Consider the following 57,671-nt stretch of genomic DNA (forward strand, 5'->3'; position numbering starts at 1 on the left):
CACGGCATCGAATCCGGCACCCAGGGTGACTACCTGATCAAGTCGGCGCACTTCGACCACCAAGGACCGGCCAGCATGCCGGCTACCCATCCGGAGTACCCCAAGCTCGAAGCCGCGCAACGCCTCCGATTCCGCTTACCACAAGCCGCTACTGCCCCCCAGGCCACGTGGGCCGGTATGCCGTACACCCTGTATGCCGATGGCAAGGCCCTGCAAAAAGGCGTGATGGATGACACTGGCTACCTGTCCTTTGACCACCAAATCGTCACCCAGCGCTACCGACTCGAATTGAGCAGCGGCGTGAGCTACGACATTCCAGTACCTACTCAGTACCGCGATCCCGAGCGGGGAGCCTTGGCCAATAACGGCCTGCAGAACCATCCCTCGGAAACCGACAGCCGAGTGAAGCAGCCCGTCAAGCACACCGACGACCGTGATCTGTACGCGCGGGTCCTCAAACAACTTTCAGGCCGGAAAGGAGATCAGTCATGAGCCAGTGCGAACCCCGCGAGATCACTGTCCCCATTGCGCTCCAGCACACCAATGAAGCCACCTGCATCGCGCCCTGGTTCATCCCGCGCACCGAGTACCATCCAGTGCCGGCGCTCTACCAGTATTTGATCAATGGCGAGGATGCTTTCGAGGCTGTCCACAAGGCCATCGCCGACGCCAAGAAGTCCATCGACATCATCTGCTGGGGTTTCCAGCCGTCCATGTACTTCATCCGTGACGGCAAGAGTCCTTCGATTGGCGAACTGCTCAAGCAAAAAGCCGCGAAGGGCATACAGGTGCGCGTGCTGGGCTGGGAGGCGCCGTTCAACGCGGCCGGCTACGCGGGGGAAGCCAACCTTCCGGGCAAGGGGCCGCATCTCTGGGATCGTGAGGGGCAGACGGCGACGAATGACCAGTATGCCAAGGACCGTGAATGGTTCGCCGAATGTTCAGTCTCCGGTTGGACAGCGAAGGGCCGGGTGAGTAAAGGACTTCCGGTCTTCGTCAGTCGCGGCTTCGGCTTCGCTGACCGGGTGGAGATTGCCTGGCGCGCGGCCAACGAGGCTCTGGACCCTGGCATCAGTACCTCGACGCTCTTCTCCTATTTCGCAGCGCCCACCCACCACCAGAAAACCGTACTGGTCGACTATGAACTGCCTGATGACGCCGTTGGCTTCGTCATGGGCCACAACATGCTCGATGCCTATTGGGACACCAGCGGTCATTCCGCGCGTAAGCGTCCCGATGAAAAAGGGCACGGCAAGGATGCATGGCCGCCAGACCTTGGCCCGCGTGGTAAATGGCCGCGCCAGGACATCTCCAGCAAGGTCAAAGGCCCGATTCTGGAGCACCTGCACCATAACTTCGCCACCGCCTGGGAAGAGGAAACCGGGGAAGACCTGATCGAGGCGCGGCAGGCCATGCAGGTGGCGGAAAAACTGTCCTTCGAGCAGTGCGACGAAGGCAGCGACCTGATCATGGCGCAACTGCTGCGCACCCAGCCCCAGGAAGGCAAGCGCGATATCGAGCGGCTCTATCAGCGCGCCATCAACAACGCCACCCAGTACATCTACATCGAAAACCAGTACTTCCGCTGCCCGCCGCTGGCCGATGCCATCCTGCAGACCGCTGCGCGCCAGACCGCCGACGGCCGCGATCCCGGCAAGCACGGTGCCCTGCACCTGTTCGTGGTCACCAATGCCAACGAAGAAGGCATCGGCCCCGGCACCGTCAACACCCAGCGCATGCTCGACGCCCTCGGACGGGCCGACACCATTCCCAAGGTCACCAAGCTGATGCGTGGCGAGCCGCTGGAGGATGCCAAGGACAAAGCGCAAACAGCCGTCGCCGATGACGACCCGCTACCTGGAGAAGACGCCGCCAAACCCTACGGCTTCGAGGAACGCCCCGGCCTGAAAATCCACGTCTGTTCCCTGGTAGCTCCCGACTCGCCGCCGGGCAGACCGTGGATGCCGGTGTACATCCACTCCAAGCTGATGATCGTCAACGACGTCTTCACCACCCACGGCTCGGCGAATATCAACACCCGCAGCATGCAGGTGGACAGCGAACTGAATATTGCCCATGAGCGGTATGACGTGAGCCGGAGGATGCGGCGGGAGTTGTGGAATCTACATACCAAGGATAGGGGGGCGCAGGATGATCCGGCGGAGGCATTTGACTCTTGGCAGAAGATTATTGATGACAACAAAAGATTTCAGAAAAATGGTTTTTTGCCATGTGCCTCGTTAGTTGAATTCCGTTATGACGAAGCCAAATTGAGCGATAAAGACTGATGCGCCAACTACTGCTGATTTCCTGTCTGTTGCTGAGCTCCTGTAGCGCCACTAGTGCTGTGACCGCACCGAAGAAGGACACTTCTATGGACCCGCTTTCCCAAATTAAGGCCAATCTCGCCTTTACCTGCAAGCACGAACAGATACCAGAGCTCTCGGTAGAGAGCGACCAACTGTTCAACTACGCTCGCTGGCTGGAAAGGAACAACCAACTCAAGCAGGACAAAGCGGTGGATGGGCAAATAGAACGGCTCTACCGCATCGCCGCCGAAAATGGCCATGCCAAGGCCAATATCAACCTGCAGAACGGCTCCATACGGCGCCATTATGCGCTCACGGGCGAGGAGTATCTCCGACTGAGCCAACAATTGATCGATGCCAAGGTCGCCACCGGTTATTATTTGGTCGGAATCTTCCTGAAGCAAGGTGCTGCGGGTTTAAAGCAAGATCCGGAAATGGCGTTACGCTACTTCCGCAAGGCGGCCGATGAAGGTAGTGCGGATGCACAATACTATGTGGGTGATAAACTTGATAGTGTTGATTTTTCACGTAATGTCGCGATAGATATGTATCGTTGCGCAGCCGAGCAAGGGAATGGAAAGGCTGCTGTCACATTAGGTATTTACTTTAAACACAAAAAACAATATGCAGAGGCTATTGAAGTATTTCAGATAGGTGTGGCTGCGGGGGCAGAGAGTGCTGCCTCGCGTCTATCAGCAGGGTTTCGTAACCCAAACCAAGATGATCCAATTGATTATCTAGGCCAGCAAGAGGATCTCGAACGCGCCGACCGCTACAAGAAAATCTGGCGTATCCTCGCCAATTATTCCTACGCCAGCCCCAAAGTCCCCGAGATCAACGATATTGTTCCGTTACCCCCGGCCAAGCTGCCGCCGTGGGACGGCAAACTGAAATGGCTGGAAGAACGCGAAGCCAATATCCCGCCGCCCAAGCCCAGCGAAGCGCTGATCGAACAACTGGCCAAAGCCAAAGGCCTGGACCCCGCCACGGGTAAACCGCTGCCCGGCTCCCAGGAGTTTATCCGCACCACCGAATTCCATATCTGCCACAGCGGCCAAGCGTGCCCGCGTGCCGGCTTCTGGCGCGTGCACTGGCTTGCCGACCGTACCATCGTCAAAACCGAAACCATCCGTCAGTTCAAGGAAGGCGACATCTTCCCCACCTGGGAGGTCAAGCGCTTCATCGTTCGTCCCTGGCCGCTCAAGGATAAAACCACCCTCACTGTGGAAGCGGTGGAATGGAGCTTCTACGGCGATGCTTAATGGCAATCCCGTACCGACGAAATCCAGAGGTGTTACAGCAGCCAAGCCTGCCTTGTGCCGGTTTCTGGCGAATGTATGGAGTCAATATTTCCCATAAGGATTTTTCTTCCGTTATCGAGTATTTGCGAAATTGGGAAGTTCGGTTATGGTCATGGGTTTATAGGAGGTTATTGGTGTTGATGAGCTTGCTTTATTGCGGAGCTGCTTTCTGTCGGGTGGATATCAGGCGATCATTGCCAATCCTGTCGGCTCTTCTCTTTAATGGGGTGGTGCTCGGCTCGCCTGCAGATTGGGATAATACAGAATTGAGTTCATTTACTGTTCTTGTGACTTTGTACTCTCCGGTGGCGTCGGCTGAATGGGCTTCAGAAAAAATTTCCGATATTTCAGAGCATGATCGAAAGATGATTGCCATGGCTCATGAAGATGCGCTTTCTTTTGTTGCCAGTGAAGGAGGTATTCACGGTGTTCTGCTGGAGCGGGCTTTTGAGGTATTGAGAACTCATGGTGTTAAAGGAGAGAATGTCGAGCTAGCAAGAATGATTGCTGCTGAGGCTTAGGCAATAGCACACAAGCTGTTGCAGTGTGTTGGCGTATTTAAAGCTGTCTGAGGTTTTCGGTAAATTTAATTTCGCTCATTGCGGCGGGGTGATCAATGCGTCTCTGGAATTGGAATAAGTATCGCTTTCTACTGATCGTATTCGCACTGATGTGCCCATTTGTGCAGGCGGATATCACCCCTTCAGCGCAGGCTGAAATAACCCTGCTATTGGATTTCGTTGAACATAGCCCCTGCAGCTTCCTGCGAAACGGAAAACAGTATCCGGCAAGCGAGGCGCGTGCTCATTTACAGAGCAAGCTGGACTATCTTTTGAAGAAGAACATGGTGAAAAGCGCGGAGGATTTTATCGAGTTCGCCGGCAGTAAAAGCAGTTTGAGCGGAAGGCCCTATGAGGTGAATTGCGCCAATCGAACGCAGACTTCCGAGGCGTGGTTGCAGGCGGAACTTGAGCGTATTCGCAGTGAGCATCAGGTAAGGCCCGGAAATCCTTAAACCTTAAGCGAAGTACTCCGCATGTGAGCCAAAAGGTGCTGGTGTCATTGCCGAAAACTGGCCAGCGGTTAGCCATGAGTTATTCAACAGTGGAGAGAAAGCATGAAAGGCGTCATTCGTATTGGTGACAAAACCACTAGCGGCGGTAGCGTGCTAGAGGGTTCGCAAACCATGCGGTTCCACGGCATTGGCGCGGCGCGGGTGGGCGACAAGGTAAGTTGCCCTGCCCACGGCCCGACGGTGGTGAACGAAGGCCATCCGGTGTTCAAGGATCACGGCGTGCCGGTGGCCTTCCATGGCCATCGCTGCGCCTGTGGCTGTGCACTGCTGACCTCGCTACCCGAAGCGACGGCGAGCTGAGCATGCCGGTCAAGTTGGACCAGGTGCCGGCGGCGGCCTTGCGACCCATGCCGTTGCGGCTGTGGCGTTGGCTGATGGCGCTGCTGCCGTGCGTGGCCGTAGGTCTGGGGCTAACCCTCTGGAAAGGGGACGGAGCGCTCGCGCAGGAGCCGCTGAAATTCTGGCTGTTCGCCTTGGGTTTACCCGTGCTGGCCTGGGGGCTACTGCTGGGGTTACGCCTGTTGGTGTTTCTCGGGGCGCAGTCTGCTGCCGATGGATGGGATCGCGCACGGGAGGCGGAGTTGTCGCGGTTGATGCGCCGAGGCCGTCGTTCGCAGCAGATACTGGCGGTCAGTCTGCGCACGGCGCTGGATGTTGGAGACGAGGGTAGCGGGCTGCTCAATGGCGGCAGCGCTATACGCGTTCGCTCGTCCTGGCAGGGCGGCTCGGTGCGTCATAGCCGTCTTGTGGTCGATGAGGCTTTGCTGCCGGAGGAGCAGTTAGGCGGCCAGCTTGCGGCGGTGCTGGGGGATCTGGCCGTGGTATTGGCGAAGCTGCCGGCGGACAAGCCCCTCGCGTTGCTGCTGGAGACCAGCAGCGCCATCGAGGAGCAACGCTTGGTCGAGGCATGGACCGAAGCCTGGCGATTGTCCGGCATCCAGCAAGCCACGACACGATTGGAGGGCGCCGGGTTAGCGGTGATCGACCACTGGTTGGACCGGCGCATCGATGACCGGGCGTTGTTGCTGGTGGTGGCGTATCAGTTCGCGCCCGAGTCGGTGGAGGGCTCCGCTGAAACCGTGGTGGGGCTGCTGTTCGGCAATCGCCTGACGCAGTCGACGATTACGCCAATGGCCTATCTGCACCGTCCGGAAGCGGTGGACAAAGGCGCCACCGAGTCCTTAGGCAGGTCTCTTCAGCAGGCGTTGGACTGGGTGCCATTGGCCGCTTCACAGATTACTGCTGTGTGGAAGGCTGGCAGCGATGCCGCCGGTGATCCACTCATCACTCAGGCTTTCGATAAAGCAGGATTGCCAGTCAGCGCATCCAAGGAGTTGCACGACCTTGATGCCGCTTTGGGGCATGCCGGATGTGCAACTCCGTGGTTGGCCATTGCGGCGGCGACAGAGTCGGTACGGGCAGGCGGTGGGCCACAGTTTATTTGTTCCGGCGAAGGCTCTGAACGCGTTTGGGCGTGGTGTTCGGTGGTTATGCCGCCAGCTGTATAGGGATATGCAATGCGTAATCGTTCAATAGGATGGTGGGTGCTGGTTAGTCTGGGGCTGCTGGCCGGTGTTGCATTGTGTCTACTGGTCTGGCTGCGGCCCGAGTGGCTGGGCGTACGCACGGACAGCGCCAAACAGATCCGTTGGCTATTGGGGGCTTTCGGCCTGACCTTGTTGGGGATGTCCTCGGTCGGTGGTTATTGCTTACTGGCCGGAGCTGTCGGGGCCTCTTCCTTCCTGCGCCAACGGGGAGATGATCGCCTTTCCGAAGAATCTGTCGGTGGGGCCGACAGTAACCAAGATGCCTCCCGATTTACGGCGCTCAAGCCCTATCTGCGTGAGCACTATGGACGCCGCTGGCGAACCAAGGTGCGCCTGTTGCTGGTAGTGGGCGATGCATCCCGAGTCGACTCGCTGGTCCAGGGGCTGACAGAGCAGGCTTGGCTGGAAGGGCAGGCCACGGTGCTGCTCAGTGGTGGTGATTTGCGCGAGCCTTGGTCGCAAGAGCTTTTTACCTGCCTGCGTGAATTGCGCTGGGGCCACTCATGCGATGGCATTGTCTGGGCGCTGGACGAGGCGATCATCGAGGACTCGGCGTGGTTGGGCAAGTATGCGCGCCAGTTGCGGGGCCTTGCTCAGGAGCTCCACTGGAGCGCGCCGTTGTACCTATGGCAGGTATGCCCCAGCGCTTGGGCGCAGACTGGGCGGGTCAGTCAGACGGTTGGCTGCCTGTTCCCGCCTCAAGCATCGCGGGCACTGATCGAATCCTCGTTGCGCCAGTTGGTCGCGCCTTTGCGTGAGAAAGGTATCGGGCAATTGGACGTGCAGGCGAACCATGACTTTCTGCTGCGCCTGTCCCGTGACCTTGGAGCACGAGGTATCAGCCGGTGGAGCGAGGCACTGGCTCCTGTCCTTAATCATGTGAATAGGGTTGTTACTCTTCGTGGATTGTTCTTCAGTCCGGCCGGGGTTGCGTCGCAAGCAGGAGGCGAGCGCGCTTGGTGGCCCGAGTCGGTGTGGGACGGTGTGCTGAATGATCGGCTGTCACAAGGACAACCTGTGGGCTGGACTTGGCTGCGCGGCCTGCGCATCGGCGCGCTTTGCCTCGCCGGCCTCTGCGCCCTGGCCTTCCTGTTGTCCTTCGCGAGCAACCGCAGCCAGATCGCTACGGTGGAATCCGCCTTGGCGACGATCAATACGCAGGGCGATGCCGATGCACAGCTCAAGGCCTTGCACGAACTGACCCGCGAGATGTCGCGATTGGATTACCGCCGCGAGCATGGCGAGCCCTGGTATCTGCGCTTCGGATTGAGCCAGAACGATGCCCTTTTAGCCGTGCTGTGGCCGCGTTACGCCCAGGCCAATAATCGCCTGATGCGCGACGTGGCGACCCAGCACCTGGAGCAACAGCTGGCGGACCTCGCCGCCTTGCCGGCGGACAGCCCCGAGCGTGCGTCGCGGGCAGAGGAGGCTCACGCCCAGCTCAAGGCCTATCTGATGATGGCTCGTCCGGAAAAGGCTGACCCGGAGTTCCTGACCAAGGTGCTGACTCGCGAGGAGCCCGACCGCCCCGGCGTTACGCCCGGCCTGTGGCAAGACCTGTCGCCCAACCTCTGGGCCTTCTACGCTCAGCACCTGGCGGCGCATCCCGAGTGGCGTACCCAGCTCCAACCCAGCCTGGTGTCTCAAGCCCGGCAGGTGCTGCTGGGCCAACTGGGCCAGCGCAACGGCATGGCCAACCTCTACCAGCAGGTGCTCGATCGAGCGAGCAACAACTACGCGGTCATGACCCTGCTGGACATGGTCGGCGAAACCGATGCGCCGATGCTGTTCGATACCCCCAACAGCGTGCCGGGTGTGTTCACCCGCCAGGCCTGGGAAGGGCAGGTGCGCCAGGCCATCGACGAAGTCGCCGAGGCCCGCCGCGAGGAAATCGACTGGGTGCTGAGCGACCAGCAAAGCACGATCGACAGCGAGCTGAAGCCCGAGGTGCTCAAGGCTCAGCTGACCGAGCGCTACTTCCAGGAGTTCAGCGACGCCTGGCTGGCGTTCCTCAACAGCATCCGTTGGCGCAAGGCGGACAGCCTGTCCGATGCCATCGCCCAGCTGACCCTGCTTAGCGACGTGCGCCAGTCGCCGCTGATTGCCCTGATGAATACGCTGGCTTACCAGGGCAAGACCGGGGTCAAGGGCGAGGCGCTCTCCGACTCGCTGATGAAGTCGGCGCAGCAGTTGCTGGACAAGGACAAACAGCCGGTGATCGACCAGAAGGCCGCCGGCCCACAGGGCCCGCTGGACAGCACCTTCGGTCCGCTCCTCGTGCTACTGGGCAAGGAGAAACCCTCGGCAACCGCCGGCAGCGACAACCTGAGCCTGCAGGCCTTCCTCACCCGCGTCATGCGGGTGCGCCTGAAGCTGCAGCAGATCACCACCGCCACGGACCCGCAGGCGATGACCCAAGCCCTGGCGCAAACCGTGTTCCAGGGCAAGAGCGTCGACCTCACCGACACCCTTGACTACGGCAGCCTGATCGCTGCCAGCCTGGGCGCGGAATGGAATGGCTTTGGCCAGAACCTCTTCGTGCAGCCCCTCAACCAGGCCTGGGAAGGTGTACTTCAGCCCTCGGCCGCCAGTCTGAACCGCCAGTGGCAGCGGGCAATCGTCGGTAACTGGGAGCGCTCCTTCGACGGCCGCTATCCCTTTGCCACCAGCGGTAGCGATGCCTCGTTGCCCATGCTGGGCCAGATGATCCGCTCCGGCACCGGCCGTATCGACCAGTTCATCAGCTCGCAACTGGGTGGTGTGCTGCACAAGGAAGGCAACCGCTGGGTGCCCGACAGCGCGAACAGCCAGGGCCTGCACTTCAATCCGCAGTTCCTCAAGGCGGTGAACCAGCTCAGCGAACTGGCGGACATCCTCTATACCGATGGGGGCATGGGCATGACCTTCCAACTGCAGGCCAAGCCGGTGCGCAGCGTGGTGGAGACCACCTTCATCCTCGATGGGGTGAAGTTGGAGTACTTCAACCAGATGGAAAGCTGGCAGCAGTTCACTTGGCCGGGCGGCACCGACCATCCGGGCGCCTCGCTGAGCTGGACCAGCGTCAAGGCTGGGGCGCGGCTGTTTGGGGATTATTCGGGTACCTGGGGCCTAATCCGTCTGTTCGAACAAGCCCAGGTGAAGGCGCTGGACGACAGCGACACGCTCTTCGAGCTGGTTCTGAACACTCCGGACCAACTGCCGCTGACCTGGCACCTGCGCACCGAACTGGGCAACGGCCCATTGGCCTTGCTGCAACTGCGGAGTTTCACGCTGCCAGGAAACATTTTCGACACGGGTGTTGGGAGGGGAAATCCCTACGCCGTGGCTGATCCGTTCGAGTAGGGGGAATGGTTGTGCTCGCATGCCCGCCGGCTTTCAAACGTGCGTTGGGGCGTCTGCAGGTCACCTGTCTGGACGATACCTGGCGAACGCGACAGGCGACCTACCGGTTCCGCTGCCAGGCGGGGCACGAGTTTACGTGGAAGGCCGATAACTTGACCGGCCTCAGTGCATGCCCACAGTGCCGCGCCGATAGCCGGACCCGGCGCATGCAGGAGAAGGCAGCCCAGGACGGGAGTGAGTGCCTGGACAGTTGGCGCGGCACGAAGAATGAGCTGTACCGATACCGCTGTCTGAAAGACCCCTCTCACGAGTGGTTACGCTCATTTCCCGTGGCGATGCGCACCTCTCGCTGCCCGCATTGCACACCCAAGGGGCCCAAGCTAACAGCCAATGGCCTGCAGAGACTGCAGGAATATGCGAAGAGCCGAGGTGGCGAGTGCCTCTCACCGATTTACCTGGGCGGAGAACGCAAGCATTCGTTCCGCTGTGCCCAGGGGCATATCTGGGACGCTCGACCAAGCAACATGCTGAGTCGAAGCAGCTGGTGCCAGAAATGCCTATCTGACCAGCAGCGCCTGGGGATCGATGAGGTACGTGCCACAGCCGTGGTACGAGGAGGACAGTTTCTGTCCACGAATTACCTGAATGATCGGACGCTCTACGATTGGGCCTGCCAAAAGGGGCACAGCTGGAAAGCCTGCTATGGGTCGATTCGCTCGGGTAGCTGGTGCCCGCACTGCGCCAATGAACAGAGGCGCCTTGATCTGCAGACACTCCAGCGAGCCGCTGAGGCCAAAGGTGGTGCTTGCCTATCCGATGCGTATGTCTCGACGACGAGCGACTACCAATGGCAATGCGCCGAGGGCCATATCTGGAAGGCCAAATACGCTGCAATCCGTAACGGCCACTGGTGCCAGCGGTGCCACATTGAGAGCAGAAAGCTCACGCTGGAGCACATGCAGGAAACTGCCCGAGAGCGAGGAGGACTGTGCCTCTCGATGCATTACGAGGGGGCAAGAGCTCACTACCAATGGCAATGCGCCCGCGGGCATACCTGGCGAGCGATGTATGTCCAGGTGCGTGCAGGGACTTGGTGTCCAGCTTGCTACCACATGAGCCTTACCAAAGCCGGATCGGCGGCCTGGCATCGATACCGAGCGCACAAGCCACGTGATTGAACAGGGAAGCAATGAACGGACATAGGACGTACCGATGAGTTTGCAAGGACTGATATCCACCTGCCTGGATGGGCAAGACGCCGTGGCGTTGGCGCAGGCCCAGGCGCAGCGCTGGGAACCCTGGCTGGCGCCCATCGACGCGGCGACGCCGGTGGGGGAAGACCCCGGCTACGACGATGACTTCCAATGCCTGCGCGAGGAGGTCAACAAACTCTCCGGCGCGGATGTGGAACGGGTCATTGCGCTGGCGGAGCAGTTGCTCAAGCAACGCTGCAAGGACCTGCGGATCGCCACCTACTACCTCTGGGCGCGCACGCAACGCGATGGCGAGGCCGGGCTCGCCGATGGCCTGGAGCTGGTGGCGGCGCTGCTCGAACGCTTCGCCCAGCAGGTACTGCCGACTCGTCCGAACAGCCGGCGCACCGCACTGGAGTGGGTGGCCAGCGGCAAGGTGCTGGATAGCTTGTCGCTGTTCCCCGAGGTGGTCAAAGCCGAGGCGCAGCGCACGGTCGCGGCGTTGGCCTGGCTGGAGCAGATCGTCTCGGCCTGGCCAGAAAGCGAGCGGCCGGGCCTGGGATCGCTGTATGCCGCCCTGACGGCTCGTCTGACGCAGTCAGGCGGCGTGAATGCCCTGGTGCCGCAGAACAGTGCCGCGCACAGCGAGCCGACGTCGCAGTCAGCGGCCCCGGTCCTGTCGGCGATCAAATCCGGCCGCGACCTGCTGGACAGCGGCAAGGCCCTGGCCAATTACCTGCGCGACCAGCCCCAGGGCTGGCTGGCGGCGCACCGCCTGATGACCAGCCTGCGCTGGGATACCGTGCACCAATCACCGCCGCAGGAGGTCAACGGCAATACGCGCCTGGTGCCGCCGCGCACCGAGTACCGCGCTCAGCTCAAACGCTTGTACCTACAACAGAGCTGGACCGAGCTGCTGGACCAGGTGGAGCGCATGTACGCCGAAGGGGTGAACCACTTCTGGCTGGACTTGCAGTGGTACCTCTGCCAAAGCCTGAGCAAGCTGGGTGTGCCGTATGAGGGCTGGGCGGACATCATCAAGCGCGACCTGGGCATGTTCCTCGATCGCTTGCCGGGCATCGAGCAACTGCGCTGGAACGATGGCACGCCGTTCGCCGATGAACCCACGCGCGATTGGATCATGCAGCACGTCAACGGCAATCAGCCGTCTGCCTGGATCTCCACCCCGGTGGCGGCCAGTTCTACGACGGACGACCTCCTGGCCCTGGAAAGCGAAGCGCTGGCCCAGGCCGACAGTGACGGCGTCGAAGCGGCGCTGGCCTGGTTGGCGGCACGCCCCGACGTCACCACCGGCCGGCAGCGTTGGCTGCTGCGTCTGTTGATGGCGCGGGTGGCAGAGCAGTACTGCAAGAGTGACCTGGCGATCCACCTGCTCGGCGAGCTGGACAGCGTCGCCCAGCAACAGCACCTGCAGGCCTGGGAGCCCGAGCTGGGCTTCGAGGTCAAGGCGCGCCTGCTCAAGCTATTGCGGCAAAAGGCCCAGCGCAACGACGTGGACAGGACGGTGCTGGCCCAGCAGATGGAACGTCTGCTGGCTGCTTTGGTGGCGGCCGATCCCGTACGCGCCGCGGTGCTCTGTGGCTAGGCCTCTCTTACTTTCAGGATTTTTGTGGTGAGCATGGACAATCTGACGCTGCGCTATTTCGACGCCGAAATGCGCTACCTGCGCGAGGCGGGCAAGGAGTTTGCCGAGGCGTTTCCGGACCGGGCCGCGCAGCTCAACCTGGACAAAGCGGGCGCGCGTGATCCCTATGTGGAGCGGCTGTTCGAGGGCTTCGCGTTCCTCATGGGACGCCTACGCGAGAAGCTCGACGACGACCTGCCGGAACTGACCGAGGGATTGGTGAGCCTGCTGTGGCCGCATTACCTGCGTACCATCCCGTCGCTATCGGTAGTCGAGCTGACGCCGGACATTCGCGAAATGAAACGCTGCGAAACCATCGCCAAGGGCTTCGAGGTCCTGTCGCAGCCGGTGGGAGCCAAACGCACGCGCTGCCACTACAGCACCACCCAGGACGTGACGCTGAACCCGCTGTCCATCGAGTCAGTGCGGGTAACCAGTGAGCCGGATGGCCGCTCGGTGCTGCGCCTGCGCTTTGCCTGTAGCTCGATGGCGAATTGGTCCGAAATCGACCTGAGCCGCCTGCCGCTCTACCTCAATGCCGACGGCCCGTTGGCCTGCGCACTGCATCGTGCCCTGACGCTCAATGCCCAGGCACTCTATGTGAGAGTGCCTGGGCATACCGACCGGCTGAAGCTGGATGGCCATTTCTCGCCGAAGGGATTTGGTGATGAGGACCGGCTTTGGCCCAAGGGCGACAGTGCCTTCAGCGGCTATCAACTGCTGCTGGAGTACTTCACCTTCCACGAGAAATTCATGTTCGTCACGCTCCACGGCCTGGAGCAGATGCCGATCCCGCCGGAGCTGTCGAGCTTCGAGCTGGACGTGGTGCTGAGCGAGCAGTGGCCGCACGAGTTCGTAGTGACGGCTGAGCACATGCGCCTGCACGCCGTGCCGGTGATCAATCTGTTCGCCCTGGAGGCGGATCCACTGACGCTGTTGCCGCTGCAAACCGATTATCTGCTGCGGCCGATGCGCCTGCAGGATGGCCACACCGAGATCTATTCGGTGGACAGCGTCTCGTCCTCCAAGCACTCCACGAAACGTGATTACGTGCCCTTCACCAGCTTCCGCCACAAGGGCGGCATGCTGCGCGACGAGGCGCCGGAGCGCTACTTCCACACGCGGATGAAGCGCGGCGCCAATGGCATGCACGACACCTGGCTGATCCTCGGCGGCGAGGGCTTTGACGCCGACCGCTTGAGCGAGACCGAAAGCCTGTCCCTGCGCCTAACCGGCACCAATGGCCAACTGCCGCGTAAAGCGCTGCAGAGCACGCTGCTGGACTCACTGGTGAAGTCGCCGCTGCCGGGCCTGAAGGTACGCAATCTCTGTGCGCCGACCCTGCCGTGTTACCCGCCCAACCAGGACCGTTTCCACTGGCGGGTGCTCAGCCACCTGGGTTCGAACTTCCTGCCGATGCTGGACAACGCCGAGGTACTTCGCGGCACCCTCGCGTTGTACGACTGGACCCACAGTGAGCTGAACCGCCGGCGCCTGGCGGCCATCGTCGAGGTGCGCCATCACCTGATCCAGCGTTTCGAGAAGGGCTTCCTGCTGCGCGGCGTGGATATCGAGGTGACGCTGGATGCCAATGGCTTCAGCGGCGAAGGCGATATCAGCCTGTTCGGCGAGATGCTCAACCGCTTCTTCGCCCTGTATGCCGACATCCACCTGTTCAACCAGCTCACGCTGGTCCTGCAACCCACCGGTAAGTGCCTGCGATGGAAAGAGAACCACAATCAGCGTATTCCCGGCTGAAGGCCAGCGGCCTGCTGGACGCGCTGGCTGGGCGCATCTCCGAAGCCAACCTGTATCGCTTCTGCCAACTGGTCGAAGTGGCGGCGCCGGGCAATCCACCACTGGGCACGACCACGCGGCCCGGCGACGATGCCGTGCGTTTCCGCCCGCACCCCGGCATGGGCTTCCCCGCCGGCGAACTCAAGGCCATTGAGTACGACGAGGAGCATCCAGAACGACCGCCCACGGTGCGTACCCGCTTGCTCGGCCTGATCGGTCTGGGCATCCCCGGAACGGCCAACCACATCGCCACGCCGGTCTCACGTTTTCTCGCGCTGCTCAGCGTCATGCGTCTGCCCACGCGAAACGCTGAGGGCATCAGTGCACTGGTGAAACTGTTGGCGCCAAACACCCAAGTACGGGTGACACCGCACTGGCCGCGCAAGGTGCCGCTGGCTCAGCCGGCCAGCCTGTCACGCGAAATCCCGGTCAGCCTGTCCCAGGGCACACCGCTGGGAAGCGTTGGCGCGGATGCCAATAGCCAGGTGCGGCTGGAACTGCTCACCGAAGACCTGACCGAGGCCCAAGGCTGGTTGCCGGGACAACAGCTGCACACCGACCTGCTGGTGCCTTTGCGGGTGTACCTGGGGTGGCGCTGCACCGCCAAGCTTGCGCTAACCCTGCCCGTGAAATGCCTGCCGAAACCGGTATTGGGCGGCCCTCCCGTATGGCTGGGGCTCACCGGCGTGCTGGGGTTGGACCCCGGCAATCCGGACCCTGCCGAGCAGCCGTGCATCACCGTCAACCTCGGTCGCTACCAAGGACTGATCCAGAACATGAAACCCAGGGAGACACAGCATGTCGCGTACCGCATTTAAGATGCTGCTGGCCACCACGATGTTTGCCGTTCTGCTCGGCGGTTGCGGCTTGACCCAGCGCGCCGTGGACGGAGGCAGCTCCATCGCGCACGGCATTTTCTATAAACAGGTCAAGGTGCTGCATCTGGACTTGAACGCCCGTGCAGCCCTCAACACCCAAAGCGCCGACATGTCCGGCTTGTCAGTCTCGACCTTGGTGCGGATTTATCAGCTGAAGGACCGCAAGACGATAGATGAGGCGGACTACCAGGGCCTTCTCAACGAGGGTGATAGCGTCCTGGCGGCGGATCTGCTCGATTCGCAGCGGCTGGTGGTGAAGCCCGATGAGGGGGCGCAACTGAACGTGCCGCTGTCCCCTGACGCACAGTTCGTGGCAGTGGTCGCGCTGTTCCGCTCGCCCGATGCCCAGAACAATACCTGGCGCATCGTGCTGGCCCGTGAGGATCTGGATCCGGATCAGCCGCGGGTGATCGAACTGGGTGACAACGCGCTGAACCTGGTTCCATTGCCGACGAAGGACTCCTGGTGGTGAGCGAACAGAACCCGTCATTGTACGAACTCTTGCTGCAGAACTTCACCGGCGAGCTGGACTTGCATCGGGTGCGTGAGGAGGACCAGGTCCTGCTCTCGGTGCTCGACAACCTGCAGCGCATCCTCAACTGCCGCGCCGGCACCCTCAGCTGAGCGAGCAACTAGAGGTGCAGGTGCAGGCGCCTTTGATGCCTCTGCAGGCACTGCGCAAGCAGGTACACGCGACACTACAGCGCCTAACGCGCGATATTGTCCCAGCCATGGGAACGGCCATACCGACGGCAACACCGGTAGACGAGGCAAAACTTGCCGCCCGCAAGCCTGCTGGAGCGAAGAGGCGACCGGTTGCGGGCTCAAGGCAAAGCTCGGCGCCGGCCGTCGTCGTGCTCAAGCTGGATGCCACAGAACCTGCAACCGACCTAGCCTCGGAACCTAAGCGCAGAGCCTCATGGCCGTGGCTTCTTGCACTGCTGATTCTGCTACTTCTGACCGGGCTGTTCGGCTGGTGGTGGCAAAGCAACCTCCCGTCAGCCACTACGTCGCCTCCCACTGCTAGCCCAGGCACACAAGGGCAGGCCACAACCGAGCCGATCCACCTCGATAGCCTGGTGCTGTTTCCTCCCGGACGTGCCGAACTCAAACCGGAGTCGACGAAGGTCCTGGTCAACAGTCTGATCGACATCAAAGCCCAGCCTGGCTGGTTGATCGTCATCACCGGACACAGCGATACCTCAGGTGATCCGAAGCGGAATCTGGAGCTATCGCGGGAAAGGGCTGAGGCGGTGAAGCAATGGATGCAAAGCATGGGAGACATCCCCGAAAGCTGCTTTGTCGTTCAAGGCAAAGGGGCTGAACAGCCAATTGCAGATAATGGCACCGAGAGCGGGCGCATGAGGAATCGACGTGTCGACATTCAACTGGCGCCGTCTGCCGGAGCTTGCACTTGACTGACTTGATTTTCTATTCCACATAAAAGCGATACAGAGGCGCCCGGCCTGGCTTTTCCGACAGCCATGCGAGGGGCTTTCGGGCTGTGTGATTTCATTTTGCCATTGCCTTTTTCCGCGCCAGCCCGCACCATTCGGCGCCGGCCCCCACGGGGCGCCGGATGGTCCGCTGGCAGGAAGTGACGATGTTGTCGAACGGGCGAATGGGGGGCTTGCGGCGGCGCTTGCCGTGGCTGGCCGCCATGGTCGTGAGCGGTACCTTCGCATGGCTCCCGGGGTGGCTTGCGGCGGATTGGGACTTCACCCTGATCGCCCGCCGCGCCGAGGCGCTGTATGGCCCTCTGGGGCCCGGCCGGGCACGCATCGAGGCCTGGCAGCGCATGCTGGCCGACGAGGCGGGGGCCGACGAGCAACAGCAACTGCGGGCGGTCAACGACTTCTTCAACCGCCAGTTGCGCTTCACCGACGACCTCGGCCTGTGGCACCAGGTGGACTACTGGGCCACGCCGGTGGAGGCCCTGTCCAAGGGGGCCGGCGATTGCGAGGACTTCGCCATCGCCAAGTACGTGAGCCTGCGCCACCTCGGCGTGCCGGCGCAGAAATTGCGCATCACCTACGTCAAGGCGCTGCGCCTGAACCAGGCGCACATGGTGCTGACCTACTACCCGCGGCCGCAAGCGGTGCCGCTGGTGCTGGACAATCTGATCGGCAGCATCCTGCCGGCCTCGCAGCGCGACGACCTGCAGCCGGTGTACGCCTTCAACGGCGAGGGGCTGTGGCTGGCCAACGCCGGCGCGGACAAGCAGGTGGGCGACAGCAAGCGGCTGTCGCGCTGGCAGGACCTGTTGCGGAAAATGGAGGCCGAGGGGTTCCCCTCGCGCGAGTAGCGGAGTCGAGATGTCCCTGTTCAAACAACTCCTGATCGCCATCTGCCTGTTCCTGGTGGTGGCCTTCGGCGGCAGCTTCATGGTCGGCCTGGAAAGCTCCCGCGAGCAGTACGTCAACCAACTGCGCTCCCATGCCCAGGACGCCGCCACGGCGCTGGGGCTGTCGCTCACCCCGCACATCGACGACCCGGCGATGGTCGAGCTGATGGTCAGCTCGATCTTCGACAGCGGCTACTTCGAGCGCATCCGCGTGGTCGACCTGGCCACCGGCAAGGTGATGGTGGAGCGCCAGGGCGTGCCGGACGCCGTGGCCTCGGGCGCGCCGCAGTGGTTCGTTGCGCTGATCGGCCTGCCCGCGGCCGGCGGCGACGCCGTGGTCAGCCGCGGCTGGACCCAGGCGGCGCGGGTGGAGGTGGTGAGCCACCCGATGTTCGCCATCGCCAAGCTCTGGCAGAGCGCCCTGGGCAGCCTCGGCTGGCTGCTGCTGTGCGGGGTGGCCAGCGCGCTGCTCGGCGCCTGGCTGCTGCGCCGCCAGTTGCGCCCGCTGGACTACATGGTGGCGCAGTCCCACGCCATCGCCCGCCGCGAATTCCTCAGCCTGCCGGAACTGCCGCGTACCCCGGAGCTGCGCCGCGTGGTGCAGGCGATGAACCAGATGGTGGAGAAGCTCAAGGCGCTGTTCCAGGAGCAGGCCGAGCGCAGCGAGCGGCTGCGCGACGAGGCCTACCAGGACAGCCTGACCGGGCTGGGCAACCGGCGCTTCTTCGACCTGCAGCTGCAGGCGCGGCTGAGCGCCGAGGACCAGGTCAGCAGCGGCTACCTGCTGTTGCTGCGGGTGCTCGACCTCGCCGGGCTCAACCAGCGCCTGGGCGGCCAGCGCACCGACGCCCTGCTCAAGGCGGTGGCCGAGCAGCTGCAGCGCGCCAGCCAGGGCCTGGGCGCCGGGCGCACCCTGGCACGCACCCGCGGCGGCGAGTTCGCCCTGCTGGCTCCGGGGCTGCTGGAAGAGGAGGCCGAGCAACTGGCCACGCGCCTGGAAGGCATGCTCGCCAGCCTGGCCAGCACCGGCGCCAGCGACCAGCCGCGGGTCGCGGCCATCGGCCTGGTGCCGTTCCACCCCGGCGAGGCGCCGGCGAGCCTGATGCAGGGCGTCGACCAGGCCCTGGCCCAGGCCGAGCGCCAGCAGCACTGCGCCTGGGCGCGGCTGGACGGCGAGCCGACGCCGCTGGCCGATGCGCGCCACAGCTGGCACCAACTGCTGGAGCGGGCGCTGCGCGATAAGCGCTTCGAGCTGTACTTCCAGCCGGTGGTGGCTTGCGAGGACGCTGAGCTGGTGCTGCACCACAAGGTGCTCTCGCGCCTGCCGGACGGGCAGGGCGGCAGCCTGGCGGCGGGGCGTTTCCTGCCCTGGCTGGAGCGCTTCGGCTGGTCGGCGCAGCTGGACCTGCTGATGCTCGACCTGACCCTGGCGCACCTGGCCGGCCACGACCAGGTGCTGGCGCTGAATCTCTCGGGCGCGCTGCTGCGCGACGAACGCGCCCTGGCCCGGGCCTTCGAACGCCTGCGCCAGCACCCGCAGTACGGCGGCCGCCTGGTGCTGGAGCTGGAAGAAGACCAACTGCCCGACCAGGCCGCCCTGGAGGCGCTGACCCGGCGCCTGCGCGAGCTGGGCTACGGCCTGGCGCTGCAGCACTTCGGCGGCCGCTTCAGCATGATCGGCAACCTGGCGCGCCTGGGCCTGGCCTACCTGAAGATCGACGGCAGCCACATCCGCGCCATCGACGTGGAGAACGACAAGCGGCTGTTCATCGAGGCCATGCAGCACGCGGCGCACAGCATCGACCTGCCGCTGATCGCCGAGCGCGTCGAGACCGAGGCGGAGTTCCGCGTGCTGCGGGGGATGGGCATCCAGGGCGTGCAGGGGCAGCTGTTCGGCGCGCCGAGGCCGTGGGGGAAGGGGTGAGCCCGGTGTTATGGCCGGCGGCGGATAAGCGCGAACGGTTATGCGCCCTACGCGTACGTGTTTCCCGGCAACCTGTAGGAGCGGATCTTATCCGCGATTTCGCCGGCAAGGCCGGCGCCCATGCCATCCGATGACATAGGCGTTGGGCTCAAGAGCGCCCTCACCCCGACCCTCTCCCGCAAGCGGGAGAGGGGGCTGTCCTCTGCGGGAGGAAAGGCCGGCGTCATCCTCACACCTCCGTCATTCCCGCGACCGTCCGGCGCGATGCGGAACCACGAGGCTCTCGGGTTCCCCGTAGGGCGGACAAGGTCTCCACCCCACCACCGCTGTCCCACCTGTAGGAGCGCGCCCTGCGCGCGATTCGCGGGCAGGGCCCGCTCCTACAATGGGGCGAGATGGGAGACGCGAATTTTGATCCAGTCACTCCCGCGAACGACGGAGCCCAGAAGACAGTTGCTCCTACGGTTCCAGGACACACCGTCGTAGGAGCGGACTCCGTCCGCGATTTCGCGCGTCAGATCAACCCGCCATCCTCGTCCTCGTCGATCAGCCGGTGCAGGCCGCCCAGCGCCTCGCGTGCCTGGGTGCGGCTGAGCAGCTTGGAGCGCGCTGCCTCGGGCAGGTCGGTGATGCGGATGACGCCCTTGGCCATCAGCACCGAGATCAGGTCCTCCAGCACCCGGATCATCTCCAGGTCGCTGCGCTGCAACTGGTGCAGGCTGGATTCGGCCTCGCGCCAGGCGCGCACTTCCTCGTCGCCGTCGGCCAGGCTGCCGCTCATGCCGGCGAAGGCGGCGCTCTCGACGCGTATCAGCCGGCCTTCGGCATCACGCTGGATGTAAGGCATCGCCTCGTCTCCATCAGGGGGTGGGGTACGCGGCGGAGCCGGAGGGGCGCCGCCGCGCGGGCTCAGTGGTGCTCGGTCTTCACCAGCGGGTCGGCGCCGGCCACCAGCGACTTGACGATGTCCGCCGAGGTATTGCCGTAGGTCTTGAGGTCGACGCCGGTGAGCTTGATGGTCACGTCGGTCGAGCTGTTCACCTGGCCGGTGGTGCTGATCTGCAGGGTCGAGGTCGCCGTGTCCACCTTCAGGTAGCTGAGGATGTCGTTGTGCGCGGCATCCGGCAGCAGGTCTACCAGGTCTATGCGGTCGACGGGCTTGAAGTCGGTGATGGTGTCGTTGCCGGTGTCGCCTGCGCGCCAGATGAAGGTGTCGGCGCCGTCGCCGCCGGTCAGGGTGTCGTTGCCCTTGCCGCCGACCAGCAGGTCGTTGTCTTTGCCACCGTCGAGGGTGTCGTTGCCCAGGCCGCCGTACAGGGTGTCGTTGCCATCGCCGCCATTGAGGATGCTGTTGCCCGCGCCACCGTAGAGGATGTCGTGGCCGCCGCCGCCGTTGAGGGTATCGGTGGTGCTATTGCCGCTGTTGGTGCCGTAGCCGTGCAGCAGGTCGTTGCCGCTGCTGTTGGTCGAGGCCACTGTGATGCTCAGCGTTTGCGTGGCGCTGGCCGTGCTGCCGTCGGACTCGGTGGCGATGGCGGTGACGCCCAGGGTCAGGGTGCCGTTGTAGCCGCTGGCCGGCAGCAGCTGCAGGTCGTGCAGCTGCGCCTGGGTGAAGCTCCAGCTGCCGTCGGCGTTGTGGGTACCGCTGGTGAAGGTGGCGTCGCTGGGCACGCCGGTGATCTTCACCGAGAGGCTTTCCGAGCCGTCGGTGTCGCTCAGGGCCGCGTTGATGCCGACGTCGATCGGCGCGCCGTAGGTCTTGCCGCCCAGGGTGAAGGTGGGGGCATCGAGTGTCAGTGTGGAGTCCTTGTTGGTATCGCGGCCGTTGAGCACCAGCCAGTCGAAGTGGTAGTCGCCGCTGCTGGTGGCGGCGTAGCTCAGTACGCCATTGCCGTTGACGCCGGCGCCAAGCTGCTCGGAGGAGGTCACCTGGATCAACTGGCGGACGCCGTTGGGGCCCGTGACCACCAGCGCCACTATGTCGTTGTAGCCGTTGTTGATCTCGCTGACGACGTTCTCGCCATTGGTGAAGGTCCAGGCGAAGTTGACCTGGGTGCCGGCCTTGAGCGTGTAGTCCGAGCTGGTCAGCGAGCCGTCGATGACGTCGACGTTGCCCGAGTCGCTGGTCGTGGTACCGGCCGGCGGATCGATGCCATCCAGGGCCCCGGAGCTCAGGCCGGCCTCGGTCTCCAGGTTGGCCTGGGTGATTTCCTGGGTGGTGCTGATGCTGGTTGCGCCGGGGTTGAGGGCGAAGATGCTGCCGCTGTTGAGCAGCGGCACGTCGGCCACCGGCGTGACGCTGACCGCCACAGTCGAGCTGGCGGTGCCGCCGTGGCCATCGCTGATGGTGTAGCTGATGGTGTCGCTGCCGCTGAAGTTGGCCTTGGGCGTGTAGGTCAGGGTGCCATCGGCGTTGACCGTCACGCTGCCGTTGCTGGCGGAGGCACTGGTGACGCTCAGGGTGTCGCCGTCGACGTCGCTGTCGTTGGCCAGCACGTTGAGGGTGACGGGCTTGTCTTCCTGGGTCGAGGCGCTGTCGGCCTTGGCCACCGGCGCATCGTTCACCGCGTTGATGCCGACGGTCACGGTGGCGGTGGAGGTACCACCGTGGCCGTCGCTGACGGTGTAGGTGAAGCTGCCGGTGCCGTTGGCGTCCTTGGCCGGCGTGAAGACGACGTTGCCGTTCTCCAGCTTCACCGTGCCGTTGACCGCGCCCTGCACGCTGAGGATGGACAGGCTGTCACCGTCGACGTCGCTGTCGTTGCCCAGCAGGGTATTGGCGGCGATGGTCAGGGCGGTGTCCTCGTTGGTCACCAGTTCGGCCAGCGGGTGGCTCAGGCTGCTGCCGCCGAGCACGCTGTAGCTGCCGCCAGCGGGGGCCAGCTCGACCTTCAACTGGGCGTTGCCGCCCTGGTCCCAGTAGAGGATCTCGATCTGGTGGTTGCCGCCCTGGGCGATGGTGAAGCTGTCCGACACGCGGGCCGTCGGGCTCTGGTTGGCGTCGTACTTGAACACCTCCACGCCGTCGATGCGGATGCTGAAGCCGTCGTCCGCCGTCACCCTGAACGTGTAGTTGCCGGCGGCGAGGTTGACCAGCCCGGTGAGCTGGACGATGGCGTCGCTGGTGTTGGCCGGGTCGGTGTTGAGCGATGCGGCGTCGCTGCCGAGGAACTTCTGCAGCTGCTTGTCGCCGCCCAGGTCGGTGCTCACGCCGTTGCCGTAGTTGAGCGCAGTGGCGGTGAAGGTGGCGCTGGGCGCGGTCTTGGCGATGAACGCGGTGATCATGCTCAGGCTGGTCAGGTTGTTGCCGTCGGTGCCCTCGCGGTAGCCCCAGTAGTTGCCCTGCAGGCCGCCGACCAGGTAGTGGTCGTTGACCGCCACGGGGTCGTCGTTGACCGGGGTGACGTTGACGGTGAGCTTGTTCGGCGTGCTGTCGAAGGCGCCGTTGCTGTCCTTCACCGAGAAGGTGAAGCTGGCGTAGTTGTCGCCGTTGGCGTTGGCCGCCGGGGTGTACGCCAGCTTGCCCAGGTCGGCCGCGGCTATCACCTGGCCGGCGCTGACCGCCACGCCATTGAGGGTCAGCTTGCCGGCGCCGGGCAGGCTGTCGATGCGCACGGCGCCGAGGGCGTCGTTGTGGTCGACATCCTGGAAGCCGAAGTCGGCGGCACTGAAGCTGCGGCTGCTGTCCTCGTCCAGGGTGATGGCGGCGTCGGTGCCGGTGGGCGCGTCGTTGGCGCCGGTCACGGTGATGGTCACGGTGGCCGGGGCGCTGGTGGCGCCTTCGGTATCCTTGGCGGTGTAGGTGAAACTGACCTGGCGGCTTTCGCTCGGGGCCAGGCTGTCGAAGTCGCTGCCCGGGTTGAACACGTAGCTGCCGTCGGCGTTGAAGGTCAGGTGGCCGTTGCCGGCGCCGGGCCCGCTGACCAGGGTGTAGCCGTTGGGGTTGACCGTGCTGTCGACGTCGCTGGCGGCCGGTACATGGTCGCTGAGCACGCTGTTCTCGCCGGTGGTCTTGCTGTCGTTGGCGGCGACCGGGGCGTCGTTCACCGGGGTGACGGTGAGGGTGACGGTGGATTCAGTGGTGCCGTTGTGGCCGTCGCTGACTACGACGGTGAAGCTGTCGCCGCCGTTGTAGTTCGCGCTCGGCGTGTAGGTGTACTGGCCGGTGCTCGGGTCGAGCACCAGGGTGCCGTGCTTCGGTTCTCCACCTGATTTCAGGGTGTAGGTGAGGGCGTCACCGTCGACGTCGGTAGCTACGACCTGGCCGGAAACCGGGGTGTCTTCAGCGGTGGTCTTGCTGTCATCGCTGGCCATCGGGTCATCGTTCACCGAGGTGACGGTGAGGGTGACAGTGGATTCGGTGGTGCCGTTATGGCCATCGTCGATCACCACGGTGAAGCTATCCTGCCCGTGGTAGTTCGCGTTCGGCGTATAGGTGTAGCTGCCTGTCGCAGGATCCAGGACCAGGGTGCCGTGTGCCGGCTCACCGCCGGATTTGACGGTGTAACTCAGGATGTCTCCGTCGACATCGCTAGCCACGACCTGGCCGGAGACCGGGGTGTCTTCGGCGGTGGTCTTGCTGTCGTCGCTGGTCACCGGGTCATCGTTCACCGAGGTGACGGTGAGGGTGACGGTGGATTCGGTGGTGCCGTTGTGGCCGTCATCGATCACCACGGTGAAGCTGTCCGGACCGTGGTAGTTCAGGTTCGGGGTATAGGTGTAGCTGCCGGTCGCGGTATCCAGCACCAGGGTGCCGTGTGCCGGTTCACCGCCCGACTTCAGGGTGTAGGTGAGGGCGTCACCGTCGACGTCGGTAGCTACGACCTGGCCGGAAACCGGGGTGTCTTCAGCGGTGGTCTTGCTGTCATCGCTGGTTACCGGGACATCGTTCACCGAGGTGACGGTGAGGGTGACGGTGGATTCGGTGGTGCCGTTGTGGCCGTCATCGATCACCACGGTGAAGCTGTCCGGACCGTGGTAGTTCAGGTTCGGGGTATAGGTGTAGCTGCCGGTCGCGGTATCCAGCACCAGGGTGCCGTGTGCCGTTTCACCGCCCGACTTCAGGGTGTAGGTGAGGGCGTCACCGTCGACGTCGGTAGCTACGACCTGGCCGGAAACCGGGGTGTCTTCAGCGGTGGTCTTGCTGTCATCGCTGGTCACCGGATCATCGTTCACTGAGGTGACGGTGAGGGTGACGGTGGATTCGGTGGTGCCGTTGTGGCCGTCGCTGACTACGACGGTGAAGCTGTCCGGGCCGTGGTAGTTCGCGCTCGGCGTATAGGTGTAGCTGCCGGTCGCAGGATCCAGCACCAGGGTGCCGTGGGCTGGCTCACCGCCGGATTTGACGGTGTAGCTCAGGATGTCTCCATCGACATCGGTGGCCACGACCTGGCCGGAAACCGGAGTGTCCTCGGCGGTGGTCTTGCTGTCATCGCTGGTCACCGGGTCATCGTTCACCGAGGTAATGGTGAGGGTGACGGTGGACTCGGTGGTGCCGTTATGGCCGTCATCGATCACCACGGTGAAGCTGTCCGGCCCGTGGTAGTTCAGGTTCGGGGTATAGGTGTAGCTGCCTGTCGCAGGATCCAGCACCAGCGTACCGTGAGCCGGCTCACCACCGGATTTCAGGGTGTAGGTGAGGGTATCGCCATCGACATCGGTAGCTACGACCTGCCCGGAGACCGGGGTGTCTTCAGCGGTGGTCTTGCTGTCATCGCTGGTCACCGGGTCATCGTTCACTGAGGTGACGGTAAGGGTGACGGTGGATTCGGTGGTGCCGTTATGGCCGTCTTCGATCACCACGGTGAAGCTATCCGGACCGTGGTAGTTCAGGTTCGGGGTATAGGTGTAGCTGCCGGTCGCAGGATCCAGCACCAGGGTGCCGTGTGCCGGCTCACCGCCCGACTTCAGGGTGTAGGTGAGAGTGTCGCCATCGACGTCGCTGGCCACGACCTGACCGGAAACCGGCGTGTCCTCCAGCGTGGTCTTGCTGCCGTTATCGGCCAGCGGAACATCGTTCACCGAGCTCACGGTGATGTCCAGCGTCGAGCTGGAGCCGGTGTTGGTGGTGTAGGTGATCTGCGGTACGGCGCCGTGGTAGTTGGCGTCCGGGGTGAAGTTGTAGCTGCCGTCGGCGTTGATGACGAGGCTGCCGACGCCGACGATGGTGGTGCTGGTGCCGGCGGCGATGCTGCCGCTGAAGCCGGCGACGCTGTAGCTGCTCACGCTCAGCGTGTCGTCCACGTCGCTGTCGTTGTCCAGGACGTTGCCGGTCGCGCTGCCGTCATCCTCGTCCATGCTCGCGACGTTCGGGAGCAGCACCGAGGGATCGTCCACCGCGGTGACCTCCAGGGTGAAGGTGTGCGGGGTGCTGTCGAAGGCGCCGGCGCTGTCCTGCACGCTGAAGCCGAAGCTGGCGTAGGGCGCGCCATTGCCGTTGGCGTCGGGGGTGAACAGCAGCTTGCCGAGGTCGGCGGCAGCGATCACCTGGCCCTGGGTGACGGCGACGCCGTCGAAGGTCAGGCTGCCGGCGCCCGGCAGGCTGTCGATGCGCACGGCCTGCAGGTGCTGGCCGGCATCGGCGTCGTTGAAGCCGAAGTCGGCGGCACTGAAGCTGCGGCTGCTGTCCTCGGCGATGCTGTCGGTGCGGTCGGCGCCCTGCGGCGGGGTGTTGCCGCCCACTTGCACGGTCAGGCTGCCGCTGGCGCTGCCGCCATGGCTGTCGCTGATCTCGTAGTGGATCACCACGTTGCCGCTGACATTGTCGCCGGGCACGAAGTTCAGGGTGCCGTCGGCGTTGATGCTGACGCTGCCCTGGCTGGGGTCGGCGAGCACCGCCTTGCTGACGCTGAGCGTATCGCCGTCGACGTCGGTGTCGTTGCCGAGCACGTCGATGCTCGGTAGCGCCACGTTGATCGGGGTCTGCGCCTGGTCGGCGTTGGCCACCGGAGCGTCGTTGGTGCCGGTGATGGTCAGGGTCAGGGTGCTGCTGCCGGTGGCGCCGTATTCATCGGTCACCGTGTAGCCGATCTGCAGCACCTTCACCTGGTTCGCGGCCAGGCTGTCGTAGGCCGGGTCCTTGGCGTCGAACACCCAGCTGCCGTCGCTGCGCAGGGTGAAGCCGGCCGGCGTGGTGCCGTCGACGGAGTAGCTCAGCTGGGCGCCATGGTCGATGTCGCTGGCCTGCAGCTGGCCGGTGATCTCGCTGACCGGCTTGAGCTGGTTCACCAGTGCCTGGTTGTTCGCACCGTTGCTGGTGAGGGTCCAGCCGGTGCCGCCTTGCACCGCCTGGCCGACCGTGCCGACGACGCTGGCTTGCGGCGGCAGGTTGCTCAGCACCAGGGTGGAGTCGATGGCGCTGTCGCCGCTGTCCGCCACGCCGATCACCAGGGTATAGGTGCCCGGCTGGTCGAAGGTATGGCTGAAGGCCTGCGGGCCCGAAGTGCCGTAGTCGCCCACCGCGGCGACGCTGCTCAGCAGGGTGACGACCTGGCCGTTGACCTGCACGAAGGCGAAGTCGTTGAAGGGCGCGTAGTCCTGGGTGCTGAACGTCCAGTTGAAACCGATGGTCTCGCCCGGCTGCGTGGTGGTGATGGTCAGGGTCAGCGCCGAGCCGTCGGTGGCATTGGCGACGGCGCCCGGCTGCGGGCTGCCGCCTTCCACGGCGCTGGCGCTGGCGGCCTGGGCCACCGGCGCGTCGTTGCTGCCGACGATGTTGACGGTGACGCTGGACGGCGTGCCGTCCGCGCTCTGGACGCTGAAGGTATCGGTGAGTGTCTCGCCCTGCTTGAGCTCGTTGTAGGCCGAGTCGGCGGTGTAGCTCCAGGTGCCGTCGGCAGCCAGGCTGAAGTGGCCGTACTGGCCGGCGACGTTGGTCTGCTCGACGAAGGTGGCCGGGCTGTCGACGTCGGTGACGGTCAGTTGGCCGCCGGTGCTGACCGGGGTGTTGGTCTCGTTGACGCTGGCCTGGGCACCGATGATGACGGCGGCGTCGTTGGTGCCGGTCACCGTGATGGTGATGGTCTGCGGGGCACTCAGTGCGCCGCTGTCATCCTTGGCCTGGTAGGTGAAGGTGACGTCGCGACTGACGCCGGCCGGCAGGCTGTCGAAGTCGTGGCCCGGATCGAAGGTATAGCTGCCATTGGGGTTGAAGGTCAGCGTGCCGTTGCCGGTGCCGACACCACTGGCCAACTGGTAGCCGGCAATGGTGCCGTCGACGTCGCTGGCGGCCGGGACCTGGCCGTTGAGGACGGTGTTCTCCCCGGTGGTGGCGCTGCCTGCCTGGGCCACCGGCGCGTCGTTGGTACCGGTAATGGTCAGAGTCAGGGTGCTGGAGCTGGTGGCGCCCTGATCGTCGGTGACGATTACCGGGATGCCGATGACCTGGGTTTCGTCATTGGCCAGGTGCTGGTAGGCCGGGTCCTTGCCATCGAAGGTCCAGCTGCCGTTGGATTGCAGGGTGAAGCCTGCGGGCGCATTGCCGTCGATGCTGAAGGTCAGGACCGCGCCGTCATCGGCGTCGGTGGCCGTCAGTTGGCCGGTGCTCACCTGGTCTTCGTCGACCGCTGCGCTGGCGGCTTGGGCCACGGGGGTGTCGTTGGTGCCAGTGACGGTGATAGTCAGGGTACTGCCACTGGTAGCGCCCTGGTCATCGGTAACGACCACCGGAATGCTGATGACCTGCGTCTGACCGGCAGCCAGATGCTGGTAGGCGGCATTGCTGGCGTCGAAGCTCCACTTGCCGTCCTGATCCAGCGTGAAGCCAGCGGGCAAGGGGCTGTCCGAACTGAACTGCAGTTGGGCTCCTTGGTCGGCATCGGTGGCCTGCAACTGGCCATTGATCTGGCTGTCTTCGTCGACCGCGGCAGTGGCGGCCTGGGCCACCGGCGCATCGTTGGTGCCGGTCACGGTGATGGTGATGGTCTGCGGATCGCTCAGCGCGCCGCTGTCATCCTTGGCCTGGTAGGTGAAGCTGACATCGCGACTGACGCCGGCCGGCAGGCTGTCGAAGTCGTGGCCCGGATCGAAGGTATAGCCGCCATTGGGGTTGAAGGTCAGCGTGCCGTTGCCGGTGCCGACACCACTGGCCAACTGGTAGCCGGCAATGGTGCCGTCGACGTCGCTGGCCGCCGGGACCTGGCCATTGAGAACGGTGTTCTCTTCGGTCGTAGCGCTGCCGGCCTGGGCGACCGGTGCGTCATTGGTCCCGGTGACGGTAATGGTCAGGATGCTGGAGCTGGTAGCTCCATGCTCATCGGTGACGATGACCGGGATGTTGATTACTTGCGTCTCACCATCCGCCAGATGTTGATAGGCCGGGTCCTTGCCATCGAAAGTCCAGCTGCCATCGCTTTTCAGGGTGAGGCCGGCGGGCGCATTGCCGTTGATGCTGTAGGTGAGGGCGGCGCCATCATCAGCGTCAGTGGCTACCAATTGGCCGGTGCTCACCTGGTCTTCGTCGGCTGCTGCGCTGGCAGCTTGGGCGACGGGGATATCGTTGGTTCCGGTAACGGTGATGGTCAGGGTGCTACTACTGGTAGCCCCCTGGTCATCGGTGGCGACCACCGGGATGCTGATGACCTGGGTTTGTCCCGCAGCCAGGTGCTGATAGGCGGGATTGCTGGCATCGAAGCTCCATTTGCCGTCCTGATCCAGCGTGAAGCCGGCGGGAAGCGGGCTGTCCGAGCCGAATTGCAGTTGGGCTCCTTGGTCGGCATCGGTGGCCTGCAACTGGCCGTTGATCTGGCTGTCTTCGTTGACCGCGGCAGTGGCGGCCTGGGCCACCGGCGCATCGTTGGTGCCGGTCACGGTGATGGTGATGGTCTGCGGATCGCTCAGCGCGCCACTGTCATCCTTGGCCTGGTAGGTGAAGGTAACATCGCGGCTGACGTTGGCCGGCAGGCTGTCGAAGTCCTGGCCCGGGTCGAAGCGATAGCTGCCGTCGCTGTTGAAGGTGAGGGTGCCGTTGCCGGTGCCGACGTCGCTGGTCAGTTGGTAACTGGTGATGCTGCCATCGACATCGCTGGCAACCGGGACCTGGCCATTGAGGACGGTATTTTCACCGGTGGTGGCGCTGCCTGCCTGGGCCACCGGTGCGTTGTTGGTGCCGGTCACCGTGATGGTCAGGGTGCTGCTACTGGTAGCGCCCTGATCATCGGTGACGATCACCGGAACGCTGATCACCTGGGTTTCACCAGCTGCCAGGTGTTGGTAGGCCGCATCCTTGCCGTCGAAGCTCCAGCTGCCGTTGGGCTGTAGGGTGAAGCCGGCGGGGGCATTGCCATCGATGCTGAAGCTCAGGACGGCGCCGTCGTCGGCATCGGTGGCTACCAGTTGGCCGGTGCTCACCTGGTCTTCATCAACGGCAGCGCTGACGGCCTGGGCAACGGGGATGTCGTTGGTGCCGGTGACGGTAATAGTCAGGGTACTGCCGCTGGTAACCCCCTGGTCATCGGTGACGACGACCGGGATGCTGATGGTTTGAATCTCGCCTTCAGCCAGATGCTGGTAGGCAGGATTGCTGGCGTCGAAGCTCCATTTGCCGTCCAGCCCCAGCGTGAAGCCGGCGGGCAGCGGGCTGTCCGAGCCGAACTGCAACTGGGCGCCCTGGTCGGCATCGGTGGCCTGCAACTGGCCGTTGATCTGGCTGTCCTCGTCGACCGCCGCAGTGGCAGCCTGGGCCACCGGCGCATCGTTGGTGCCGGTGACGGTGATGGTGACCGTCTGCGGAGCACTCAATGCGCCACTGTCATCCTTGGCCTGGTAGGTGAAGGTGACGTCGCGGCTGGCACCGGCCGGCAGGTTGTCGAAGTCCTGGCCCGGGGCGAAGCGGTAGCTGCTGTCGGCGTTGAAGGTGAGGGTACCGTTGCCGGTGCCCACACCGCTGGTCAGCTGGTAACCGGCGATGCTGCCATCGACGTCGCTGGCAGCCGGAACCTGGCCGTCGAGCACGGTGTTCTCGTCGGTCGTGGCGCTGGCAGCCCGGGCGACTGGGATGTCATTGGTGCCGGTCACCGTGATGGTGATGGTCTGCGGATCGCTCAGTGCGCCACTGTCATCCTTGGCCTGGTAGGTGAAGGTGACGTCGCGGCTGGCACCGGCCGGCAGGTTGTCGAAGTCCTGGCCCGGATCGAAGCGGTAGCTGCCGTCGCTGTTGAAGGTCAGCGTGCCGTTGCCATTGCCTACATCGCTGGTCAACTGGTAGCCGGCGATGCTGCCGTCGACGTCAGTGGCCGCCGGAACCTGGCCGTTCAGGACGCCGTTCTCGCCGGTAGTCGCAGTGCCGGCCTGGGCCACGGGCGCATCGTTGGTGCCGGTGACGGTGATGGTCAGGGTGTTGCTAGTGGTAGCACCCTGATCATCGGTGACGATCACCGGAACGCTGATCACCTGGGTTTCGCCAGCGGCCAGGTGTTGGTAGGCCGCATCCTTGCCGTCGAAGCTCCAGCTGCCGTTGGGCTGTAGGGTGAAGCCAGCGGGCGCATTGCCATCGATGCCATAGGTCAGGACGGCGCCATCGTCGGCATCGGTAGCCGTCAACTGACCGGTGCTCACCCGGTCCTCGTCGGCCGCCGAAGTGGCGGCCTGGGCCACAGGCGCATCGTTGGTACCGGTGACGGTAATGGTCAGGGTGCTGCTGGTGCTGGCGCCCTGGTCATCGACAACGAAGTAGGGGACGTTGATGATCTGCGTCTGACCGGCAGCCAGATGCTGGTAGGCGGCATTGCCGGCATCGAAGCTCCACTTGCCATCCTGGCCCAGGGTGAAGCCGGCGGGCAGGGGGCTGTCCGAGCCGAACTGCAACTGTGCGCCCTGGTCGGCATCGCTGGCCTGCAACTGGCCGCCGATCTGGCTGTCCTCATCGACCGCCGCAGTGGCGGCCTGGGCTACCGGCGCATCGTTGCTGCCGGTAATGGTGATGGTGATGGTCTGCGGATCGCTCAGCGCGCCGTTGTCGTCCTTGGCCTGGTAGGTGAAGGTGACGTCACGGCTGGCACCGGCCAGCAGGTTGTCGAAGTCCTGGCCCGGATCGAAGCGGTAGCTGCCGTCGCTGTTGAAGGTCAGCGTGCCGTTGCCGTGGCCGACATCGCTGGTCAGCTGGTAGCCGGCGATGCTGCCGTCGACGTCAGTGGCCGCCGGAACCTGGCCGTTCAGGACGCCGTTCTCGCCGGTAGCCGCACTGCCGGCCTGGGCCACGGGCGCATCGTTGGTGCCGGTGCCGGTGACGGTAATGGTCAGGGTGCTGGTGCTGCTGGCGCCCTGGTCGTCGGTTACCACCACCGGGATGCTGATCACCTGGGTCTGGCCGTCGCCCAGGTGCTGGTAGGCCGGGTCCTTGCCGTCGAAGCTCCAGCTGCCGTCGGGCTGCAGGGTGAAGCCGGCGGGGGCCTTGCCGTCGACGGTGAAGGTCAGGCTGCTGCCGGTGTCGGGGTCGCTGGCGGCAATCTGGCCGGTGAGCTGCCCGTCTTCGGTTGCCTGGGCCTGGGCGTTGCTGGCCTGGGGCGTGTCGTTGGCGCCCTGGATGTCGATGTCGATCACCCGGGTGTCGCTGGCCCCGGACGGATCGCGCACGGTGACGGTGAAGCTGTCCTGCGGGTGCTGGCCGGCGGGCAGGGCATTCACCGCGGCGGCGTCGACCACGTAGACGTAGCTGCCGTCGGGATTGACCGTGAGCTGGCCGAAGGCGCCCTTGGCGCTGCCGCTCCAGGTCAGTTGGTCGCCGTCGACGTCGCTGGCCTGCAGCTGGCCCCTGATGTCGGCGAAGCTGTCGTTGGCCGGGGTGTCGACGAGGGTTGTGCCGTAGCTGCCGCTGGCCACAGGGGCGTCGTTGACCGCGCTCACGCCGATGTCGACGGTCAGGCTGCTGGACGCGCCGCGGTTGTCGGTGACCGTCACCACGAAGCTGTCGGCGCCGTTGTAGTCGGGGTTGGGCAGGTACTGCCAGGTGCCGTCGGCGTTGACGATCAGGCTGCCGTTGGCCGGGCCCCGGGCGAGGGAGTAGGTGAGGCTGTCGCCGTTCGGGTCGCGGGCCTGGAAGGCGCCCTGCAGCAGGGTGTCCTCGGCGGTGCTCAGTTGCAGGCCGGCGAGGGCGTTGCCCTGGTCGTCGACGAAGCTGGGCGCGAGGTTCGGCGCCAGCTCCTGCTGGCGTTCGCCGTCGCCCTGGCCGGCAGCGCCCGGGCCGCTGGTGGTGTAGCCGATGCTCGGGTCGACGTGGCCGCCGGTTTCCTCCAGCAGCACGAAGCTGTGGCCGCCGCCGGCCGGGCCGCTGCCACCGGCGCTGGCGCCCGGGCCGGCCGCGGTGGGGGCGAGGGCCTGGGTCGGGTCGGCGCCGGCGGCGATGGCCTTCTGCAGCTCCTCGGTGCTGCCTGGTGCGGCACCCGGAGACTGCGCCTGGGGTGCCAGTTCGTTGGCGCTGAGCTGGCTGTCGCGGCCCAGGTCGAGCACGCGGCCGTCGGGCAGCTTCAGGGCCACCGCACCGGCGTCGCCGGTCTGCACCAGGTCGCCCAGGAAGATCCGGTCGCCCTCGACCAGCACCCTGCGCTGCCCCTCGGCGGATACCGCCAGCACTTGCCCGATGACGCTTTTCACCACTGCGACGACGCTGCTCATTGCACTTCTCCCCTGAGGCGGATGCTGGCGTGCCGGCCGGGTCGCGGCCCTGATGGCGGCGCCAGGTGGCATTCCCTTGTCGGCTGAAGCTGGAAAACTGACGTCAACTAATTGGCTTAATATGTTTTCGCGATTAGGTTTATGCCAATCTATTGACCATTTCCGAGGCATCCTAAACAATTGGCAAAACGATGTCACTGTGATGTCAAAGAGCCTCGCGAAAAAATTTTCCACGGGGTTCCGGGCGCCAATGACCTCCTCACGTGCAGCGCATTCGCCGGTCCTCCGATGCCACCCCTGGGTACACGAATCGCTGTCCATATCCCTGCGATAAGGATGTTCAAACCATGCGTTTGCGTTTCGTGCCCCTGTTGCCCCTCGCGCTGGCCTGCGCGGCTCCGGCCCATGCCACCACCCTCAGCGAAGCCATGCAGCGCGCCATGGACGTGCACCCGGAGATCCAGGCCGGGGTGAACAGCCGCCTGGCCGCCGACCAGCAGCTGCGTGCCGCCCAGGGCGGCTACCTGCCTTCGGTCGACCTCACCGCCGGCTATGGCCGCGAGGGCGCCGACAACCCCACCACCCGTGGCGAGGGTGACCACTGGCGGACCATGAACCGCGGCGAGTCGGCGCTGAGCCTGCGGCAGATGGTGTTCGACGGTTTCGCCACCTCCAGCGAGGTGGGCCGCCAGAAGGCCACGGTGAACTCCCGCGCCTACGCGCTGCTGGGCACCGCCGAGCGCACCGCGCTGGAAGTCGCCCAGGTCTATACCGACGTGCTGCGCCGCCAGGAGATGGTCCGCCTGGCCGAGGAGAACCTGAAGAGCCACCAGCGCATCTACGACCAGATCAGCCTGCGCAGCGCCCGCGGCGTCGGCCGCCTGGCCGACCAGGACCAGGCCGAGGCGCGCCTGGCCCAGGCGCGCAACAACCTGCTCACCGAGCAGACCAACCTGGCCGACGCCCGCACCAACTACCTGAGCGTGGTCGGCGCCGAGCCGCTGGAGCTGAGCGAGCCGGCCGGCCTGCCGGGCCTGTTGCCGCAGGACCTGCAGGACGCGCGCCGACAGCTGCTGGAGAACAGCCCCATCCTGCGTTCGGCCGAGTCCGACGTGGCCGCCGCCGAGAAGCAGTACGAGGCGGCCAAGGCGCCGTTCTACCCGCGCTTCGACGCCGAGCTGTCGCGCAACGCCGACAACAACCTCTCCGGCGACCCGGGCCACAACAACGATTGGCAGGCCATGCTGCGCATGCGCTACAACCTGTTCGCCGGCGGCAGCAACAAGGCCGAGCTGCAGTCCAGGTCCTACCAGGCCAACCAGGCCCTGGACATCCGCAACAACGCCCTGCGCCAGCTCAACGAGGAACTCGGCCTGGCCTGGAACGCCCTGGCCAACGCCCGCGACCAACTGCCCATCGCCCGCCAGTACGTGGACTACAGCACCCGCGTACGCGAGGCCTACCAGAAGCAGTTCAGCATCGGCGAACGCACCCTGCTGGACCTGCTGGACAGCGAGAACGAACTGTTCAACGCCTCGCGCCGCCTGGTCGACCTGCGCTACACCGAGCTGTTCACCCAGTACCGGGTGAAGGCCACCCTGGGCGAGTTGCTCAAGAGCCAGGGCGTGGTCGCGCCCCTGGCCAGCGTGGCCAGCGAAGACGTCAAGCCCCAGGTGCAGCTGCCCGGCCTCAACTGAGCCGGCCCCGCACCCAACCCCGGAGTAGAGCCGCGTGGATCAGGAAACCAGCCGAGTCCCCTTGAGTCGTGATCCGCGCGTCCTGCTGGACGACCCCCTGCTGGACAGCCTGCTGAGCCTGTGCGCGCTGCACCGCAAGCCGGCCAGCCGGGCCATGCTCACCAGCGGCCTGCCGCTGCCCGGGCAGCGCCTGTCCGCCGAGCTGCTGCCGCGCGCGGCGGCCCGCGCCGGGTTGCAGGGGCGCCTGCTGCGGCGGCCGCTGGAGCAGATCCCGGCCATCGCGCTGCCGGCCATGCTGCTGCTGCGCGAAGGCCGCTGCGCCGTGCTGCTGGGCTGGGAGGCCGGCGGCGAGGCGCGCCTGCTGCTCAGCGAGAGCGACGGCGGCGAGGTGCGCGTGGCCCGCGAGCTGCTGGCCGAGGACTACGCCGGCCAGGCCTTCTTCGCCCAGCCGCAGCACCAGTACGACCTGCAGCACGGCGAGATGATCCCCCGGGCGCGGCGCTGGTTCCGCGACACCCTCATGCGTTCGCGCTGGCTGTACGTCGATGCGGTGGCGGCGAGCCTGCTGATCAACCTCATCGCCCTGGCCGCGCCGCTGTTCGTGATGAACGTCTACGACCGCGTGGTGCCCAACCAGGCCGCCGCCACCCTCTGGGTGCTGGCCATCGGCATCAGCGGTGCCTACCTGTTCGACCTGCTGCTCAAGACCCTGCGCGGCCTGTGCCTGGACCTGGCCGGCAAGAAGACCGACCTGATCATCAGCGCGACCCTCTTCGAGCGCATCGTCGGCATGGACCTGAAGCAGCGCCCGGCGCGGGTCGGCAGCTTCGCCCAGAACATCCACGAGTTCCAGACGCTGCGCGACTTCCTCGCCTCGCTGACGCTGACCAGCCTGATCGACCTGCCGTTCACCCTGCTGATCCTGCTGGTGATCGGCATCATCGGCGGGCCCCTGGTGTTCGTCCCGCTGCTGGCCTTCCCGCTGGCCGCCGGCATCGGCTGGCTGCTGCAGAAGCCGTTGGTGGAGACCATGAACCGCACCATGGCCCTGGCCGCCGAGCGCCAGTCGAGCCTGATCGAGACCCTCGCCGGGCTCGACGCGGTCAAGGTCAACAACGCCGAGAGCGAGCGCCAGTACCTCTGGGAGCAGACCATCGGCACCCTCGGCCGCCTGGAGCTGCGGGTCAAGCTGCTGTCCAGCCTGGCGATGAACCTGACGCTGCTGATCCAGGCCCTGGCCGGGGTGGTGATGGTCATCGGCGGCGTCTACCTGATCATCGCCGGCGACCTCAGCATGGGCGGCCTGATCGCCTGCTACATGCTCAACGGCCGCGCCCTCGGCCCGCTGACCCAGCTCTCCGGGCTGATCCAGCGCTACCAGCAGGCGCGCCTGACCATGCACAGCACCGACCAGATGATGGCCCTGGAGCAGGAGCGCAACAGCAGCGAGCGCCCGCTGAGCCGCCAGCAGCTGCAGGGCGGCATCGAGCTGCGCCAGCTGAGCTTCGCCTACCCCAACCAGCAGGTCGAGGCGCTGCACGACATCAACCTGGCGATCCGCCCCGGCGAGAAGGTCGGCATCATCGGCCGCAGCGGCTCGGGCAAGAGCTCCCTGGCCAAGCTGATCGTCGGCCTGTACCGCGCCGACAGCGGCAGTCTCCTGGTGGACGGCGTCGACACCCGGCAGCTGGACGTCAGCGACCTGCGCCACAACATCGGCTACCTGCCCCAGGACATCAACCTGTTCAGCGGCAGCCTGCGCGACAACCTGGTGGCCGGCGCGCGCTACGTCGACGACGAGACGGTGCTGCGCGCCGCCGAACTGGCCGGCGTGCACGAGTTCGCCCGGCTGCACCCGCAGGGCTACGAGCTGCAGGTGGGCGAGCGCGGGCTGAACCTCTCCGGCGGCCAGCGGCAGAACGTCGCCCTGGCCCGCGCAATGCTGCTGGACCCGCCGATCCTGCTGCTCGACGAGCCCACCAGCTCCATGGACAACGCCGGCGAGGAACGCCTGAAGCAGCGCCTGCAGCCGCTCATCGCCGACAAGACGCTGCTGCTGGTCACCCACCGCGCCTCCATGCTCAGCCTGGTGGAGCGCCTGGTGATCATCGACCGTGGGCGGATCATCGCCGACGGCCCCAAGGACGTGGTGCTGGACGCATTGAAGAAGGGGCAGATCAGTGTCGCTTAATCCGTTCGGCCTCTTCGGCCAGTCCATCCGCGGCTACTTCCGCGGCAGCGAGGACCTTTCCGGGCAGCCGTTGCCGGAAGTCAGCAAGGCCCTGGTGGAAGACGCCCCGCGGGTGGTGCGCCTGACCATCTGGACGCTGGTCGGCTTCGCCCTGTTCCTCGGCCTGTGGGCGCACTTCGCCGAGATAGACGAGGTGACCCGCGGCGAAGGCAAGGCGATTCCCTCGTCCAAGGTGCAGAAGATCCAGAACCTGGAGGGCGGCATCGTCTCGCAGATATTCGTCCACGAGGGCCAGGTGGTGCAGGCCGGCGAGTCGCTGATGCGCCTGGACCCGACGCGCTTCGAATCCAACGTCGGCGAGACCGAGGCCGACCGCCTGGCCATGTTCCTGCGCGTGGAGCGCCTGTCCGCCGAGGTGGAGGACCGCGAGCTGCGCATCCCCGACGACGTCCGCGCCAAGGTCCCGGGCCAGGCCGGCAGCGAGGAGGCGCTGTTCCACAGCCGCCAGCAGCAGCTCAAGGACGAGGTCGCCGGCCTGGAGCAGCAGCTGGTACAGAAGCAGCAGGAGCTGCGCGAGTTCGTCTCCAAGCAGGCGCAGTACCGCAACAGCCTGGAGCTGCTGCGCCAGGAAATCGCCATGTCCGCGCCGCTGGTGGGGCAGGGCGCCATGTCCCAGGTAGAGCTGCTGCGCCTCAAACGCGCCGAGGTGGAGAACCGCGGCCAGCTGGACGCCACCAGCCTGGCCATTCCCCGCGCCGAGGCGGCGATCAAGGAAGTCGAGCGCAAGGTCGCCGAGACCCGCTCGCGCTTCCGCAGCGACGCGCTCAAGGAACTCAACGAGGCGCGCACCGACCTGAGCAAGGCCGAGGCCACCGGCAAGGCCCTGGAGGACAGGGTCAACCGCACCCTGGTCACCTCGCCGGTGCGCGGCATCGTCAAGCAGCTGCTGGTCAACACCATCGGCGGGGTGATCCAGCCAGGCAGCGACCTGGTGGAAATCGTCCCGCTGGACGACACCCTGCTGGTGGAGGCGCGCATCCGCCCGCAGGACATCGCCTTCCTGCACCCCGGGCAGAAGGCCATGGTCAAGTTCACCGCCTACGACTACACCATCTACGGCGGGCTGCCGGCGGAGCTGGAGCAGATAGGCGCCGACACCGTCACCGACGAGGACGGCAACAGCTTCTACCTGATCAAGCTGCGTACCCGCAAAAGCCACCTGGGCAGCGACGAGAAACCGCTGCTGATCATCCCCGGCATGATCGCCAGCGTGGACATCATGACCGGCAAGAAGAGCATCCTCAGCTACCTGCTCAAGCCCATCCTGCGGGCGCGGGCGGAGGCTTTGCGAGAGCGTTGAGGCGTGCCACCGGGGCGTCCGGCGCGGCCGATGCCAATCGCGGACGGAGTCCGCTCCGACCGTGCTTCCCGGAACCGTAGGAGCAACTGTCTTCTGGGCTCCGTCGTTCGCGGGAGTGACTGGATCGAAATTCGCGTCTCCCATCTTGCCCCATTGTAGGAGCGGGCCCTGCCCGCGAATCGCGCGCAGGGCGCGCTCCTACAGGTGGGACAGCGGTGGCGGCGTAGGACTCTATCCGCGATCGGCGGATAACCCCTTCGGGGTTATTCGCCCTACGGGTGCCATCGATAGAATTTGCCGGCGGTTATGGTGTATCGGGTGCTCTTCGAATTCCTCCCGCCCCTTCAATAATCCCGCATGCCCTCAGGCCGGTTCCTGGCAGACGTCCACCCAGTCGGCCTCGACCAGGCTGGCCAGGCGTTCCGGGGCGATGCGCACGGCGCTGTGCAGGGCGCCGGCCGCCGGCAGCACCTCGTCGAAGGCGCGCAGCGACACGTCGCAGTACACCGGCAGCGGGCTGGCCAGGCCGAAGGGGCAGACGCCGCCCACCGGGTGGCCGGTCAGTTCCACCACTTCCTCGGCGCCGAGCATCTTCGCCTTGCCGCCCAGGGCTTCCTTGAGCTTGCGGTTGTCCAGGCGGGCGTCGCCGCGGGCGACCACCAGCACGGTGCGCTCGCCCACCCGCAGGGATAGCGTCTTGGCGATGCGCCCCGGTTCCACGCCGTAGGCCTCGGCGGCCAGGGCAACGGTGGCGGTGCTGGTGTCCAGCTCGATGATGGCGATGTCGGGGGCCTTCTCGGCGAAGAAGGCGCGGACCGATTCCAGGCTCATGCAGGGGCTCCTTGCTCGGGGATTTCTCGGGAACGGGCCAATCTAGGGCCTGGGGCGGCGGGCGTCCAGCCTGGCGAGCGGCGATCCCGTGGCGCCGGCCACCGGGTGCATTCGTCGCGCCGGCTTGTACCCTCGCGCTCCCTGTCTATCGTTCTTCCTGCCATTGCCGCCCCGACGGTGCCGACGAACGGTCGGCGCCGCTGTCGATTGCGCCACCCGCGCATCGACTAACCGGCAGAGCGGGGGCAGTGGGCCCGCTCGACTTCATGAGAAGAGGAGAACCACCATGCGCTTCATGGCGATAGTCAAGGCCACCGCCGACTCCGAGGCCGGCGTCATGCCCTCCGAGGAACTGCTGGCGGCCATGGGCAAGTTCAACGAGGAACTGGTGGCCGCCGGGGTGATGCTCGCCGGCGAGGGCCTGCAGCCCAGCGCCAAGGGCGCCCGGGTGCGCTTCGACGGTGCCTCGCGCACGGTCATCGACGGCCCCTTCGCCGAGACCCGCGAGCTGATCGCCGGCTTCTGGCTGCTGCAGTGCGACTCGCTGCAGGAATGCGTCGACTGGATCAAGCGCTGCCCCAGTCCCTTCGACGGCCCGTCGGAGATCGAGATCCGCCAGGTCTTCGAGGCCGAGGATTTCGGCGACGAATTCACCCCGGAACTGCGCGAACAGGAAGAACGCCTGCGCGCCCGCATCGCCGGCAAAGACTGAGCCGGCAGGAGACTCCAGATGAAAATCCAGGCCTACCTGATCTTCGATGGCAACTGCGAGGAAGCCTTCAACCGCTACGCCCAGGTGCTCGGCGGCAAGCTGCCGATGCTGATGCGCTTCAAGGACGCCCCGGACATGGGGCAGATTCCGCCGGATGCCGCCGACCGCGTGATGCACGTGCGCCTGGAGGTGGGCGACCAGGTGCTGATGGGCTCGGACAACTGCCCGCCGATGCCCTACGAGGGCACCAAGGGCGTGTCCGTTTCCCTGCAGGTGGACAGCAAGGCCGAGGCCAGGCGCATCTACGACGCCCTGAGCGAGGGCGGCCAGGTCACCATGGAGCTGCAGCAGACCTTCTGGGCCGCCGCCTTCGCCATGTTCACCGACCGCTTCGGGGTGCCCTGGATGGTCAACTGCGAGCAGGATCGCTGACTGCGGATGCTCCCGGGGCGTAGGGCGTATGACGCTCCGCGTCATACGCCGTTTGGCCTTGGTTTCAGGCGGCGCCGAATTCGGCCTTGGCGCCACCGGTGATCGCGGTGAATCGGCGTACAACCGCGAACGGTCGTACGCCCTGCGCCCAGGCATCCATGGCGGTAGAAGTGTTCGATAACCGCACCGATAGTCGATAATCGCATTGTTTGGTCCCGGTGGCCGGCGCTACTGTCTTGCCCATCGGCATCCCCGGATGCCCTGGACCCAAGACGAGACCGACAATGGCTGAACTCCTGACCCTGCGCGAAGCGGTCGAGCGTTTCGTGAACGACGGCGATACCGTCGCCCTCGAAGGCTTCACCCACCTGATCCCCACCGCCGCTTCCCACGAACTCATCCGCCAGGGCAAGAAAGACCTGCACCTGGTGCGCATGACCCCCGACCTGGTCTACGACCTGCTGATCGGCGCCGGCTGCGCGCGCAAGCTGACCTTCTCCTGGGGCGGCAACCCCGGCGTGGGCTCGCTGCACCGCCTGCGCGACGCGGTGGAGAAGGGCTGGCCGCGGGCGCTGGAGATCGACGAGCACAGCCACGCCGACCTGGCCAACGCCTACGTGGCCGGCGCCTCGGGCCTGCCGTTCGCGGTGCTGCGCGCCTACGCCGGCTCCGACCTGCCGAAGGTCAACCCGAACATCAAGTTCATCGAGTGCCCCTTCACCGGCGAGCAACTGGCCGCCGTGCCCTCGGTGCGCCCGGACGTCACCGTGATCCACGCGCAGAAGGCCGACCGCAAGGGCAACGTGCTGCTGTGGGGCATCCTCGGCGTGCAGAAGGAGGCCGCCCTGGCCGCCAGGCGCTGCATCGTCACCGTGGAAGAGATCGTTGACGACCTGAACGCGCCGATGAACGCCTGCGTGCTGCCGACCTGGGCGCTGTCCGCCGTCTGTCACGTGCCCGGCGGCGCGCACCCGTCCTACGCCCATGGCTACTACGAGCGCGACAACCGCTTCTACCAGGCCTGGGACCCGATCGCCCGCGACCGCGAGAGCTTCACCGCCTGGATCGACACCTACATCCGCGGCACCCAGGATTTCAGCGAGTTCCAAGCCAAGATCGCGGAGGGCAAATGATGAGCGCCTACAGCACCAATGAAATGATGACCGTGGCCGCCGCCCGCCGCCTGAAGAACGGCGCGGTCTGCTTCGTCGGCATCGGCCTGCCGTCCAAGGCCGCCAACCTCGCGCGCCTGACCTCCTCGCCGGACGTGGTGCTGATCTACGAATCCGGCCCCATCGGCGCCAAGCCCAGCGTGCTGCCGCTGTCCATCGGCGACGGCGAACTGGCCGAGACCGCCGACACCGTGGTGCCCACCGGCGAGATCTTCCGCTACTGGCTGCAGGGCGGGCGCATCGACGTCGGCTTCCTCGGCGCCGCCCAGGTCGACCGCTTCGGCAACATCAACACCACCGTCATCGGCGACTACAACTCGCCGAAAGTGCGCCTGCCCGGCGCCGGTGGCGCCCCGGAAATCGCCGGTTCCGCCAAGGAAGTGCTGATCATCCTCAAGCAGTCGCACCGCACCTTCGTCGACAAGTTGGCCTTCATCACCTCGGTCGGCCATGGCGAGGGCGGCGACCACCGCAAGCAGCTCGGCCTGCCCGGCAAGGGCCCGGTGGCGATCATCACCGACCTGTGCATCATGGAGCCGGAAGCCGGCACCCACGAATTCATCGTCACCGCCCTGCACCCGGGCGTGACCCGCGAGCAGGTGGTGGAGAACACCGGCTGGGCCATCCGCTTCGCCGAGCAGGTCGCCGAGACCGTGGCCCCCACCGAGGTGGAGCTGGAAGCCCTGCGCGCCCTCGAAGCCCGCACCGCGGCCGCCCACGGCCAGCAAGGGGGTGAGGAATGAGCCGCGAGGTCTTCATCTGCGACGCCGTGCGCACGCCGATCGGCCGCTTCGGCGGCGCGCTCTCGGCGGTGCGCGCCGACGACCTGGCCGCCGTGCCGGTCAAGGCCCTGGTCGAGCGCAACCCGCAAGTCGACTGGGCGCAGCTGGACGAGGTGTACCTCGGCTGCGCCAACCAGGCCGGCGAGGACAACCGCAACGTCGCGCGCATGGCGCTGCTGCTGGCCGGCTTGCCGGAAAGCGTCCCCGGCGTGACCCTCAACCGCCTCTGTGCCTCGGGCATGGACGCGGTGGGCAGCGCCTTCCGCGCCATCGCCAGCGGCGAGGCCGAGCTGGTCATCGCCGGCGGCGTCGAGTCCATGTCCCGCGCGCCCTACGTGATGGGCAAGGCCGACAGCGCCTTCGGCCGCGGCCAGAAGATCGAGGACACCACCATCGGCTGGCGCTTCGTCAACCCGCTGATGAAAGCCCAGTACGGCGTCGACGCCATGCCGCAGACCGCCGACAACGTCGCCGACGACTACCAGGTTTCGCGCGAGGACCAGGACGCCTTCGCCCTGCGCAGCCAGCAACTGGCCGGGCGCGCCCAGGCCGCCGGCTACTTCGCCGAGGAAATCGTCCCGGTGGTGATCAAGGGCCGCAAGGGCGAAACCGTCGTCGACACCGACGAGCACCCGCGCCCGGACACCACCCTGGAAGCCCTGGCCAAGCTCAAGCCGGTCAACGGCCCGGACAAGACCGTCACCGCCGGCAATGCCTCGGGCGTCAACGACGGCTCGGTGGCGTTGATCCTGGCTTCCGCCGAGGCAGTGAAGAAGCACGGCCTGAAACCCCGCGCCAAGGTGCTGGGCATGGCCAGCGCCGGCGTCGCCCCGCGGGTGATGGGCATCGGCCCGGTGCCGGCGGTGCGCAAGCTGCTGGAGCGCCTGAACCTGGCGGTGAGCGACTTCGACGTCATCGAACTGAACGAGGCCTTCGCCGCCCAGGGCCTGGCGGTCACCCGCGAGCTGGGCATCGCCGACGACGACGCGCGGGTCAACCCCAACGGCGGCGCCATCGCCCTCGGCCACCCGCTGGGCGCCAGCGGCGCACGCCTGGTCCTGACCGCCGTGCACCAGCTGGAGAAAAGCGGCGGCCAGCGCGGCCTGTGCACCATGTGCGTGGGCGTGGGGCAGGGCGTGGCCCTGGCGGTCGAGCGCGTCTGAGGCTGTCTATTGGTTTCCCGCGTTCGCGGGAAACCAGCGACTGAAGCTGCAATAATCCCGGCGCCCGCATTCCAGCGGGCGCCGCTCATGAATGAACGGGAGTTTCCGATGCCTACCGTCAAACTCGCCGACGGCGACCTGAACTACCTCCTCGAAGGCCCGGCCGGCGCGCCGGTGCTGGTGCTGTCCAACTCCCTGGGCACCGACCTGCACATGTGGGACGCACAAGTGCCGGCCTTCACCCGACACTTCCAGCTGCTGCGCTACGACACCCGCGGCCACGGCGCCTCGCTGGTCACCCCCGGCCCCTACAGCATCGAGCAGAACGGCCGCGACCTGCTGGCCCTGCTGGATGCCCTGGGCATCGCCAAGGCCAGCTTCTGCGGCCTGTCCATGGGCGGCCTGATCGGCCAGTGGCTGGCGATCAACGCCCCCGGACGCATCGAGCGCCTGGTGCTGTGCAACACCGCCGCCAAGATCGGCACCCCGGAAGTCTGGAACCCGCGCATCGACACCGTGCTCTCCGGCGGCGCCCAGGCCATGCGCGACCTGCGCGACGCCTCCATCTCGCGCTGGTTCACCGCCGACTTCGCCGAGGCCCAGCCGGCCAAGGTCGAGCCCATAGTGGCCATGCTGGCGCAAACCTCGCCCGAGGGCTACGCAGCCAACTGCGCCGCCGTGCGCGACGCCGACTTCCGCGAGCAACTGGGTGCCATCCGCGCACCGACGCTGATCGTCTGCGGCAGCGGCGACCCGGTGACCACCACCGAGCATGGCCGCTTCCTGCAGGAACATATCCAGGGCGCCGAACTGGTGGAATTCCACGCCGCGCACCTGTCCAACGTCCAGGCCGGCGAAGCCTTCAGCGACAAGGTGCTGGCTTTCCTGCGTGCTTGATGCGCCTTGCTGGCGCAATCGCGGATAAATCCGCTCCTACGGGGAGCAGCCGCGGTATGTCCATGTAGGAGCGCGCCCTGCGCGCGAATCGCGGGCAGGGCCCGCTCCTACAGGTCGACGCCAAGCTTCCCGTTCGCTCCGAACGGCCCCCTCTCACAGAGGCGAGGGCTGGAGGTCAGGTGCAATCGCGGATAAATCCGCTCCTACAGGTTGACGCCGAACTTCCCGTGCGCGCAGAACAACCCCCTCTCCCTCTGGGAGAGGACTGGGGTGAGGGAGCGGAATCCCCCGAAACTCACCAGCCCCGGCCAACACCGTCGATTGCCCGCCTCAGGTTTTCAATTCCGCCAGGTCCCGGTACAGCTCCAGCGCCTGCGGGTTGGCCAGGGCGTCGGTGTTCTTCACCGGCCGGCCGTGCACCACGTTGCGCACCGCCAGCTCCACTATCTTGCCGCTGAGGGTGTGGGGGATGTCCGCCACCGCGATGATCTTCGCCGGCACGTGGCGGGGCGTGGTGTTGGCGCGGATGGTCCGGCGGATCTTTTCCTGCAGCGCTTCGTCCAGTTGCACGCCTTCGCGCAGGCGCACGAACAGCACCACGCGCACGTCGCCTTGCCAGTCCTGGCCGATGGCGATGGACTCCAGCACTTCGTCGATCTTTTCCACCTGGCGGTAGATTTCCGCCGTGCCGATGCGCACGCCGCCGGGGTTGAGCACGGCGTCGGAGCGGCCGTGGATCACCAGGCCGCCGTGGGCGGTTTCCTCGGCGTAGTCGCCGTGGGCCCAGATGCCGGGGAAGGTGGCGAAGTAGGCGTCGTGGAACTTCTCGCCCCGCGGGTCGTTCCAGAAGCCCACCGGGATCGACGGGAAGTGCCGGGTGCAGACCAGTTCGCCCTTGCCGCTGCGCAGGCGCTTGCCGTCGTCGTCCCAGACCTCCACCGCCATGCCCAGCCCCTTGCACTGCAGCTCGCCGCGCCAGACCGGGGCCGTGGGGTTGCCCAGGGCGAAGCAGGAGACGATGTCGGTGCCGCCGGAGATGGACGACAGGCACAGGTCGGCCTTGATGTCGCGGTAGACGTAGTCGAAGCTCTCGTGGGCCAGCGGCGAGCCGGTGGAGAGCATAGTGCGCAGGCTGTCCAGGCGGTGCGTCCGCGCCGGGGACGCGCCGGCCTTCTCCAGCGCCGCGATGTACTTGGCGCTGGTGCCGAAGACGTTGATGCCCTCGGCGTCGATCAGGTCGACCAGCCGCTCGGGGCCGGGGTGGAAGGGCGAGCCGTCGTAGAGCACCAGGCGGGCGCCCACCGCCAGGCCGGATACCAGCCAGTTCCACATCATCCAGCCGCAGGTGGTGTAGTAGAAGAGCACGTCGCCCGGGTGCAGGTCGGTGTGCAGGCCGTGTTCCTTCAGGTGCTGCAGCAGCACGCCGCCAGTGCCGTGGACGATGCACTTGGGCACGCCGGTGGTGCCGCTGGAGTAGAGGATGTACAGCGGGTGGGCGAAGGGCACCGGGGTGAACCCGGGTTCGCCGCCGCCCTGGTAGAAGTCGTTCCACAGGGTGGTTCGAGCAACCGACTTGTAATCAGCAGGGCTGGCTTCCGGTCGCGCGTAGGGCACCACCACCAGTTCTTGCAGCGATGGCAACTGCGCCAGTATCTCGTTGAGCTTGCCGGTCAGGTCCAGCACCTTGCCGGCATAGCGGTAGCCGGCGCAGGCGATCAGCACCTTGGGCTCGATCTGGCCGAAGCGGTCGATCACCCCCTGGGTGCCGAAGTCCGGCGAGCAACTGGACCAGGTGGCGCCCAGGCTGGTGGCGGCGAGCATGCCGACGAGGGTCTGCCAGGTGTTGGGCATGAAGGCCGCCACGCGGTCGCCCATGCCCACCCCGGCGTCGCGCAGGGCGCGCTGCAGGCCGGCGACCTGGGCGGCCAGCTCTGCGTAGCTGAGGCTTTCGCGGCTGCCGTCCTCGCCGATGGCGACCACTGCGGTGGCGTCATCGCGGCGGCGCAGCAGGTGTTCGGCGAAGTTCAGGCTGGCGCCGGGGAACCAGCGCGCGTCGGGCATTTGCGGGCCTTCGTCGAGCACCGTGCGCGGCGGGCTGTGGAAGCGCACGTCGAAGCTCTCGACGATGGCCTGCCAGAAGCTCTCGCGGTGTTCGATGCTCCAGGCGTGCAGGGCAGGGTAGTCGGCCAGTTCCAGGCCGTGGCGCTGGTTGACCTGGCGGCGGAAGGCATCCAGCCGGGTGGCGGCGATGCGTTCGGCGGAGGGGGTCCACAAGGGTTTCATCGGGGCGTCCGTCCATCCACTTCTTGTCCTGCCAGTGTGGCACGGGATGGCGGCGGCTTCAGCCCATCGATGAATGGGCGGGGGACGGGCCCCCGCCAGAGGTGGCGGTGCCTACTGCGCGACCCAGCCGCCGTCCATGTTCCAGGCGGCGCCCCGCACCTGGGCGGCGGCCTCGCTGCAGAGGAACAGGGCCAGCTCGCCCAACTGGGCGGGGGTGACGAACTCCAGCGACGGCTGCTTTTCCGCCAGCAGGTCGTGGCGCGCCTGCTCGGGGCTGGCGCCGGCGGCCACGCGGGCGTCGATCTGCTGCTGCACCAGCGGCGTCAGCACCCAGCCGGGGCAGATGGCGTTGCAGGTGATGGGCGTGGTGGCGGTTTCCAGGGCGACGCTCTTGGTCAGGCCGACCACCCCGTGCTTGGCGGCGACGTAGGCGCTCTTGCCGGCGGAGGCCACCAGGCCGTGGGTGGAGGCGATGTTGAGGATGCGCCCCCAGCCGCGCCGGCGCATGCCCGGCAGCGCCAGGCGGGTGGTGTGGAACACCGCCGACAGGTTGATGGCGATGATGGCGTTCCAGCGCTCCACCGGGAAGTCTTCCACGGCCTCCACGTGCTGGATGCCGGCGTTGTTCACCAGGATGTCCAGGGCGCCGAACTCGCGTTCGACGTAGGCGATCATCTCGGCGATCTGCGCCGGGTCGGCCATGTCCGCGGGGTGGTGGCCGACGCGGGTGCCGTGGCGGCCCAGTTCGGCCAGCGCGCCGGCAACGTCGCCGAAGCCGTTGATCACCACCTGGGCGCCGGCCGCGGCCAGGCGCTCGGCGATGCCCAGGCCGATGCCGCTGGTGGCGCCGGTGACCAGCGCGATCTTGCCTTTGAGGTTCATGGGTGTTTCTCCTGCCGGTGGCGGCCCGGAAAGGGCCGCCGGGTGATGCGTGGCGTCAGACGATGCCGGTTGCGTAGAAGGTAGCGATCACCGCGAATACCGCCAGGGTCTTGATCAGGGTGATGGCGAAGATGTCCTTGTAGGCCTCGCGGTGGGTCAGCCCGGTGACCGCCAGCAGGGTGATGACCGCGCCGTTGTGCGGCAGCGTGTCCATCCCGCCGCTGGCCATGGCGGCGACGCGGTGCAGGACCTCCAGGGGGATGTTGGCGGCGTGGGCGGCGGCGATGAACTGCTCGGACATGGCCGCCAGGGCGATGCTCATGCCGCCGGAGGCCGAGCCGGTGATGCCGGCCAGCGCGGTGACGGTGATGGCCTCGTTGACCAGCGGGTCGGGGATGCGCTTGAGCGTGTCGGCCAGCACCAGGAAGCCCGGCAGCGAGGCGATGACCGCGCCGAAGCCGTATTCCGAGGCGGTGTTCATCGCCGCCAGCAGGGCGCCGGAGACCGCGGTCTTGCTGCCCTCGGCCAGGCGGCTGCGGATCACCCGGTAGCTGCTGGCCAGCACCAGCAGGATGCCCAGCAGCAGCGCCGCCTGCACCGCCCAGATGCCGGTGAGCTTGCTCACGTCGCTGGCCACCGGCGCGGCCATGCCGGCCAGCTGCAGGCTGTGGGTCTTGCCGTAGAGCTGCGGGATCCAGTGGGTGAACAGCAGGTTGGCCACGCCCACCAGCACCAGCGGCGACAGCGCCAGCAGCGGGTTGGGCAGGGCGATGTCGCTGGCGGTCTCCGGCTCGTTGCGCAGCTCGCGGCCATAGCCTTCGCCGGCGGCGTGGGCGCGGTTGGCCTGGCGGCGCAGGAACAGCATGCCCACGGCGAACACGAACAGGCTGCCGATCAGCCCCAGCCAGGGCGCCGCCCAGCCGTTGGTGCCGAAGAAGGCGGTGGGGATGATGTTCTGGATCTGCGGGGTGCCGGGCAGGGCGTCCATGGTGAAGCTGAAGGCGCCCAGGGCGATGGTCGCAGGGATCAGCCGCTTGGGGATGTCGCTCTGGCGGAACATCTCGGCGGCGAAGGGGTAGACCGCGAACACCACCACGAACAGCGACACGCCGCCGTAGGTGAGCAGGGCGCACACCAGCACGATGACCAGCATCGCCTGGCGGGTGCCGAGCAGGCGGATGGCGGCCGCGACTATGGAGCGCGAGAAGCCCGACAGCTCGATGAGCTTGCCGAACACGGCGCCGAGCAGGAACACCGGGAAGTAGAGTTTGACGAAGCCGACCATCTTCTCCATGAACACGCCGGTGAAGGCCGGCGCCACCGCGGACGGGTCGGTGAAGAGCACGGCGAGCAGCGCCGCGATGGGGGCGAAGAGGATGACGCTGTAGCCGCGGTAGGCGGCCAGCATCAGCAGGGCTAGGGCGGCGAGGGCGATGACCACGCTCATGGGCAGTTCTCCTGGAGCCGCGCGGCGCATCGGCCGCGCGTGGTTCTTGTGGTGACGAGGGGAAGGCCGGCGCTTACCAGAGCGGCAGCACGTAGCTGAGGATCAGCCGGTTCTCGTCCAGGTCGTTGCCGAAATGGCTGGAACGCACGGTGGCGTTGCGCCATTTGACGCCGAAGTTCTTCAGCGGGCCGCTCTGCACCACGTAGCCGATGTCGGTGTTGCGCTCCCATTCCTTGCCCTCGGGCCTGCCGGCGCCCAGCTCGATGTCGTCGCCGGACAGGTAGCGCGTCATGAAGGTCAGGCCGGGCACGCCCAGGGCGGCGAAGTCGTAGTCGTAGCGTAGCTGCCAGGACTTCTCGTCGCGGTTGGCGAAGTCGCCGATCTGCACGAAGTTGACCAGGAAGGCGTCGGTGCCGCCGATGTAGGCGAAGCCGGTGTCGCCGTGCATCGCCTGGTAGCCGGCGCCGAAGGCATGGCCGCCGAGGTTGTAGGTGAGCATGGCGCCGAAGGCGCGGTTGTCGACGTTGCTGTGGCCGTCGTCCTTCGAGCGGGCGAAGCGCAGGTCGGTCTTCAGCGCCTGGCCGTCGGCGATGGGCAGCACGTGCAGCAGGTTGACGATGTGCTGGTCGTACAGGCCGTCGAGCCTGGCGTAGTTGTAGCCGGTGGTCAGCTGCGGCGTCCATTTGTAGCTCAGGCCGGCGAAGTCGAAGCGGTCGCTGCTGGCGCTGGCGGTGATGCCGCGGGCGTTGCCGGTGGTGAGGGTCATGTCCTCGCTGTCGGAGGAGTCGCGCTGGCTGACCTGGCGCAGGCGGCCGCCGTCGAAGGTCAGGCCGGCGAACTCGGTGGAATTCAGGTGCGCGCCCTGGAAGGTCTGCGGCAGCAGGCGCGAGTCGTTGGCCAGCACCGTCGGCAGCTTGGGCAGCAGGGTGCCGACCTTGAGCACGCTGTGGGAGGCGCGCAGCTTGGCGGCCAGGCCCAGTTCGCTGTAGTCGTCCTGGGCGCCGTGGAGCTTCTCGCGGTCGCGCGGCAGCAGGCCGGAGCCGGCGCGCCCGGGACTGGAGTCGAGCTTGACGCCGAGCAGGCCGATGGCGTCGACGCCCACGCCGATGGTGCCCTCGGTGAAGCCGGATTCGTAGCGCAGCAGGAAGCCCTGCGCCCATTCCTCCTGTTTCGACTGGGGCGCGGCGTCCTGGCGGAAGTCACGGTTGAAGTAGAAGTTGCGCAGTTCCAGGCTGGCCTTGCCGTCGGCCAGGAAGTCGGCCTGGGCGGGCAGGGTGGCGGCGAGGGAGGTGCCCAGGGTGGCGAGGGCGGCGGCATGCTTGAGCGGGGTGCTGCTCATGGTCGGAAGTACTCCTGGCGTGGCGCGGCGGCGAACCGGGGCGGGCCGTGGGCCCCGTGGATGGCGTTCGTGCGCGACACCTTGGTTGTTGTTATGTCGGCGTGCGGCGGGTAGCCGCGCAAGCCGGATTGCGAGAACCGTGCCAGGTGATTAACTTGCTGATTTAAAAGGAATTTATTTTAAGTTTGCATGCCCGTGCGATGGGTTCTGTCTCTATTCGTGGACGAAACCCTCTTCATCCTGACTGGAGACGCAGGAAAACCGCTATTGTCTCTGAATGGAGAAAAGTCTCTATTTCAGGACGAAAGGCCCAGGGCGGCCATCTTCTTGTACAGCGTCGAACGGCCCAGCCCCAGGCGCCGCGCGGCCGCCTCGACGTTGCCGGCGTGTTCGGCCAGCACGTTGCCGATCAGCTCGCGCTCGAAGGCCGCCCGGGCCGCGTGGAAGTCCTGCCCCTCGGCCAGGCTGGCACGGCTGCCGCCCGCCGGCGCAGGTGGGGCCTGCAACGGGCCCAGGGCCGCATGCAGGGCCTGGGCGTCCAGCTGCGTGCGGTCGTTGAGCAGCACGCTGCGCTCCAGCAGGTTGCGCAGCTCGCGCACGTTGCCGGGCCAGGCGTGGCGGCGCAGCAGGTCGAGGGCGTCGGCGCCCAGCTCGTAGAGCGCGTGCCTGTCCTCGCGCAGGTCGTCGAGGATCGCCTCGCACAGCGCCGGCAGGTCTTCCAGGCGCTCGCGCAGCGGCGGGATGACGATCGGCACCACGTTGATGCGGTAGTACAGGTCGGCGCGGAAGCGGCCCTCGCGCACGGCCTTGTCCAGGTCGATGGAGGTGGCCGCGATCAGCCGCACGTCGCTGCGCAGCACCTCGTTGGAGCCCACCGGCTCGAATTCCTTCTCCTGCAGCACGCGCAGCAGCTTGCTCTGCAGCGGCAGGGGCATGTCGCCGATCTCGTCGAGGAACAGGGTGCCGCCCTGAGCGATCTGCAATTTGCCCGGCCGCCCCTTGCGGTCGGCGCCGGTGAAGGCGCCCGGCGCAGTGCCGAAGAACTCCGCCTCCAGCAGGGTTTCCGGGATGGCCGCGGCGTTGATGCTGACGAAGGCCTTGCCGGCCCGCGCCGAGGCGCTGTGGATGGCGTGGGCGAGCAGCTCCTTGCCGGTGCCGGTCTCGCCCAGCAGCAGCACCGGCGCCTCGCTGGCCGCGGCCCGGCGGGCGCGGCGCTTGACCTCCAGGCTGGCGCTGCCGTTGCCGATGAAGTGCGCCAGGCTGTACTTGGCCTGGCGCGCCTGCAGCAGCGAGCGGGTGGAGGCCAGCTCCTGGCGCATGCGCTGGTAGCGCGTGAGCAGCGGCGACAGCGAGCGCAGCTCGTCGAACAGGGCGAAGCCGATGGCGCCGATGACCTGCCCGGCGTCGTCGCGGATCGGCATGCGCATCACCACCAGCGGGTCGCGCGGCATGTCGAGGATGTCCAGCAGCATCGGCCGGCCGCTGCGCACCACTTCGCGCATCAGGCTGCCGGGGATCACGCTCTCCACCGGGCGGCCGATGGCCTGCTCGGCCCCGTCCAGGCCGAAGCGCTGGGCGTAGCGCTGGTTGATCCAGACGATGCGCGCGTCGCGGTCGACGATCACGGTGCCCTCGCTGAACTGCTCGAAGATCTCGAACAGCGAGCGGATCGCCAGTTGGCGGACGCTCTGGTAGTCCGTGAGGGAGTGGTTGTCGTGCATGGGCGGCCTGGTGCGTGGATGCTTGAAGCGCGCACTGTACCGGGATGTGCTGGGTGGGTCAGTAGGGAAGGGCGGAGTATGGGTTGGGCTCTGGTGTGGCAGGGGAGTCCGCAACCCTCTCCCCAGCCCTCGGCTGCGCGCCCCGCCCTGAAGGGAGAGGGGGCTAGTCCGTGCCGAGAGGAGGCCAGGTTTCAGCCAGCAATCTCTGTGCTAGCCGGCTAACGCCGAAATACCAACGCACGCCGAATGGTCCCCTCTCCCTTCAGGGAGAGGGTTAGGGAGAGGGCGCTCTCAGCCTTGGCACCGAAGTGCCGGGAAACCCCATTCGCGAGCAAGCTCGCTCCTACACCAAGCCAATCCGTGCCTGCGCTCCTCAGTGATTGCCGGCTGACTCATGAGCATCCAAGCACACCGAACAGTCCCCTCTCCCTTCAGGGAGAGGGTTAGGGAGAGGGGCTCTCAACCCCGGACACCCAAGCCCCCGGGAAACACCATCACTCCGCCGCCTGCATCCCCTGGGCCTGCTTCGCCTGCTTGTAGCGCAGCGCCACCGCCGGCACCGGCGAGGCCTTGCCGGTTTCCACCCAGCGGCGGATGCGCGCGGCGTCGGCCACGTGGGTGCGCTTGCCGAAGGCGTCGAGCAGGGCCAGGGCCACCGGGCGGCCGTTCATCACCGTGACCATCACCAGGCAGTGCCCGGCCTGGTTGGTGAAGCCGGTCTTGGTCAGGCGGATGTCCCACTTGCCGGCGCGCACCAGCGGGTTGGTGTTGAAGAAGCTCAGCGCGTAGCTGGGGTGGGTGAAGCGCGCGTCCTTGGTCGCGGTGGTGCTCAGCTCGCGGATCAGCGGGTACTGGTAGGCGGCCTTGACCAGGCGGATCAGGTCGTGGGCGGTGGAGGTGTTCTCGATCGACAGGCCGGTGGGCTCCACGTAGTGGGTGTGCAGCATGCCCAGGGACTTCGCCTTGGCGTTCATCGCCTTGACGAAGGCCACGCTGCCGCCCGGGTAGTGGTGGGCCAGGCTGGCGGCGGCGCGGTTCTCCGAGGACATCAGCGCCAGCAGCAGCATCTGCCGGCGGTCGATGCGGCTGCCCAGGTGCACGCGGGAGAACACGCCCTTCATCTCGGCGGTCTCGGAAATGTCCACGTCGATCTGCTCGTCCAGCGGCAGCTTGGCGTCGAGCACCACCATGGCGGTCATCAGCTTGGTCACCGAGGCGATCGGGCGGACCACCTCGGGGTTGCTGGAATAGACCACCTTGTCGGAATTCAGGTCCACCACCAGGGCGCTGCCGGAGGCCAGGACCAGCTGGCCGGGGGTGACTTCCGCCTTGCTGGCGGCGAGGGAGGGCAGGGCGAGGGCGGCAGTGCAGGCGAAGAGCAGGCCGAGGATCGAACGACGAGTGTTCATGGATGTGATTCGCACAAGTGGGAGGGTCTACATCCGTGTAGGCAATTTCCCAGAATTCTAATCCATGACCGGTGACCGCGCATCAGCCCGACGGCGGCCCGGGGGAAAGAATTTCAAGGGCTTGCGCGTACAAGTGCGTGTATCACTTTGAAAGCGCAACGGCGGGAATGAGAAAGTGTCTCGCCAAGTGTTGCGAAATGCGAATGCGCAGCCCGGGTGTCGGCTGTCGGAATATTCCAAGTGTCTGATTCACAAGGCGTTCGACTTCTGTGGCATGAAGCTTGACTGGCTAAGCTGTAGAGAACGGGGCGGAATGCGGACTTGCGTTTACCTTTACGTTAACGTAAAGATGCTCCGCGAGTCGTCGACCGGCCGGTCATGCCCATGCCTGTGGGCCCGGCCGCGAGCCCAGTCCCAGAACAAGCACAACAAGGGAACGCCATGAACCACCCGAGCTACACCCGTGGCCGCCAGGACAAGCCGCTGCTGGCCATGACCATAGGCGCTGCCTTCGACGACACCGCCAGCCGTTTCGCCGACCGCGAGGCGCTGGTGGTGCGGCACCAGAACCTGCGCTACACCTGGGCCGAGCTGGCCGCGGCGGTCGATGCCACGGCCCGCGCCTTCCTCGCCCTGGGCCTGCGCCAGGGCGACCGCCTGGGCATCTGGGCGCCGAACTGCGCGCAGTGGTGCATCACCCAGTTCGCCAGCGCCAAGGTCGGCGCCGTGCTGGTCAACATCAACCCGGCCTACCGCGCCAACGAGCTGGAATATGCGCTGAAGCAGTCCGGCTGCCGCTGGCTGGTGTGCGCCGACGCCTTCAAGACCTCCGACTACCACGGCATGCTCGCCGAGCTGCTGCCGGAACTGCGCGACTGCCGCCCGGGCGAGCTGAACAGCGCGCGCCTGCCGGAGTTGAGCGGGGTGATCAGCCTGGCCGCCCAGGCCCCCACCGGCTTCCTGCGCTGGGACCAGCTGGAGGGCATCGGCGCCGCCGTCTCCGCCGAGGAACTGGCCCAGCGCCAGGCGCTGCTGCAGTTCGACGAACCGATCAACATCCAGTACACCTCCGGCACCACCGGCTTCCCCAAGGGCGCCACCCTCAGCCACTACAACATCCTCAACAACGGCCTGATGGTCGGCGAGAGCATCGGCCTCACCGAGCACGACCGCCTGGTGATCCCGGTGCCGCTGTACCACTGCTTCGGCATGGTGATGGGCAACCTCGGCTGCCTCACCCACGGTTCCACCATGATCTACCCGGCACCCAGCTTCGAGCCCGAGGCCACCCTGGCCGCAGTGTCGGAGGAGCGCGCCACCGCGCTCTACGGCGTGCCCACCATGTTCATCGCCGAGCTGGACCACCCGCGCCGCGCCGAATTCGACCTGTCCAGCCTGCGCACCGGGATCATGGCCGGCGCCACCTGCCCGATCGAGGTGATGCGCCGGGTCATCAGCGAAATGCACATGGCGCAGGTGCAGATCGCCTACGGCATGACCGAGACCAGCCCGGTGTCGCTGCAAACCGGCCCGGACGACGAGCTGGAAATCCGCGTGACCACCGTCGGCCGCACCCAGCCGCACCTGGAGAGCAAGATCATCGACGGCGACGGCCGCATCGTCCCGCGCGGCACCATCGGCGAACTGTGCACCCGCGGCTACAGCGTGATGCTCGGCTACTGGAACAACCCCCAGGCCACGGCCGAGGCCATCAGCCCGGCGCGCTGGATGCTCACCGGCGACCTGGCGGTGATGGACGAGGCGGGCAACGTGCGCATCGTCGGGCGCAGCAAGGACATGATCATCCGCGGCGGCGAGAACATCTACCCGCGGGAGATCGAGGAATTCCTCTACACCCACCACGCGGTGGCCGACGCCCAGGTGATCGGCATCCCCGACGAGAAGTACGGCGAGGAACTGGTGGCCTGGGTCAAGTTCCACCCCGGCCACGGCGTCGACGAGGAGGAGCTGCGGGCCTTCTGCAAGGCGCGCATCGCCCACTTCAAGGTGCCGCGCTACTTCCGCTTCTGCGACGACTTCCCGATGACGGTGACCGGCAAGATCCAGAAGTTCCGCATGCGCGAGATCAGCATCGAGGAACTGCGCAGGGGCGATGGCTGACGAGCGCGAGGCGGCATGCCGGTAGAAAAGGGCACCATCTCCATCCGCCTGGTCAACGAGGCCCTGGCCGAACCCGTTCGCCAGGGCCTCGACGCGTCCGCGCTGCTGGCCGCCGCGGGCATCGCCGCCGAGCTGCCCGGCAAGCCCTACGCGCGGGTGCCCATCCAGGCCTACTCGCGGCTCTGGCTGCGCCTGGCGCGGCAACTGGACGACGAGTTCTTCGCCATGAACCCCCGGCGCATGAAGTCCGGCAGCTTCAACTTCATGGCCCGCACCGCCATCCACGAGGCGAGCCTCGAGGCGGCGCTGGAACGCGCGCTGGCCTTCCTCGGCCTGGTGCTGGACGGCCTGCAGCCGCGCCTGGTCAGCCAGGACGGGGTGGCGGCGATCCAGCTCGACGAGGGCGCGGCGCCGCCGCAGCGGGCCTTCTGCTACTTCACCCTGTACCTGATGGTCCACGGCCTGGCCTGCTGGCTGGTGGGCCGGCGCATCCCCATCCTCGCCCTCGACCTGCGCTGCCCGCAGCCGGACTACATCGAGGACTACCGGGTGATGTTCAGCGACAACCTGCGCTTCGCCCGCCGCCAGACGCGCCTGCTGTTCAACGCCGAGGCGCTGGCCCTGCCGGTGCGCCGTGACGAGCGCGAGCTGCGCCGCTTCCTCGCCGGCGCCCCGGCCAACATCCTGGTGCGCTACCGCGACCCGCAGAGCCTGGCCGCGCGCATCAAGGCCTACCTGCGCAGCCAGCGCTGCGAGCGCTGGCCGGACCTGGAAGCGCTGGGCAGCCACTTCTACATGGCCTCGTCCACCCTGCGCCGCAAGCTGGCCGCCGAGGGCCAGTCGTACCAGGCGCTGAAGGACCAGCTGCGCCGCGACCTGGCCATCGCCCGGCTGGACGCCGGCGAGGGCAACTTCGCCGAACTGGCCGAGGCGCTCGGCTTCGCCGACACCAGCGCCTTCTACAAGGCCTTCCGCAAGTGGACCGGCTCCACCCCCGGCCAGTACCGCGCGCTGATGCAGCAGGAAAACGACTGGCCCGACGCCTCCAGAAACTCCCCGCCAGGCCGATAGCCTGGGGCACTCCCACGTTCCAAGGACTCCCACCCATGTTCCTGACGCGCCTTTCGATCCAGTGGAAGATCACCCTGCTGGCCGGCCTCTGCCTGTTGTGCACCGTGGCGTTGCTGGTCGGCAGCTCGCTGTACCGCATGAACCACAACCTGCAGCTGGTGAAGACGGCCAACGCGCAGATGCTCGAGGACGCGGCCCAGGCGCGCATGCAGGCGCGGGCCGAGCAGCAGGCGGAGACCATCCAGCGCTTCTTCACCGACGTCTACCACTTCGGCGACCAGTTCAGCCGCCAGGTCGCCCAGCTGCGCGCGCAGAGCGCCAGGCACGGCGTGGATGCGCAGGTGCTGCGCGAGGACCTGGTGAAGCTGGTGCACGATGGGCTGAAGTCCAACCCGACGCTGCTCAGCCTCTACGTGGTGTTCGAGCCCGACGCCCTGGACGGCCAGGACGCCCGTTTCGCCGGCCAGCAGGCCCTGGGCAGCAGCGAGAAGGGCCGCTTCGGCGCCTACTGGGCGCAGAAGGCCAGCGGCGACAGCAGCCTGGCGGTGACCGAGGCGATGATCGCCGACACCACCGCGATGCTCGACGGCTCGCCCTTCAACACCTGGTACCAGTGCCCGAAGCAGAACCTGCGGCCCTGCGTGCTCAACCCGTATTTCGACGACGCCTCGGGCCAGCGCGTGCTGATGACCACCGTGGTGTTCCCGCTGCTGGAGAACGGCAAGCTGCTGGCGGTGGTGGGTGCCGACATCAGCCTCAGCCGCCTGCAGCAACTGGCGCTGGATGGCGACCGTGACCTCTACGCCGGCCAGGGCAGCATCCGCATCCTCAGCCCGGCCGGGCTGCTGGCCGGCGACAGCCAGGACGCCAACCAGCTCGGCCAGCCGCTGGCCAAGTCCGTGGCCAACGCCGCCGAGATCCTCGGCGTGCAGGCCGCCGGCGCGCCCCGGGCGCTGATGGGAGAGGACCGGCTGCAGGTGGTCGAGCCGCTGCAGGCCATTCCGGATTCGAAGCACTGGGGCGTGCTGCTGGAAGTGCCGCGCCAGGTGCTGCTGGCGCCGTCGCTGAAGTTGCAGGGCGAGCTGGACGCGCGCAACCTCAGCGGCGCGCTCTGGGAAACCGCCTTCGGCGTCGGCCTGGCGCTGGTGGTGCTGCTGTTGCTGTGGCTGACCGCCCGCGGCGTGACCCGCCCGATCCT

Annotated in this window: 35 protein-coding genes and 2 pseudogenes (1 of these 37 running past the window's edge); 28 read left to right on the plus strand and 9 right to left on the minus strand. The window is 66.3% G+C overall.

Going from position 1 to position 57,671, the window contains the following annotated elements; translation table 11 throughout:
- The 16 genes and pseudogenes from CHC02_RS30300 to lapD all read left to right on the plus strand — a co-directional run.
- A pseudogene (locus CHC02_RS30300) lies at window positions 1-492 on the plus strand (hypothetical protein); the annotation flags it as partial.
- A complete protein-coding gene (locus tag CHC02_RS25965; RefSeq protein ID WP_089394275.1) occupies window positions 489-2,288 on the plus strand; it encodes a phospholipase D-like domain-containing protein in 1,800 nt (599 codons plus the stop codon). The pseudogene CHC02_RS30300 and the gene CHC02_RS25965, both read left to right, overlap by 4 nt.
- 86 nt (window positions 2,289-2,374) lie before the next feature.
- Entirely contained in the window at window positions 2,375-3,571 is a 1,197-nt protein-coding gene (locus CHC02_RS25970; protein ID WP_341845159.1) for an SEL1-like repeat protein, read from the plus strand.
- 179 nt (window positions 3,572-3,750) lie between these two features.
- A complete protein-coding gene (locus CHC02_RS25975) occupies window positions 3,751-4,131 on the plus strand; it encodes a DUF2388 domain-containing protein (protein WP_139210245.1) in 381 nt (126 codons plus the stop codon).
- A 95-nt stretch (window positions 4,132-4,226) separates the two neighbouring features.
- Complete coding sequence (locus CHC02_RS25980) at window positions 4,227-4,625, plus strand: YfeK family protein (protein WP_167364850.1); 399 nt, start codon at window positions 4,227-4,229, stop codon at window positions 4,623-4,625.
- Between the two features lie 102 nt (window positions 4,626-4,727).
- On the plus strand, window positions 4,728-4,985 hold the full coding sequence (locus CHC02_RS25985; protein ID WP_089394279.1) for a PAAR domain-containing protein: 258 nt from the start codon (window positions 4,728-4,730) through the stop codon (window positions 4,983-4,985).
- Between the two features lie 2 nt (window positions 4,986-4,987).
- The gene (locus CHC02_RS25990) at window positions 4,988-6,193 is read left to right on the plus strand and encodes a hypothetical protein (protein WP_244161005.1); all 1,206 of its coding nucleotides are present in this window, start codon (window positions 4,988-4,990) and stop codon (window positions 6,191-6,193) included.
- A gap of 9 nt (window positions 6,194-6,202) precedes the next feature.
- On the plus strand, window positions 6,203-9,574 hold the full coding sequence (locus CHC02_RS25995) for an ImcF-related family protein (RefSeq protein ID WP_089394280.1): 3,372 nt from the start codon (window positions 6,203-6,205) through the stop codon (window positions 9,572-9,574).
- Window positions 9,575-10,786: 1,212 nt separating this feature from the next.
- Complete coding sequence (gene tssA / locus CHC02_RS26000; protein WP_089394281.1) at window positions 10,787-12,373, plus strand: type VI secretion system protein TssA; 1,587 nt, start codon at window positions 10,787-10,789, stop codon at window positions 12,371-12,373.
- Window positions 12,374-12,400: 27 nt separating this feature from the next.
- Complete coding sequence (gene tssF, locus CHC02_RS26005) at window positions 12,401-14,170, plus strand: type VI secretion system baseplate subunit TssF (RefSeq protein ID WP_089394282.1); 1,770 nt, start codon at window positions 12,401-12,403, stop codon at window positions 14,168-14,170.
- Window positions 14,134-15,027, plus strand: a complete 894-nt coding sequence (locus CHC02_RS26010; RefSeq protein WP_089394283.1) for a type VI secretion system baseplate subunit TssG — start codon at window positions 14,134-14,136, stop codon at window positions 15,025-15,027. Before tssF ends, CHC02_RS26010 begins: the two co-directional genes overlap by 37 nt.
- Entirely contained in the window at window positions 15,008-15,559 is a 552-nt protein-coding gene (gene tssJ / locus CHC02_RS26015) for a type VI secretion system lipoprotein TssJ (RefSeq protein WP_089394284.1), read from the plus strand. Before CHC02_RS26010 ends, tssJ begins: the two co-directional genes overlap by 20 nt.
- A pseudogene (locus CHC02_RS26020) lies at window positions 15,556-15,708 on the plus strand (type VI secretion system baseplate subunit TssE); the annotation flags it as partial. The gene tssJ and the pseudogene CHC02_RS26020, both read left to right, overlap by 4 nt.
- A gap of 38 nt (window positions 15,709-15,746) precedes the next feature.
- Window positions 15,747-16,505 (plus strand): OmpA family protein, encoded by a 759-nt coding sequence (locus CHC02_RS26025; protein WP_089394309.1) that lies wholly within the window; start codon window positions 15,747-15,749, stop codon window positions 16,503-16,505.
- A 242-nt stretch (window positions 16,506-16,747) separates the two neighbouring features.
- Window positions 16,748-17,392 (plus strand): cysteine protease LapG, encoded by a 645-nt coding sequence (lapG, locus tag CHC02_RS26030; RefSeq protein WP_244161006.1) that lies wholly within the window; start codon window positions 16,748-16,750, stop codon window positions 17,390-17,392.
- 10 nt (window positions 17,393-17,402) lie between these two features.
- Window positions 17,403-19,355 (plus strand): cyclic di-GMP receptor LapD, encoded by a 1,953-nt coding sequence (gene lapD / locus CHC02_RS26035; RefSeq protein ID WP_089394286.1) that lies wholly within the window; start codon window positions 17,403-17,405, stop codon window positions 19,353-19,355.
- A gap of 514 nt (window positions 19,356-19,869) precedes the next feature.
- Here lapD and CHC02_RS26045 read toward each other — a convergent pair.
- Window positions 19,870-20,202 (minus strand): tryptophan synthase subunit beta, encoded by a 333-nt coding sequence (locus tag CHC02_RS26045; protein WP_089394288.1) that lies wholly within the window; start codon window positions 20,200-20,202, stop codon window positions 19,870-19,872.
- 62 nt (window positions 20,203-20,264) lie between these two features.
- Entirely contained in the window at window positions 20,265-32,963 is a 12,699-nt protein-coding gene (locus tag CHC02_RS26050; RefSeq protein WP_089394289.1) for a retention module-containing protein, read from the minus strand.
- Window positions 32,964-33,310: 347 nt separating this feature from the next.
- Between CHC02_RS26050 and CHC02_RS26055 the strand changes: the two genes are divergently transcribed.
- Genes CHC02_RS26055 through CHC02_RS26065 form a run of 3 tightly spaced genes read left to right on the plus strand, consistent with a single transcriptional unit; the run spans window position 33,311 to window position 38,211 of the window.
- Window positions 33,311-34,660 (plus strand): TolC family outer membrane protein, encoded by a 1,350-nt coding sequence (locus tag CHC02_RS26055; protein WP_089394290.1) that lies wholly within the window; start codon window positions 33,311-33,313, stop codon window positions 34,658-34,660.
- A gap of 34 nt (window positions 34,661-34,694) precedes the next feature.
- A complete protein-coding gene (locus CHC02_RS26060) occupies window positions 34,695-36,851 on the plus strand; it encodes a type I secretion system permease/ATPase (protein WP_089394291.1) in 2,157 nt (718 codons plus the stop codon).
- Window positions 36,841-38,211: an HlyD family type I secretion periplasmic adaptor subunit gene (locus CHC02_RS26065; protein ID WP_089394292.1), complete on the plus strand. Its 1,371-nt coding sequence runs from the start codon at window positions 36,841-36,843 to the stop codon at window positions 38,209-38,211. The genes CHC02_RS26060 and CHC02_RS26065 overlap by 11 nt, the downstream gene beginning before the upstream one ends.
- Window positions 38,212-38,574: 363 nt before the next feature.
- On the opposite strand, the gene CHC02_RS26070 is transcribed toward CHC02_RS26065, so the two are convergent.
- On the minus strand, window positions 38,575-39,042 hold the full coding sequence (locus CHC02_RS26070; RefSeq protein WP_089394293.1) for a YbaK/EbsC family protein: 468 nt from the start codon (window positions 39,040-39,042) through the stop codon (window positions 38,575-38,577).
- Window positions 39,043-39,328: 286 nt separating this feature from the next.
- Between CHC02_RS26070 and CHC02_RS26075 the strand changes: the two genes are divergently transcribed.
- The 6 genes from CHC02_RS26075 (at window position 39,329) to pcaD (ending at window position 44,200) form a co-directional block, all read left to right on the plus strand.
- Window positions 39,329-39,754, plus strand: a complete 426-nt coding sequence (locus CHC02_RS26075; RefSeq protein ID WP_089394294.1) for a YciI family protein — start codon at window positions 39,329-39,331, stop codon at window positions 39,752-39,754.
- Window positions 39,755-39,772: 18 nt separating this feature from the next.
- Window positions 39,773-40,186, plus strand: coding sequence for a VOC family protein (locus CHC02_RS26080; RefSeq protein ID WP_089394295.1), 414 nt, complete (start codon window positions 39,773-39,775; stop codon window positions 40,184-40,186).
- A 284-nt stretch (window positions 40,187-40,470) separates the two neighbouring features.
- Window positions 40,471-41,319: a CoA transferase subunit A gene (locus CHC02_RS26085; RefSeq protein ID WP_089394296.1), complete on the plus strand. Its 849-nt coding sequence runs from the start codon at window positions 40,471-40,473 to the stop codon at window positions 41,317-41,319.
- Window positions 41,319-42,101 carry a CoA-transferase subunit beta gene (locus CHC02_RS26090; RefSeq protein WP_089394297.1) on the plus strand — a complete coding sequence of 261 codons (783 nt, stop codon included), beginning with the start codon at window positions 41,319-41,321 and terminating at the stop codon, window positions 42,099-42,101. Before CHC02_RS26085 ends, CHC02_RS26090 begins: the two co-directional genes overlap by 1 nt.
- Entirely contained in the window at window positions 42,098-43,303 is a 1,206-nt protein-coding gene (gene pcaF / locus CHC02_RS26095) for a 3-oxoadipyl-CoA thiolase (RefSeq protein WP_089394298.1), read from the plus strand. The genes CHC02_RS26090 and pcaF overlap by 4 nt, the downstream gene beginning before the upstream one ends.
- A 108-nt stretch (window positions 43,304-43,411) precedes the next feature.
- Entirely contained in the window at window positions 43,412-44,200 is a 789-nt protein-coding gene (gene pcaD, locus CHC02_RS26100; protein WP_089394299.1) for a 3-oxoadipate enol-lactonase, read from the plus strand.
- A 330-nt stretch (window positions 44,201-44,530) separates the two neighbouring features.
- Here pcaD and CHC02_RS26105 read toward each other — a convergent pair whose 3' ends face one another.
- The 6 genes from CHC02_RS26105 to pbpG all read right to left on the minus strand — a co-directional run bounded on the left by CHC02_RS26105 (window position 44,531) and on the right by pbpG (window position 53,281).
- Window positions 44,531-46,483: an acetoacetate--CoA ligase gene (locus CHC02_RS26105; RefSeq protein WP_089394300.1), complete on the minus strand. Its 1,953-nt coding sequence runs from the start codon at window positions 46,481-46,483 to the stop codon at window positions 44,531-44,533.
- Between the two features lie 111 nt (window positions 46,484-46,594).
- On the minus strand, window positions 46,595-47,365 hold the full coding sequence (locus tag CHC02_RS26110; RefSeq protein WP_089394301.1) for a 3-hydroxybutyrate dehydrogenase: 771 nt from the start codon (window positions 47,363-47,365) through the stop codon (window positions 46,595-46,597).
- Between the two features lie 55 nt (window positions 47,366-47,420).
- A complete protein-coding gene (locus CHC02_RS26115; RefSeq protein WP_089394302.1) occupies window positions 47,421-48,812 on the minus strand; it encodes a GntP family permease in 1,392 nt (463 codons plus the stop codon).
- Between the two features lie 73 nt (window positions 48,813-48,885).
- Window positions 48,886-50,151 (minus strand): OprD family porin, encoded by a 1,266-nt coding sequence (locus tag CHC02_RS26120; RefSeq protein ID WP_089394303.1) that lies wholly within the window; start codon window positions 50,149-50,151, stop codon window positions 48,886-48,888.
- A 296-nt stretch (window positions 50,152-50,447) separates the two neighbouring features.
- Window positions 50,448-51,872 (minus strand): sigma-54 interaction domain-containing protein, encoded by a 1,425-nt coding sequence (locus tag CHC02_RS26125; RefSeq protein ID WP_089394304.1) that lies wholly within the window; start codon window positions 51,870-51,872, stop codon window positions 50,448-50,450.
- A 494-nt stretch (window positions 51,873-52,366) separates the two neighbouring features.
- The gene (gene pbpG, locus CHC02_RS26130; RefSeq protein ID WP_089394305.1) at window positions 52,367-53,281 is read right to left on the minus strand and encodes a D-alanyl-D-alanine endopeptidase; all 915 of its coding nucleotides are present in this window, start codon (window positions 53,279-53,281) and stop codon (window positions 52,367-52,369) included.
- Between the two features lie 441 nt (window positions 53,282-53,722).
- Between pbpG and CHC02_RS26135 the strand changes: the two genes are divergently transcribed.
- The 3 genes from CHC02_RS26135 to CHC02_RS26145 form a co-directional block, all read left to right on the plus strand.
- Complete coding sequence (locus CHC02_RS26135; RefSeq protein WP_089394306.1) at window positions 53,723-55,402, plus strand: AMP-binding protein; 1,680 nt, start codon at window positions 53,723-53,725, stop codon at window positions 55,400-55,402.
- Between the two features lie 15 nt (window positions 55,403-55,417).
- Window positions 55,418-56,473 carry an AraC family transcriptional regulator gene (locus tag CHC02_RS26140; RefSeq protein WP_089394307.1) on the plus strand — a complete coding sequence of 352 codons (1,056 nt, stop codon included), beginning with the start codon at window positions 55,418-55,420 and terminating at the stop codon, window positions 56,471-56,473.
- Between the two features lie 35 nt (window positions 56,474-56,508).
- On the plus strand, window positions 56,509-57,671 hold part of the coding region annotated (locus CHC02_RS26145) for a methyl-accepting chemotaxis protein (RefSeq protein WP_141137702.1) (this coding region is incomplete at its 3' end). Its footprint extends 159 nt past the window's final position; 1,163 of 1,322 annotated nt are visible.

The sequence above is a fragment of the Pseudomonas delhiensis genome (assembly GCF_900187975.1).
GTDB classification, from domain to species: Bacteria; Pseudomonadota; Gammaproteobacteria; order Pseudomonadales; family Pseudomonadaceae; genus Pseudomonas; species Pseudomonas delhiensis.

Coding starts and splice junctions, on each gene's coding strand:
- tssJ (WP_089394284.1), top strand. CDS start 15,008: ATGTCGCGTACCGCATTTAAGATGCTGCTGGCCACCACGATGTTTGCC.
- CHC02_RS26025 (WP_089394309.1), top strand. CDS start 15,747: ATGCCTCTGCAGGCACTGCGCAAGCAGGTACACGCGACACTACAGCGC.
- CHC02_RS26110 (WP_089394301.1), bottom strand. CDS start 47,365: ATGAACCTCAAAGGCAAGATCGCGCTGGTCACCGGCGCCACCAGCGGC.
- pcaF (WP_089394298.1), top strand. CDS start 42,098: ATGAGCCGCGAGGTCTTCATCTGCGACGCCGTGCGCACGCCGATCGGC.
- CHC02_RS26090 (WP_089394297.1), top strand. CDS start 41,319: ATGAGCGCCTACAGCACCAATGAAATGATGACCGTGGCCGCCGCCCGC.
- CHC02_RS26140 (WP_089394307.1), top strand. CDS start 55,418: ATGCCGGTAGAAAAGGGCACCATCTCCATCCGCCTGGTCAACGAGGCC.
- tssA (WP_089394281.1), top strand. CDS start 10,787: ATGAGTTTGCAAGGACTGATATCCACCTGCCTGGATGGGCAAGACGCC.
- CHC02_RS25985 (WP_089394279.1), top strand. CDS start 4,728: ATGAAAGGCGTCATTCGTATTGGTGACAAAACCACTAGCGGCGGTAGC.
- CHC02_RS25970 (WP_341845159.1), top strand. CDS start 2,375: ATGGACCCGCTTTCCCAAATTAAGGCCAATCTCGCCTTTACCTGCAAG.
- CHC02_RS26115 (WP_089394302.1), bottom strand. CDS start 48,812: ATGAGCGTGGTCATCGCCCTCGCCGCCCTAGCCCTGCTGATGCTGGCC.
- CHC02_RS25975 (WP_139210245.1), top strand. CDS start 3,751: ATGAGCTTGCTTTATTGCGGAGCTGCTTTCTGTCGGGTGGATATCAGG.
- CHC02_RS26085 (WP_089394296.1), top strand. CDS start 40,471: ATGGCTGAACTCCTGACCCTGCGCGAAGCGGTCGAGCGTTTCGTGAAC.
- pbpG (WP_089394305.1), bottom strand. CDS start 53,281: ATGAACACTCGTCGTTCGATCCTCGGCCTGCTCTTCGCCTGCACTGCC.
- CHC02_RS25965 (WP_089394275.1), top strand. CDS start 489: ATGAGCCAGTGCGAACCCCGCGAGATCACTGTCCCCATTGCGCTCCAG.
- CHC02_RS26055 (WP_089394290.1), top strand. CDS start 33,311: ATGCGTTTGCGTTTCGTGCCCCTGTTGCCCCTCGCGCTGGCCTGCGCG.
- pcaD (WP_089394299.1), top strand. CDS start 43,412: ATGCCTACCGTCAAACTCGCCGACGGCGACCTGAACTACCTCCTCGAA.
- CHC02_RS26135 (WP_089394306.1), top strand. CDS start 53,723: ATGAACCACCCGAGCTACACCCGTGGCCGCCAGGACAAGCCGCTGCTG.
- CHC02_RS26070 (WP_089394293.1), bottom strand. CDS start 39,042: ATGAGCCTGGAATCGGTCCGCGCCTTCTTCGCCGAGAAGGCCCCCGAC.
- CHC02_RS25995 (WP_089394280.1), top strand. CDS start 6,203: ATGCGTAATCGTTCAATAGGATGGTGGGTGCTGGTTAGTCTGGGGCTG.
- CHC02_RS26075 (WP_089394294.1), top strand. CDS start 39,329: ATGCGCTTCATGGCGATAGTCAAGGCCACCGCCGACTCCGAGGCCGGC.
- CHC02_RS25980 (WP_167364850.1), top strand. CDS start 4,227: ATGCGTCTCTGGAATTGGAATAAGTATCGCTTTCTACTGATCGTATTC.
- CHC02_RS26105 (WP_089394300.1), bottom strand. CDS start 46,483: ATGAAACCCTTGTGGACCCCCTCCGCCGAACGCATCGCCGCCACCCGG.
- CHC02_RS26050 (WP_089394289.1), bottom strand. CDS start 32,963: ATGAGCAGCGTCGTCGCAGTGGTGAAAAGCGTCATCGGGCAAGTGCTG.
- lapD (WP_089394286.1), top strand. CDS start 17,403: ATGTCCCTGTTCAAACAACTCCTGATCGCCATCTGCCTGTTCCTGGTG.
- CHC02_RS26010 (WP_089394283.1), top strand. CDS start 14,134: ATGGAAAGAGAACCACAATCAGCGTATTCCCGGCTGAAGGCCAGCGGC.
- CHC02_RS26125 (WP_089394304.1), bottom strand. CDS start 51,872: ATGCACGACAACCACTCCCTCACGGACTACCAGAGCGTCCGCCAACTG.
- CHC02_RS26080 (WP_089394295.1), top strand. CDS start 39,773: ATGAAAATCCAGGCCTACCTGATCTTCGATGGCAACTGCGAGGAAGCC.
- CHC02_RS26045 (WP_089394288.1), bottom strand. CDS start 20,202: ATGCCTTACATCCAGCGTGATGCCGAAGGCCGGCTGATACGCGTCGAG.
- CHC02_RS26120 (WP_089394303.1), bottom strand. CDS start 50,151: ATGAGCAGCACCCCGCTCAAGCATGCCGCCGCCCTCGCCACCCTGGGC.
- lapG (WP_244161006.1), top strand. CDS start 16,748: ATGGTCGTGAGCGGTACCTTCGCATGGCTCCCGGGGTGGCTTGCGGCG.
- CHC02_RS25990 (WP_244161005.1), top strand. CDS start 4,988: ATGCCGGTCAAGTTGGACCAGGTGCCGGCGGCGGCCTTGCGACCCATG.